Annotated in this window: 45 protein-coding genes and 1 pseudogene (2 of these 46 cut by a window edge); 19 read left to right on the forward strand and 27 right to left on the reverse strand. The window is 66.9% G+C overall.

The window, feature by feature from the left end:
• Positions 1 to 958, forward strand: partial view of a CAP domain-containing protein gene (locus tag LZC94_17775; protein WXB19075.1) — the 3' portion only. The gene continues 101 nt to the left of window position 1, outside the view; the window shows 958 of its 1059 coding nt (coding positions 102–1059); its start codon lies off the left edge, out of view; it ends in the stop codon at positions 956 to 958.
• Between the two features lie 6 nt (positions 959 to 964).
• Here the strand turns inward: LZC94_17775 and LZC94_17780 are convergent, their stop codons facing one another.
• The 5 genes from LZC94_17780 to LZC94_17800 all read right to left on the reverse strand — a co-directional run bounded on the left by LZC94_17780 (position 965) and on the right by LZC94_17800 (position 4257).
• A complete protein-coding gene (locus LZC94_17780; protein ID WXB19076.1) occupies positions 965 to 1531 on the reverse strand; it encodes a TIGR00730 family Rossman fold protein in 567 nt (188 codons plus the stop codon).
• A 20-nt stretch (positions 1532 to 1551) separates the two neighbouring features.
• Positions 1552 to 2118 (reverse strand): hypothetical protein, encoded by a 567-nt coding sequence (locus LZC94_17785; protein WXB19077.1) that lies wholly within the window; start codon positions 2116 to 2118, stop codon positions 1552 to 1554.
• Positions 2115 to 2711, reverse strand: coding sequence for a hypothetical protein (locus LZC94_17790; GenBank protein ID WXB19078.1), 597 nt, complete (start codon positions 2709 to 2711; stop codon positions 2115 to 2117). Before LZC94_17790 ends, LZC94_17785 begins: the two co-directional genes overlap by 4 nt.
• A gap of 2 nt (positions 2712 to 2713) precedes the next feature.
• The gene (locus LZC94_17795; protein WXB19079.1) at positions 2714 to 3259 is read right to left on the reverse strand and encodes a type II secretion system GspH family protein; all 546 of its coding nucleotides are present in this window, start codon (positions 3257 to 3259) and stop codon (positions 2714 to 2716) included.
• A gap of 62 nt (positions 3260 to 3321) precedes the next feature.
• Positions 3322 to 4257 carry a methyltransferase gene (locus tag LZC94_17800; protein ID WXB19080.1) on the reverse strand — a complete coding sequence of 312 codons (936 nt, stop codon included), beginning with the start codon at positions 4255 to 4257 and terminating at the stop codon, positions 3322 to 3324.
• Between the two features lie 304 nt (positions 4258 to 4561).
• Between LZC94_17800 and LZC94_17805 the strand changes: the two genes are divergently transcribed.
• The 4 genes from LZC94_17805 to LZC94_17820 all read left to right on the forward strand — a co-directional run bounded on the left by LZC94_17805 (position 4562) and on the right by LZC94_17820 (position 7860).
• Positions 4562 to 5419, forward strand: a complete 858-nt coding sequence (locus tag LZC94_17805; protein ID WXB19081.1) for a mechanosensitive ion channel — start codon at positions 4562 to 4564, stop codon at positions 5417 to 5419.
• A gap of 132 nt (positions 5420 to 5551) precedes the next feature.
• Positions 5552 to 6808: a ParA family protein gene (locus LZC94_17810; protein ID WXB19082.1), complete on the forward strand. Its 1257-nt coding sequence runs from the start codon at positions 5552 to 5554 to the stop codon at positions 6806 to 6808.
• Between the two features lie 162 nt (positions 6809 to 6970).
• Positions 6971 to 7279, forward strand: a complete 309-nt coding sequence (locus LZC94_17815) for a hypothetical protein (GenBank protein ID WXB19083.1) — start codon at positions 6971 to 6973, stop codon at positions 7277 to 7279.
• Positions 7280 to 7368: 89 nt separating this feature from the next.
• Positions 7369 to 7860 (forward strand): DinB family protein, encoded by a 492-nt coding sequence (locus LZC94_17820; GenBank protein WXB19084.1) that lies wholly within the window; start codon positions 7369 to 7371, stop codon positions 7858 to 7860.
• 191 nt (positions 7861 to 8051) lie between these two features.
• Here the strand turns inward: LZC94_17820 and nth are convergent, their stop codons facing one another.
• The 3 genes from nth to LZC94_17835 all read right to left on the reverse strand — a co-directional run bounded on the left by nth (position 8052) and on the right by LZC94_17835 (position 12684).
• On the reverse strand, positions 8052 to 8882 hold the full coding sequence (nth, locus tag LZC94_17825; GenBank protein ID WXB19085.1) for an endonuclease III: 831 nt from the start codon (positions 8880 to 8882) through the stop codon (positions 8052 to 8054).
• A 4-nt stretch (positions 8883 to 8886) separates the two neighbouring features.
• Positions 8887 to 11523 carry a DNA gyrase subunit A gene (gyrA, locus tag LZC94_17830; GenBank protein WXB19086.1) on the reverse strand — a complete coding sequence of 879 codons (2637 nt, stop codon included), beginning with the start codon at positions 11521 to 11523 and terminating at the stop codon, positions 8887 to 8889.
• Positions 11524 to 11748: 225 nt separating this feature from the next.
• Positions 11749 to 12684, reverse strand: a complete 936-nt coding sequence (locus LZC94_17835) for an SDR family oxidoreductase (protein WXB19087.1) — start codon at positions 12682 to 12684, stop codon at positions 11749 to 11751.
• Between the two features lie 131 nt (positions 12685 to 12815).
• Here LZC94_17835 and LZC94_17840 point away from each other — a divergent pair, with 131 nt between their 5' ends.
• A complete protein-coding gene (locus LZC94_17840) occupies positions 12816 to 13760 on the forward strand; it encodes a LysR family transcriptional regulator (protein ID WXB19088.1) in 945 nt (314 codons plus the stop codon).
• A gap of 7 nt (positions 13761 to 13767) precedes the next feature.
• Here LZC94_17840 and LZC94_17845 read toward each other — a convergent pair whose 3' ends face one another.
• Positions 13768 to 14391, reverse strand: coding sequence for a glutathione S-transferase family protein (locus LZC94_17845; protein ID WXB19089.1), 624 nt, complete (start codon positions 14389 to 14391; stop codon positions 13768 to 13770).
• Positions 14392 to 14545: 154 nt separating this feature from the next.
• Here LZC94_17845 and LZC94_17850 point away from each other — a divergent pair, with 154 nt between their 5' ends.
• Entirely contained in the window at positions 14546 to 15517 is a 972-nt protein-coding gene (locus LZC94_17850; protein WXB19090.1) for a sigma-70 family RNA polymerase sigma factor, read from the forward strand.
• On the opposite strand, the gene LZC94_17855 is transcribed toward LZC94_17850, so the two are convergent.
• The 4 genes from LZC94_17855 to LZC94_17870 form a co-directional block, all read right to left on the reverse strand.
• Positions 15514 to 15651: a hypothetical protein gene (locus LZC94_17855; protein WXB19091.1), complete on the reverse strand. Its 138-nt coding sequence runs from the start codon at positions 15649 to 15651 to the stop codon at positions 15514 to 15516. The two genes, LZC94_17850 and LZC94_17855, sit on opposite strands and share 4 nt — an antisense overlap.
• A 386-nt stretch (positions 15652 to 16037) precedes the next feature.
• Positions 16038 to 18773, reverse strand: a complete 2736-nt coding sequence (bamA, locus tag LZC94_17860) for an outer membrane protein assembly factor BamA (protein WXB19092.1) — start codon at positions 18771 to 18773, stop codon at positions 16038 to 16040.
• A 195-nt stretch (positions 18774 to 18968) separates the two neighbouring features.
• Complete coding sequence (locus LZC94_17865; GenBank protein ID WXB19093.1) at positions 18969 to 20405, reverse strand: thioredoxin family protein; 1437 nt, start codon at positions 20403 to 20405, stop codon at positions 18969 to 18971.
• Positions 20406 to 20505: 100 nt separating this feature from the next.
• The gene (locus tag LZC94_17870; GenBank protein ID WXB19094.1) at positions 20506 to 21744 is read right to left on the reverse strand and encodes an MFS transporter; all 1239 of its coding nucleotides are present in this window, start codon (positions 21742 to 21744) and stop codon (positions 20506 to 20508) included.
• Between the two features lie 73 nt (positions 21745 to 21817).
• On the opposite strand from LZC94_17870, the gene LZC94_17875 reads away from it, so the two are divergent.
• From LZC94_17875 to LZC94_17900, 6 genes are all read left to right on the forward strand, one after another.
• A complete protein-coding gene (locus tag LZC94_17875) occupies positions 21818 to 24391 on the forward strand; it encodes a DNA topoisomerase VI subunit B (protein WXB19095.1) in 2574 nt (857 codons plus the stop codon).
• Between the two features lie 36 nt (positions 24392 to 24427).
• Entirely contained in the window at positions 24428 to 25555 is a 1128-nt protein-coding gene (locus LZC94_17880) for a DNA topoisomerase IV subunit A (GenBank protein WXB19096.1), read from the forward strand.
• 77 nt (positions 25556 to 25632) lie between these two features.
• On the forward strand, positions 25633 to 26502 hold the full coding sequence (locus LZC94_17885) for a TerB family tellurite resistance protein (GenBank protein ID WXB19097.1): 870 nt from the start codon (positions 25633 to 25635) through the stop codon (positions 26500 to 26502).
• Between the two features lie 99 nt (positions 26503 to 26601).
• Positions 26602 to 28452: an amidohydrolase family protein gene (locus LZC94_17890; protein WXB19098.1), complete on the forward strand. Its 1851-nt coding sequence runs from the start codon at positions 26602 to 26604 to the stop codon at positions 28450 to 28452.
• A complete protein-coding gene (locus LZC94_17895; protein ID WXB19099.1) occupies positions 28449 to 29114 on the forward strand; it encodes a TetR/AcrR family transcriptional regulator in 666 nt (221 codons plus the stop codon). Before LZC94_17890 ends, LZC94_17895 begins: the two co-directional genes overlap by 4 nt.
• 12 nt (positions 29115 to 29126) lie before the next feature.
• Positions 29127 to 30530, forward strand: coding sequence for an ATP-grasp domain-containing protein (locus LZC94_17900; GenBank protein WXB19100.1), 1404 nt, complete (start codon positions 29127 to 29129; stop codon positions 30528 to 30530).
• Between the two features lie 8 nt (positions 30531 to 30538).
• Here LZC94_17900 and LZC94_17905 read toward each other — a convergent pair whose 3' ends face one another.
• From LZC94_17905 to LZC94_17925, 5 genes are all read right to left on the reverse strand, one after another.
• Positions 30539 to 31507: a HipA domain-containing protein gene (locus tag LZC94_17905; protein ID WXB19101.1), complete on the reverse strand. Its 969-nt coding sequence runs from the start codon at positions 31505 to 31507 to the stop codon at positions 30539 to 30541.
• A gap of 284 nt (positions 31508 to 31791) precedes the next feature.
• Positions 31792 to 33585 (reverse strand): DUF262 domain-containing protein, encoded by a 1794-nt coding sequence (locus tag LZC94_17910; protein WXB19102.1) that lies wholly within the window; start codon positions 33583 to 33585, stop codon positions 31792 to 31794.
• 90 nt (positions 33586 to 33675) lie between these two features.
• Positions 33676 to 35001: an insulinase family protein gene (locus LZC94_17915; GenBank protein WXB19103.1), complete on the reverse strand. Its 1326-nt coding sequence runs from the start codon at positions 34999 to 35001 to the stop codon at positions 33676 to 33678.
• Complete coding sequence (locus LZC94_17920) at positions 34998 to 36341, reverse strand: insulinase family protein (protein ID WXB19104.1); 1344 nt, start codon at positions 36339 to 36341, stop codon at positions 34998 to 35000. Before LZC94_17920 ends, LZC94_17915 begins: the two co-directional genes overlap by 4 nt.
• A 73-nt stretch (positions 36342 to 36414) precedes the next feature.
• Positions 36415 to 37917, reverse strand: a complete 1503-nt coding sequence (locus tag LZC94_17925; GenBank protein ID WXB19105.1) for a sigma-70 family RNA polymerase sigma factor — start codon at positions 37915 to 37917, stop codon at positions 36415 to 36417.
• Between the two features lie 640 nt (positions 37918 to 38557).
• On the opposite strand from LZC94_17925, the gene LZC94_17930 reads away from it, so the two are divergent.
• Both LZC94_17930 and LZC94_17935 read left to right on the forward strand, forming a co-directional pair.
• The gene (locus tag LZC94_17930) at positions 38558 to 39103 is read left to right on the forward strand and encodes a polysaccharide deacetylase family protein (protein WXB19106.1); all 546 of its coding nucleotides are present in this window, start codon (positions 38558 to 38560) and stop codon (positions 39101 to 39103) included.
• A 51-nt stretch (positions 39104 to 39154) separates the two neighbouring features.
• Complete coding sequence (locus tag LZC94_17935; GenBank protein WXB19107.1) at positions 39155 to 40213, forward strand: polysaccharide deacetylase family protein; 1059 nt, start codon at positions 39155 to 39157, stop codon at positions 40211 to 40213.
• A gap of 40 nt (positions 40214 to 40253) precedes the next feature.
• Here LZC94_17935 and LZC94_17940 read toward each other — a convergent pair whose 3' ends face one another.
• The 4 genes from LZC94_17940 to LZC94_17955 form a co-directional block, all read right to left on the reverse strand.
• Positions 40254 to 41672: a phenylacetate--CoA ligase family protein gene (locus LZC94_17940; GenBank protein WXB19108.1), complete on the reverse strand. Its 1419-nt coding sequence runs from the start codon at positions 41670 to 41672 to the stop codon at positions 40254 to 40256.
• A 108-nt stretch (positions 41673 to 41780) separates the two neighbouring features.
• Positions 41781 to 42617 carry a hypothetical protein gene (locus LZC94_17945; protein ID WXB19109.1) on the reverse strand — a complete coding sequence of 279 codons (837 nt, stop codon included), beginning with the start codon at positions 42615 to 42617 and terminating at the stop codon, positions 41781 to 41783.
• Between the two features lie 127 nt (positions 42618 to 42744).
• Positions 42745 to 43686 carry an NAD-dependent epimerase/dehydratase family protein gene (locus LZC94_17950; GenBank protein WXB20206.1) on the reverse strand — a complete coding sequence of 314 codons (942 nt, stop codon included), beginning with the start codon at positions 43684 to 43686 and terminating at the stop codon, positions 42745 to 42747.
• A 42-nt stretch (positions 43687 to 43728) separates the two neighbouring features.
• On the reverse strand, positions 43729 to 44667 hold the full coding sequence (locus LZC94_17955; GenBank protein WXB19110.1) for an acyltransferase family protein: 939 nt from the start codon (positions 44665 to 44667) through the stop codon (positions 43729 to 43731).
• A 55-nt stretch (positions 44668 to 44722) separates the two neighbouring features.
• On the opposite strand from LZC94_17955, the gene LZC94_17960 reads away from it, so the two are divergent.
• Positions 44723 to 45613 carry an LD-carboxypeptidase gene (locus tag LZC94_17960; GenBank protein WXB19111.1) on the forward strand — a complete coding sequence of 297 codons (891 nt, stop codon included), beginning with the start codon at positions 44723 to 44725 and terminating at the stop codon, positions 45611 to 45613.
• On the opposite strand, the gene LZC94_17965 is transcribed toward LZC94_17960, so the two are convergent.
• From LZC94_17965 to LZC94_17980, 4 genes are all read right to left on the reverse strand, one after another.
• A complete protein-coding gene (locus LZC94_17965) occupies positions 45598 to 50709 on the reverse strand; it encodes a hypothetical protein (protein WXB19112.1) in 5112 nt (1703 codons plus the stop codon). The two genes, LZC94_17960 and LZC94_17965, sit on opposite strands and share 16 nt — an antisense overlap.
• A gap of 152 nt (positions 50710 to 50861) precedes the next feature.
• Entirely contained in the window at positions 50862 to 52514 is a 1653-nt protein-coding gene (locus LZC94_17970; GenBank protein ID WXB19113.1) for a serine/threonine protein kinase, read from the reverse strand.
• A gap of 170 nt (positions 52515 to 52684) precedes the next feature.
• A complete protein-coding gene (locus tag LZC94_17975; protein ID WXB19114.1) occupies positions 52685 to 53593 on the reverse strand; it encodes a class I SAM-dependent methyltransferase in 909 nt (302 codons plus the stop codon).
• Between the two features lie 5 nt (positions 53594 to 53598).
• Complete coding sequence (locus tag LZC94_17980) at positions 53599 to 54312, reverse strand: HEAT repeat domain-containing protein (protein ID WXB19115.1); 714 nt, start codon at positions 54310 to 54312, stop codon at positions 53599 to 53601.
• Between the two features lie 121 nt (positions 54313 to 54433).
• Between LZC94_17980 and LZC94_17985 the strand changes: the two genes are divergently transcribed.
• The 3 genes from LZC94_17985 (at position 54434) to LZC94_17995 (ending at position 56949) form a co-directional block, all read left to right on the forward strand.
• On the forward strand, positions 54434 to 55219 hold the full coding sequence (locus LZC94_17985; protein ID WXB19116.1) for a M23 family metallopeptidase: 786 nt from the start codon (positions 54434 to 54436) through the stop codon (positions 55217 to 55219).
• Between the two features lie 96 nt (positions 55220 to 55315).
• Positions 55316 to 56470, forward strand: a complete 1155-nt coding sequence (locus tag LZC94_17990) for an AAA family ATPase (protein ID WXB19117.1) — start codon at positions 55316 to 55318, stop codon at positions 56468 to 56470.
• Between the two features lie 137 nt (positions 56471 to 56607).
• A complete protein-coding gene (locus LZC94_17995; protein WXB19118.1) occupies positions 56608 to 56949 on the forward strand; it encodes a hypothetical protein in 342 nt (113 codons plus the stop codon).
• An 86-nt stretch (positions 56950 to 57035) separates the two neighbouring features.
• Here LZC94_17995 and LZC94_18000 read toward each other — a convergent pair.
• Positions 57036 to 57671 (reverse strand): annotated as a pseudogene (locus LZC94_18000) (LysR substrate-binding domain-containing protein) (it continues 201 nt past the right edge of the window).

Consider the following 57671-nt stretch of genomic DNA (forward strand, 5'->3'; position numbering starts at 1 on the left):
CACGGGGGCGCCCGCGACGGTCGCAACGGTCGCACATGCTCCCGATGGGGCGAAGGCACCCGTCACGTTCGGCGCGGCGTTCACCGAGAGCAGCCTCGCAGCAGGCGGAAAGCCGGCGGCGAAGAAGCTCCTCACGGTGCCCGAAGCGCGAAGGTACATGCTGGCGCTCATCAACCGCGACCGCGCTACGCAGAAGCTCCCGCCCGTCGAGCTCGATGAGGGCGCCGCCCAAACGGCGGGGCAGCGGCACGCCGAGGACATGGCCAAGCATGGCTTTCTCGGCCATTGGGGCACCGATGGGTCGGTGCCGGAGCAGCGCTACACGGAGGCGGGCGGCGCGGACTTCGTGCAGGAGAACGCGCTCTGCTTCACCGATCAAAAAGGACGCACGCTCGATGCGCGCCCGCTCATCGACTCCGAGGCGCTCGACAAGAGCGAGGCCATGTTCTTCAACGAGGTGCCGCCCAACGATGGCCACCGCAAGAACATCCTGAAGCCGTACCACAAGAAGGTCGGCATCGGCGTCGCGCAGCCGCGCGGCACGGACGTGGAGCTCCCCGTCCCCTGTTTTGCGCAGGAGTTCATCGACTCCTACGGCCAATACGCGCCCTTGCCCAAGAAGGCCAAGCTGGGCGGGACCGTTCGCATCGAGGGGACCATGCACGCCCCCGCCACCTTCGGCGGCATCGGGGTAGCCCGCGCGGCCACCCCGCGCCCCATTCCCGTGGCGGAGCTCAACACGCGCCGGAGCTACCCGGTTCCCAACCCGTACCAGATGTATTGGCCCCCCGGCTTCCGCACGCCCATTCCCATTCAGGTGAATGGCAAGAACTTCGCGCTCGACCTGCCGCTCTCGGACGGCGGCAAGGCGGGCATGTACGAGGTCAGCATCTGGGCGCGCGTGCCGGGGTCTCCGGATTTCGTGATGGTCAGCTTGCGCACGTTGCGCGTGGAGTAGCGCGCATCACTCCCACTTGGACTTCATCTGCGGCGGCGTGTAGTTCGCGATTTGCGTGACCAGCTTGTCGGCGTCGGAGTCGACCAGGACCATGTGCCGGTGCTCCTCCTTGAGGAACCCTTCGCTGGCCATGCGATCGATGGCCGCCATCAGCGCATCGTAGTAGCCGGCCACGTTGAGCCAAGCGCACGCCTTCTTGTGGAAGCCGAGGACGCCCCATGTCCACACCTCGAAGGCCTCCTCCAAGGTGCCGGTGCCGCCCGGGAGCGACACGAAGCCGTTCGAGAGCTCGGCCATCAACGCTTTGCGCTCGTGCATCGACTCGACCACGCGCAGATCGGTCAGGCCCTTGTGCGCGATCTCACGATCCACCAGCGCGCGCGGGATCACGCCGATGACCTCCCCGCCGGCGGCGAGCGCCGCGTCGGCGACCGCGCCCATCATGCCCACGCTCGCACCACCGTAAACGAGGCCGATCCCGCGCGTGGCCAGCAAATGACCGAACGCGCGCGCGGCCTCCATGTAGTCCGGGCGCTTGCCCGCACTCGACCCACAGAAGACACATATTCTCATCGTTCGTTCACCATAGTCGATCAGCGTCCGGGTGCCACTCGGCCCGGGGCGCCGAGCTCGCGCGCGCGGGCGATGGCGCGCGCACCCTCGTTGCGCCATGACGTCTTTTCGTCAGCCGACGCGAGGAAGCTCGGTCCGAAGGCGGAGAGGAACTCGCCGTAACGAAGCCACATTTCCGGATCGGTGGGGCGCTCGCGGGTGCCGCGTTCGAGGTAGTGGCGCGCCATGTGCGCGTCGCGCTCGGTGGTGCCCGGGTGATGGAACAGGATGAACGAAGGTCCGTAACGATAGACGGGCGCGTGATCGGGCTCGAGGGCCAAAATGGAGTCGAGGTAGCGCGTCAGATGCACGAAGGGGCGCCGTTCGGCCAGGTGCGTTCCGTACTCCACCGTGACCTTCGACCAGAGGATGTCCGCGGCCGCGGCCCGGTAGCCAAGGGTGGCTGCGCGCAGAACGCCGGGGGAGGGGAGCGCATAACGATCCTCGCGTTCGCCGATGGCGTGCACCGTGCGCGCGAGCCGGGGCTGCACCGCGAAGATGCCTGCCACCAGCGCCGCCACCCACGACGCGGCGAGGAGGCGCTTCACTCCAGTTCCGATTGCACGAACATGCCCGGCTCGATTTTCACGCCGATGACCTGGCCGCCTTGGCCGCCGCTGCTCTCGGTCACCCCGCGGATCTCGAAGGTGCTGGTGACGGTGTCGCCGTCGAAGTCGGCGTGGGCATGGGCGACGAAGCGGCTCTCGCTCGGGCCCGGCTCGGAGTCGAAGCCAAAGGAGAACGCGTGCGCCACGCCCTCGTCGACGGCGCGAAAGCCGAGGGCCTTCCAGGTTGGCGTGTCCCACGCGCCCACCGGATCGGGCTCGCGTTTCCCGCGCGGTACGGTGGGCGGGGTGAGGGGCGCGCTCGGCGGAAAGGCGTCGGGGATGGCGCGGTCGCGCGCATACTGCGATGCCCCGTTGGCGATGGCGGCCAGGCCGTCGATGGGCTCGGCGAAGCGCGATGCGTGAAGCTCCTTCACGAAGGCGGGGATGGCGACCGCAAACAACGAACCGAAGATGGCGATGCCCACCGCCACCTCCACGGGCGACACGCCACGCTCGGAGGTGCGCCGCGTGCACCGCGTCCGCCGCGTGAGGATGCGTGCGCGGTCGGGGCTCGTCTCGCTTCTCGTCACCACCACTACTCCTCTGGGTTTTGGCGCTCCATGACGGGCGACACCTTGGCATGCAGCGTCTCGTCGGGCGCTACCGTGATCGAGTACCGGGACATGATCCCGTCGCCGTCGAGATCCCCTTGCGCGATGGCGGTGGCCTTCGCCTGGGGGCCGCTCCCTTGCGATTCGAAGGAGTACGCATAAAACTGCGCCTGCGGCAATGAAAAATGCAGCTCCGCCCATGGCGAGGCGGACCAATCGGCGAGCGCGCTCTGGTAGCGCCGGCCCCGGACATCGGTCAGATTCGGCGGCACGCTGGCGCGCGAGCTCGGCGGGAAATGCCGCATGGCCTTGGCGGATTCGGGCTGCGTCCCCGCCGGCTGGTTCGCGTCCGACGTGTCGTAGTAGTTGGCCGCGGCGGCGGCCATGGCGTTGAGCGAGCCGACGGCCTCCGCCGTTTTGGCGTGGCGGAGGTAGCGGGCCACGAAGTACATGGCGATGGCCACGATGATGCTCGTGAGGGCGAGCGCGTTCACGACCTCGATGAGGGTAAACCCACGTTTCGTCGCCACCGCCCGCTGCACCGGCCGGAACATACCGCGAACGCGCCTGAGGTGCTCTTTTCTTTTGCCGGTTACGGTTTCTTGAAGCGCAACGTCATGCGGTCGCTCTCTCCGATGGCGAGGTATTTTTCGCGATCGGTTGCGCCGAGCTCCAAGGTGGGCGGCAAGGTCCACACCCCCTTGGGATAATCCTTGGTGTCCTTGGGGTTGGCGTTGATTTCGGATTTGGCGTCGAGGACGAAACCGGCCGCCTTCGCGAGCTGGATGACCGTCTCCTCGGGCACGTACCCGGTATCGGCCGACTTCTTCGCGTCGGTGCCGGGGGCCGCGCGATGCTCCTCCACGCCCAGGACGCCGCCGCGCTTGAGGACCTGGAAGGCCGCCGCGAACACCTTGTCGGCGAAGCCGTCGCCCATCCAGTTGTGGATGTTTCGGAAGGTGACCACCACGTCGGCGGAGCCATCGGGGCCGAGCGAAAGGTAGCTGGGCGGGTTGATGATCTTGACGTCGACCTGGTCATAAATCCCCGGCGCACCGCGGAGCTTGGCCGCAAACTTCTGCGCGTTCTCGCGCTGCTCGCCGTTGGGGCCCACGGGGGCGAAGTTGGTGACCGTGAGCTTTCCCCGATCGCGAAGCACGGGCGCGAGCACCGCCGTGTACCAGCCGCCGCCCGGCCAGAGCTCGACGACCTTCATCTCCGGCTTGATCCCGAAGAACGCGAGGGTCTCCTGGGGGTGCCGGTAGCGGTCGCGCGCGCGCTCCTTCTCCGTGCGGTGCTGGCCGGCGAGGGCCCAACGAATGCGCCCCTCGGGGTCCGCCGGGGCGGGCGTGCTGCTGACGATGGTTCCAGGCCCTTCGGATCCGGGCGCCGGGGTGACGGTGGTGTTGGCCGCGGGGGCGACGGCGGTGGTGGTCTTCGGCGGCTCCGAGGCGGCGGGCGCCGAGCCACTACAGGCAAGAACCGTGGTGCAGAGAATCGCAAGGCAGCCGAGGGAGCGCATGTGCATGGAACACGCTTATACGGCGCTCGCAGCGCGTGGCAAGAGACGACGGTGGGCATCGCGACCCGCCGGGGGCGGGCGAGGGTGACGCGAAGTTCCGAGGGTGACGCGCCGCTTCGGGGATGACGGGACGTCGCGTGCCTGAAGCCTGAGTCCGAGGCGGGGGGCGGCCGCGCGACTTCGGCGGACACCCGAGGCGGGCGGCCGCGTGTCTTTGGCCCAAAATGCGGAAAGCCGGCGAAAGGTGGAGCTTCCGAGAGCGACTTTTTTGCCTTCATTTCGGGCGCGCAGTACCACCGGTTCGCGCCCGATGTTCCCCAAGATCCGGGATTTTCTCCACTATCCGCTCATCACCATCTCCGGCGGGGACATTACGCCCGGCTCGGTCATCGTCGGCGTGGTCGTCGTTTTTCTGTCGGCCATCCTGGCGAGCATCGCATCGCGCTGGCTTCGCACCTTGCTGGGCGCGCGGGGCCTATCGCACGGGGCGCAGTTCGCGGCGTCCAAGATCCTTCGCTACAGCGTCGTTCTTTTGGGGGTGCTCGTCGGTTTGAGCTCGATGGGCATCAAGCTGGACGCGCTCATCGCGGCCTCCACGGTGCTGGCCGTCGGTATCGGTTTCGGTCTGCAGAACGTCGTTCAGAACTTCATTTCGGGGTTGGTGCTGCTCATCGAGCAGCCGGTCAGCAAAGGGGACTTCGTCAAGGTCGGCAATGCGTACGGGGTCATCGAGGACATCGGGCTTCGCGCCACGCAGATCATCACGCGCGACGAGGTGACCATCATCGTCCCCAACAGCGAGCTGATCGCGTCGGCCGTCATCAACCACTCGCGGCCCACGACCAACTTGCGCATCCAAGTCACGGTCGACGTCTCCGCCAAATGCGATACGGCGTTGGTGCGCGATACCTTGCTCGAGGTCGGCGCCAAGCACCCCGAGGTCATCACCACCCTGGGGGTCGAGGTCCGCCTGGACGCCTGCAACGAGCCCGCGTTCCTCTTCGTGCTCCTCGTCTGGATCCCCGATCCGCGCGAAGATCTCCGCATCGCCTCCGATCTGCGGTTCGCCATCGAGGCCGCGTTCAAGGAGAAGGGCATCGAGGGGCCCATCCCGGAGCGCATCAACTACCACCGCGCGGGCTTGCCGCGCGCGCTGCGGGAGAATTAGGTGAAGCTGCTTCTGCCCTCTGCCAACGGGAACGGGCCGAGGAGATCGGGCGCAAGATGAGGGCACTTATTTCGTAACTTATTTGGCCCGGAGCCACGACCCTGTCTAAAGGCGTCGTGTGAGGAGAGTCCGATGGCGGCGATGACCGAGAGCTGCAGCATCTGCACCCGACGTTTCGACGTACAGTTTCGATATCAGATGGAGGAGCGGGAAGGCGGCTTTTCCTTCTTTTGCTCGCAGGCGTGCCACGACAAGCAAATGCGCGGTGAGGCCGCCGGCGGTGTCGTCTGCAAGGCGTGCGGCAAACGATTTTCGGTGGAGCTGGTATCTCAAGTTTTGCGCGTGCGCGGCGAGCGCACCTACGCCTGCTCCGAGCCGTGCCGGACGCAGCTCCTCGCGGAGGCCAACGGCGTGAGGCTCGGCGCGATGGCCGCCGCCGAAGCCGCAGCGGCCGCCGCCGCCGTCGAGACCGCGAAGGCGGAGGCCGCAGCAAAGGCCGCCGAGGCCGCGAAGACCACCGAGCCGGCGAAGAGCCCCACCCGCGAGAAGCCCGCGGCCAGCGCCCCCAAGAAGCCAATGCGAGGCCCGCGCCGCTTGGCGATCTTCAACCACAAAGGCGGAACGGGGAAGACCACCACCAGCGTGAGCATCGCCGCCGGCCTCGCCGCGCGCGGGCTGCGCGTGCTCTTGGTCGACACCGACTCGCAGGGCAATGTCGGCGTCTCGCTGAATGTCAAGGCCACGACGTCGCTCTACCACGTGTTGGTCATGGGCATTCGCGCGTCGGACGCCGCGGTCAATGTGCGGCCCAACCTGGACGTGCTCATCTCCAACGAGACCTTGGCGGCCGCGGAGCTGTACTTGGCGGGCCGGCAAAACCGCGACCGCATTTTGCGCGAGCGGCTCATGGCCGTCGAGGACGGCTACGACGTGGTGATGCTCGACTGCTCGCCGTCGCTGTCGCTCCTCAACCAGAACGCGCTGGTGTTCGCCGACGGCATTCTGGTGCCCGTCGCCTGCGACTACCTCTCGCTGGTGGGCGTGCGGCAGGTGCTCAAGACGGTGAAGAACGTCAACTCGCTGCTCCGCCACCCGGTGCAAATCTTCGGTGTGCTCCCGACCTTCTACGACGCGCGCGCGCGCATCTGCCGCGACGCGGTGGAGACCTTGAAGGAGCACTTCGGCGAGCGGTGCCTGCCGCCCATCCGCCAGACCATCAAGATCAAAGAGGCGCCGGCCCAAGGCCGCACCATCTACGAGTACGCGCCCGACTCGAACGCGGCCGACGACTACAAGCGCATCGTCGACATCATCGTGGACGGCGCCGACGCGCGCCGCGGCTCGTCCACGGAGGCGGCGGACGACGGTGAGCTCATGGCCACGGCCTGAGCCTGACCCGCGCGAGGCCGCGGATCGCATCGCGATCACCCCGCCGCGGGCTGGCCCATGCGCCCGATGTGCCCGATGTGCCGATCGACACCGGCATCATCACGATGAACGTTCAAGGATATGTGAGCAAAAGTAGCAGAGGATCCAGCAAGGAGAGACACCATGGCAGCGCGGGATGAAGGTATGGCGACAGCGCGCGTGCTCGACGCGGACGAAGTACAAGGAGTCCTTTCGGGCCGCTTTTATGCACCGGCGGACGCCGCCCCCGCGCGCGCGCCGTCGCGTGCATCGTTGGAGAAGCCGACGCACTACAAAGTGATCTGCATCTCCATGTACACCAAGGATCTGGACCGCCTCGATCAGCTCGTGGACGAGCTGAAGTCGAGGGGGATGACCAAAGCGAACCGCAGCGCCTTGATCCGCGCGGCGCTCGATCAGCTCGATTTGGACAAGGTCCCGCGCGGAATGTAAAGCGGTCCGGCTTGCCGCGCCGCTCGGGTGACCCCAAACCGGCACGTGGCCGCACGTCGATCCGTGCGCGCCGGAGCGAGTGAATACCCATGCTGCCCGCCACCTTGTCCGCGCTATCGTCGTTTCCCGATACCCTCGAGCGATTCTTCGACGAGGTCCCCGAGCGCTTCTTGAACTGGGCCCCTCCCTCGTGGGAGGGCGTGCCGAGCGAGAGCTTGACGGTGCTCGAGCAAGTGTGCCACGTGCGCGACATCGAGATCGACGGCTACCAAGTCCGTCTGCGCCGCATGCTCACCGAGCCGAACCCGGTCCTCGTCTCCCTCGACGGCTACGAGCTCGCCGCCTCGCGCCACTACACCACCGCGAACCCCGACGAAGCCCTCGCATCTTTCCGCGTCGCCCGCCTCCAAACCGTCGCCGCCATCGCCGAGCTCTCCGAAGCCCAGTGGTCGCGCCGCGGCTCGTTCGAAGGCCATGAGCTCACCGTCAAGGGCCTCGTCCACTTGCTCTGCAGCCACGACCAGCAGCACCTGGCGGGCATCCAGTGGCTACTGGCGCGCATCGAGGGCGAGGCTCGCTGAGCCTCGTTGAACGCCGGAGCCGAGATCCGGTCAGCGTTCGCTTGGCGTCTTGGTCGACGCGATCGCGATGACGACGCGTTCGGCCTGTATCTCCTACGCGATCATCCGATAGCTCGGACCCGGCTCCGTCGATGTCGTCCGCGAGCTCGCGAAGCGCAGCCGCATAGGCATGGCCGCTGCGCGAATCGGTTCTACCGCGCCCGGCCCGCCTTGCGCCCCACCAACTCGGCGTCGAAGGCGCTCGGGCAGATGTCGTTCACGGGGCATGCCTCGCAGTCGGGCTTGATCGCCTTGCACACGCGGCGGCCGTGGAAGATGAGGACGTGGCTCGCGTGGTCCCACTCGCTCTTGGGCAGCAGGGCGCAGAGATCTTGCTCGATGGTGATCGGCTCGTCGTTCTTCGTCCAGCCGAGGCGCTGGGAGATGCGCTGCACGTGCGTGTCGACGACCACGCCCTCGGGGGTGCCGAAGGCGACGCCGAGGACGACGTTGGCGGTCTTGCGGCCCACGCCGCGCAATTTGGTGAGCTCCTCCAAGGTGCGGGGGACCTCGCCGCCATGGTTGGTGACGATGCCCTCCGCCAGCGCCAGGAGGCTCTTGGTCTTCTGCCGGTACATGCCGATGCGGCTGATCAGCGCCTCGATGTCCTCCGGTTTGGCCTTCGCCATGTCCGCCGCAGTGGGGTAGCGCTCGAACAGCGCCGGGGTGAGCTTGTTCACCGCCACGTCCGTGCTCTGCGCGCTCAGGACCGTCGCGCACAGAAGCTCGAACGCGTTCCTGTGATCGAGCTCGCAGTGCGCGTCCGAGTGGTACTCCGCCAAGCGCCGAAACATCTCGAGCCGCTCGGGCTTGGAGGGCACGGCGGACTTCTTCGGCGCCGCCGGCTTTGCGGCCGCAGCCTTCTTTGGCGCGGCCGGCTTTGCAGCGGCGGACTTGGCCGCAGCCGCCTTTGCCGGCTTTGCTTTCGCGCTCGAACCCTTCTTGATGACGGCCTTGGCCGCCTTCGTCGTGGCGGTGACCATGGCGTCAGTTCAAGGTCGACGGGGGGCCGCCGTCGCTGCTCGGTGGGGTGCCTTCGCCGTCCGGCGGGGGCGGGAGCATGCTGCCGCCGGCCGATTCGGCGCCCTCTTCGGAGCTCTCCTCGAGGCGCTCGAGGGCGACCACGCGCTCTTCGTCCTCGACGGTCATGATCTTCACGCCTTGGGCGTTGCGGCCCGTCTCGCGGATTTCGTCGGTGCGGGTGCGGAGCATCTGGCCGCGATCGGTGATCAGCATGACCTCGTCGCCGTCTTTGACGAGGACGACGTCGACCACCGGGCCATTGCGCTCGCTGGCGTCGATGAGGATGATGCCCTTGCCGCCGCGGTTCTGCGAGCGGAACTCGTCGAGGAGGGTGCGCTTGCCGTAGCCCTTTTCACAGAGGGCGAGCACGTAGGGGCGGTCGGGCTGCGTGACGCCCATGCCCACCACCGCGTCGTCGTCGCCCAGCTCGATGGCCTTCACGCCCATGGTGGCGCGCCCGGTGGCGCGCACCTGCTTCTCGTCGAAGCGGATGGACATGCCCTGCTTGGTCGCGATGATGAACTCGCGCTCGCCGTCGGTGAGCGCCGCCGCCAAGAGCTGATCGTCGCCCTCGATCTTGACGCCGATGATGCCTTTTTCGCGGAAATTCTCGAAGTCCGTGAGCTCGCTCTTCTTGATTTGCCCCCGGCGCGTGAGCGTGACCACGAACTTGCCCGCCTCGATCTTCGGCACCTCCACGATGGCCGCCACCTTTTCGCCCGGCTCCATGCCGACGAAGTTGACGATGGCGCGGCCCTTGGCGTTGCGGGCGGCGAGGGGGATCTCGTACACCTTTTTGACGTAGACCTTCCCCTTGTCGGAGAAGAAGAAGACGTAGGCGTGGGTCGAGGCGGCGAAGAGCTGGGTGACCCAGTCCTCGTCGCGCGCCTCCATGCCGATTTTGCCCTTCCCGCCGCGGCGCTGCGCACGGTACGCGCTGGGGCTCGTGCGCTTGATGTAGCCGTTGTGGGAGATGGTGACGACCATGTCCTCTTCTTGGATCAGGTCCTCGTCCTGGATGTCGGCTTCGCTGGCGATGATTTCCGTGCGGCGCTTGTCCGCGTACTTGCTCCGGATCTCCTCCAGCTCCGCGACGATGACGTCGAAGAGGAGCCGCTCGTCGGCCAGAATCGCCTGCAGGCGCGCGATGGTCTCCGAGAGCGCGCCGTACTCCGCCGCCAGCTTCTCCATCTCGAGGCCCGTGAGGCGCGACAAGCGCATCTCGAGGATGGCCTTCGCCTGGCGCTCCGACAGGTAGTACTCGCCGCGCTTCTTGGCCGCCTCGATCTCGGAGGCCGGGCGCCCGGCGCGCATGACGAAGCTCTCGAGGCCCACCAGCGGCAGCTTGAGCAGATCGGCCTTGGCCTGATCGGAGTCGCGGGCGGCGCGGATGGTCTTGATGACCTTGTCCACGTCGGTCACCGCCATGCCGAGGCCCTCGACGATCTCGCGCGCCGCCTCCGCCTGGTTCAACTCGAACCGGGTGCGGCGGGTGACCACGTCGCGGCGGTGCTCGACGAAGACGGCCAACGTCTCGCGCAGGTTGAGCACGGCCGGGCGGCCGCCCACGATGGCGAGGTTGATCACGCCGAACGACGTTTGCAGCTCCGTCTGCCGGTAAAGCTGGTTGATCATGACCTGAGGGACGACGTCCTTCTTCAGCTCGATGACCAGGCGGATGCCCTCGCGATCGGACTCGTCGCGGACCTCGCTGATGCCCTCGATCTTCTTCTCGCGAATCAGCTCGCCGATCTTGGCGTGCACCCGCGCCTTGTTGACCTGGTACGGGATCTCGCTCACCACGATGAGCTCGCGCTCGCCCTTGCCGGGCGCCTTCTCCACGTCCATGCGGGCGCGCATCACGATGCTGCCGCGGCCCGTGCGCTGCGCGGCCTCGATGCCGGTGCGCCCGTAAATGAAGCCGCCGGTGGGGAAGTCGGGGCCCGGGATCAGGCGCATCAAGTCTTCGATGGGCGCCTCTGGGTTGCGGATCAAGTGGATGGTCGCGTCGATGACCTCGCCCAAATTGTGCGGCGGGACATTGGTGGCCATGCCGACGGCGATGCCGCCCGACCCGTTGATGAGCAGGTTGGGGACGCGCGCCGGCAGGACGGTGGGCTCCTCCAGCCGATCGTCGAAGTTGGGCGCGAAATCGACGCACTCTTTCTCGAGATCGTTGAGCAGCTCCATCGCCATGCGCGACAGGCGTGCTTCCGTATAACGGTAGGCGGCCGGGGGATCGCCGTCGACCGAGCCGAAGTTTCCTTGGCCGTCGACCAGCATGTAGCGCATGGAAAAATCCTGCGCGAGACGCACCATGGCGTCGTAAACGCTCATGTCGCCGTGCGGGTGGTACTTACCGAGCACGTCCCCGACGACCGTGGCGCTCTTTCGATGGCCGCTGCCGGGCAGAATCTTCTGCTCGTACATCGAGTAGAGGATGCGGCGGTGCACGGGCTTCAAGCCGTCGCGAGCATCGGGGATGGCGCGCCCGATGATGACGCTCATCGCGTAGTCGAGGTAGCTCGTGCGCATCTCGTCCTGGATCGAGACCGGGACGCGCTGATTCATGTTGGTCGTCGGGATGTCGTCGTTCGACATTGGGAGTGTGTTCCTACTATTTTCTGCGCCGTTTCTCTACCCACCGCGGGGTGCGCGTGCATGTAGCACGAACCCACCCCGCGCCTGCGGGCTCGGTAGCCTCGGCAAGACGCGAGGGGGCAGGTTTTAGCACGCACCCATGAGGTCGGCGTATCGAGAAAATAGCGGCGAGCCCTCCCTCGGCCCCGGCGCTCGCGCGTGCGGCGCGCCGCGCCTTCGCCTAGGCTAGGCGCCGAGCCGCTGCGATTCGAGGAAGTCGCGAACCTTCTGCGGCGCGCGGCCCGTGAGCTCCTCGAAGGCGTTCGTGACCGCGGCGAATTCGCCCTTGGCGATGGCGATGTCGAAGGTCACCAGCATCTCGGCCACATAGGGCGGCAGCTTGTGCTCCACGAGCGCCGCCCGCAGCACCTCCGGCGGCGCCGAAACGTGCGCCAGCGGCTTTTGCGCGAGCTCGCTCACGATGGCGGCGACCTCGGCGCTGGAGAGCGGCTCCGAGCCCGTGATCTCCAGGGTGCGGCGGCCCGAGAAGGGGGCAGTCAGGGCCGCGGCCGCGACGCGCGCGCAATCCTCGCGGGTAATGAAGGCCGTTTTTCCGTCGCCGCGCGCGTTCACCAGCTTCCCAGTGGCCAGGGCGTTGGGGAGCCCGAGCAGGAGCAGGTCGATGTAAAGATTGTTGCGCAAAATCGTGAACCCCAGGCTCGATGCCGCCAGCGCTTCCTCGGTCTTGCGGTGATCGGGGGCGATGCTCACCGGCGATCCGGGGTGCGGATTGGTGAGGGAGGTGTACACGACGTGCTGGACACCCGCCGCCTCCAGCGCTTTGACGGCGGCCAGGTGCTGCCGGAGGCGACCGTCCGGTTCGGGGGTGGGCTCGGTGCTGATCAGCAGCGCACGATCCGCGCCCGAGAACGCTTGGCTCAGGTCTCCCAGGTCTCCCAGGTCTTTCAGGTCTTTATGGCTCGAATCGCCGCCGGCGAAGTCGGCGCGGCGGACCTCGACCCCCTTGGCCGCGTACTCTTTCAAGTGGTCCGGGTTGCGTGTGGTCGCGATGATGGGGCCCGCGTTCTCGGCGAGAAGAAAATCGAGCACGCTCCGCCCGAGTTTGCCCGAGGCGCCGGTGACGAGGAGACGGGAACCCGAAGAATGCGCGATGGATGACATGGTCGGCCTCACTGCTGGGTGCTGCGTTCGATGCACGCTTGGTGTGCGCCTAGATCTGCGTCCGTTCCCCTCATGGCACAATTGGCTGAAATCTGCTTTCTGTGGTGCGAAACGGGAACAATCGAAAAACCATGCGATCCATCGATTTGAACTTGGTGCGCGCCTTCGTGGCCGTGCACGAGACCGGGAGCTTCTCCGGCGCGGCCTCGCGGCTCGGCACACCGCGCTCCACCGTGAGCCGCGCCATCTCTGCGCTGGAGACGTCGTTGGGCGCGACGCTCTTTCATCGAACCACCCGGCACGTCTCGAGCAGCTCGGCCGGCTCCGCGCTCTACGAGCGCATCGGGCCGCAGCTTCACAAGCTCGAGTCCTCGCTCGCGGACGTACCCGAGCGCGAGGAGGTTCCGTCCGGCACCTTGCGCATCACGTCCACCGTCGATCTCGGCACCATGGTGCTGGCCGACGCGGTGGCCCGCTTCAACCTGCGCTACCCGGGCACGCGGGTCGACGTGCACCTCACGGGCTCCTTGGTGGATCTCGTGCGCGATGGCTTCGACTTGGCCTTGCGCATCAACAAGCCGAGCACGCGAAGGGACTCGTCCTTGGTGGCGCAAAGGGTAGGGACGGTCGTGATCGGGCTCTACGCCGCGCCGGGGTATCTGGCGCGCCGGGGTAGCCCGCGCGCGCCCGTCGATCTCGCCGAGCACGATTGGGTCGCGTACCGGAGCGGCAAGTACTTCGGGCTCTCCGCGTCGGGCGAGCTGCTCCTTTCGGAGGCGGAGTCGAACAGCCGAATCACCCCGGAGCCCCGGGTCGTGTGCGACGACATGTTCTTCATGCGCGAGGCGTTGCGCGCGGGCGCCGGCATCGGCGCCATCCCCTCGTTTCTGGGCGATCCCGATGTGGCCAGCGGCTCCTTGGTCCGTCTGATCCCGCGCTGGGTGGAGCATATCGGCCAGGTCTATGTGGTCCACCCCGGTCGCAAGAACCTGCCGCGAAAGGTCACCGCCTTTCGCGATCTGCTGGTGGAGCAGCTGCGCCAGCGGCCCCTGTCGACCGAGGTAAGCCGTCCTTGACGGCCTCTTACTTCTTGCGCTGGTACGGCACGTACTGCTCGCGCGCCTGGGCGACCGAGGGGCGATCGCTCATGCGCGCATGCCAGGCGACGAGGTTCTTCGGAGGTGTCTCGGAGACGCCCTCCTCGAGCGACTTGGCCACCGCCGCGTAGAGCTGAATGTCGGCGATGCTGAACTCCTCCGCAAAGTACGTTCGCTCGCCCAGCACCGCACCGAGGACCTCGGCGACCCACTGCGCGCGTTTGCGCAGCTCGGCGATGCGCGGAAGATTGCGCTGGGGCTCCGGTTTGTAGAGCTCGCCGAACAGCCCTTGTCCGCCGGTGGTGGGCGCCACCAGCGCGGCCTCCAGCGCCATCGCTTGAAACATGAGCGCGCGCCGATTGGGCTCCTTCGGCATCAACGCGCCATGCTTCTCGGCCAGGTGGTAGGCAATGGCACCGGACTCGGCGAGCCGCAGCGGGCCGTCTTCGAGGGCGGGCGACTGCCCGGTCGGAAACTTGGCGCGGTAGTCGGGCCCGCGAACGGTGGCTGCATCCACGTTGCGCTGCTCGTAGGGGATTCCAAGCTCGTTCAGGAGGATTTTGGTCTTGAGACAGTTCGGTGAAGTGTTCCAGTCGTAATAGACGATCATGGGCGTGCTCCCTTCGGCTCCTAAGACGAAGGGCGCCGCCCGCGGGATACGTCCGCCGGCGCGTATCTTTCGTTCTCCCGGCGCGCATCTTTCGTTCGGCGGCGCGTATCTTTTGGGGCGGCTCGATCGTCTCAGGGATTGGAAGGGCGAAATCGTGAACGAAGAGCGCAGTCCCATCGAGGTGCCCATGCCGTCCGCCGTGGAGGCCGTCGCCGCGGAGGCCGCCGAGGCCCGGCGCCGTTTCGACATGGCGTGCGCGCAGCTGCGGCCCGAGCTCCATCGCTTCTGCACGCGCATGACCGGCAGCCCATGCGACGGCGAGGACGTCTTGCAGGACGCGCTCGTCCTGGCCTTTTACCGGCTCTCGGAGCTTCGTGAGGGCGGCGCCCTTCGCTCCTGGCTCTTTCGCATCGCCCACAACAAGTGCATCGACTTTCTGCGCGCCCGCGGACGCTTCGAGCCCATCGACCCCGAGCGCCCCGCGGACGAGGAGCGGACCATGGACGAGGAGCTCGAGCACAAGCAACGCGCCCAGCGCGCGCTGGCGAACATCGTCACCGCGCTACCGCCCCGGGAGCGCGCCTGCGTCCTCTTGAAGGACGTCCTCGACTGTTCGCTGGAGGAGACGGCGGCCATCGTGGGCTCCAACGCCATCGCCGTGCGGGCCGCGCTTCACCGCGGCCGCGCGAAGCTGGAACGGGCCGAGGGCCTCGAGCCCCCGCTGCGCCCTTTGGAGGCGCAGCACCGCGCGCAGATCGAGCGCTACCTGTCGGCGTTCAACGACCGCGACTGGGATGGCGTTCGCGCGCTCCTCACGGACGATGCGCGCCTCGACGTGGTCCATCGAAGCGAGGGCTCCTTTGCCGACGCGTGCTACCTCGTCAACTACGCGCGTCTCACCTGGCGGTGGAAGCTCGAGCTGGCGTGGGTGGACGGCGTCGAGTCGATCGTTCACTTTCGCGAGGAGGGCGGCGTGTGGGTCCCTCACGCCCTGGTCCAGCTTCGGGTTTCCGGCGATCGGATCAGCGCCATTCGCGACTACGTTCACGTCGACTACATGCTCCGTCACTGTGCGGTCACGCCCTCGAGCACGGAGCCCGCTCCGGCCCTTCCTTTCGGCCACTAGCGGCGTTCGCACACCCCCAGGCCGCCTCGATGAACCTGGCAGTCGCCGAGCGCGCCTTTGCACGTGAGCTGGGCGGGGCCGCCCTGGCAATCGAGCGCGCACGACCTCGATCCGTCGTCCGTGCGGGCGCTCATTTCTTCATCTTCATGACGGTGCCGTTGGTGCTGGTCCAATACACGTGGGTCGCATCGACGGCGATGCCCGTCACGATGGCGTCGCGTCTTCGCAGGTACACCCGCTTCGTGGCCACGCCGCCGCGCTTCGGCGCCCGGAAAATCGCCCATTCGTCTGCCCAATAAACCCGGGCGCGAGGCGCGGCCCCAAACCGACCACGCCTTGAACGCCGATGCCTTGGAAAAAATGAGCGGAGCGCGTCTCTTTCGCCGAAGACGACCCCTCCTCGACGAAATCGCGCCCCTACACCGAGCCCGGAGGAGCGGCGACTCGGGGCGCCGCGGGCGGCGGCCGCACGGCATCCGCGCCGGCCCGATGGCCGCCCAGCAATCCGCTGCCCGCGGCCTTAGAAGAAGTTTCCGATCGTGAACTCGAACACGTAGTTCTCTTCGTACGGCAAACGCTGGAGCGGGAAGCCCCACTCGAAGCGCAGCGGCCCGAGCGGCGAGAACCAGCGGACGCCGAAGCCGGTGCTGGTGCGGAGCTTGATGAGGCTCGAGGCGTCGAAGCACGGGCTCACGACATCGCTGAACTGCGGGGAAGGGGTGGTCCGGCAGAATTGATCTTCCGTGTTCCACGCGTTGCCCATGTCGTAGAAGACGACGCCGCGAATACCCACTTTGTCGATGATGGGGAATTCGAGCTCCAAGTTCGAATACGCCTGGAGGTTACCGCCGATGTTCGCGCCGTTGTTGATGGGCGCCGAGTTGGGGTCGAGCGCCGCGTTGAGCGGGAGGCGCGTGCCGATGGTGCGCAGACGGTAGCCGCGCATATCGAGGATGCCGCCGAGGAAGAAGCGCTGGTAGATGGGGACGCCGGCGGAGCTGGGGCTGGTGATGTAACCGAGCTCCGTGCGCAGCTTGAGGACGAACCCCGAGCCGGGCTGCCCGGTGCTGCCGCCGAGCGGGTAATAGAAGTTGCCGGAGAAGCGATGGCGCAGATACTCGATCTCGCTGCCGATGCCCTCGGTCGCCCACTCCGTCGAGAGGTTGAGGTAGATGCCGGAGGTGGGAAAGAGGCGGTTGTCGCGCGTGTCGTAGACGAGCGCGGGGCGCAGCGAGATCGTGCGGCCGTCGTTGAACAGGTTGGCCAGGGGCAGGCGCGGGAACGTGTTCACCACGCTCGACGTGCTCCCGAAGAAGGTCGTGGTGTTGCTGGTGCTGACCTTGTCCTGCTGCACCGTGCCCGTGAGCGAGAGCCGCAGCCACGGCTGCACCAGCGCATACCCGTAGGTGACCGATGCGCCCAGCGAGCTTCGTGAGAAGTCGCTGTACACATAGAGCTGCTGGAACACCTCCGTGCTCATCGACCAATCGGAGTTGAGGAAGTACGGCTCGAAGAAGCGGACGCTGATGATCTGCCGCAAGCTCGAGACCTGCGCCTGCAGCGCCAAGGACTGCCCGTTTCCGAACAAGTTGGCCTGCTGGATCTGCGCGGTGGCGATGAAGTTCTCGACCGAGCTGAACCCGGCGCCCACCTGGAACGTGCCGGTCGCGCGCTCCGCGATTTCGAAGTACAGGGTCACCCGGTCCGGCGCGGAGCCGATTTCGGGGGTCACGTCGACCCGCTCGAAGTAGCCGAGCGCGTTGATGCGCTTGCGCGACGTCTCGACCTTGGTCTCCGAGTAGAGCGCGCCCTCCTCGATCTCCATCTCGCGGCGGATCACCTTGTCGCGCGTCTTGGTGTTCCCCTTGATTTCGATGCGCTCGATGCGGGTGAGCGGGCCGCGCTTGATGGGGATGACGATGTCGACCTCGCGTCGCACGCTGTCGATCTCCGGCTCGGGATCGGCCTCCACGCTGTAGTAGCCGGCGTCCTTGTAGAGCGTGCGCACCGCCTGGAGGTCTTTGACCACCTCGGAGCGGTTGAACCAATCGCCGTTGTGCGCGCGGATCATCTGGCGGAGCGCGCGGCGGCCGCCCAGAGGCTCGATCTCGTTGCCGTTCTCGTCGCGCTCGAAGACCTTGAGCTGCCGGATCTTGAAGCGGGGGCCCTCGTGGATCACCAGGGTGATCTCGATGCCCTCGCGATCGGGGGTGAGCATGACGCGCGGGGTGCCGATCTGCACGTTCATGTACCCGCGGTCGTAATAGAGCGAGCTCATCATGAGCACGTCCCGCTCGAACATGTCCTGCCGGTATGGCCCGCCCGATCCGAACGAGAGCAGGGAGCCTTGGCCGGTCATCATCGTCTCGCGCAGCTCGCTCTCGGGGATGTGATCGTTCCCGATGAAGCTGACCCGCCGCACCGTCACCTGCTGGTGCTCGACGATCTTGAACTTGACGATCACCTCGTTGTCGCGCTGCGAATCGATGGTGTACGAGACCTCGGCGAGGAAGTAGCCCTTCTCTTGATACTGATCCTTGATCTTCTGCACGCTCCGGTTGATCGCCGGGATGCTCAGGATCGTATTGGGTTTGACCTCGATGGCCTCCGAGAGCTTGTCGTTCTCGATCTCTTCGTTTCCGCTGAACTCGATGGCCTTCACATTGGGCCGCTCGCGCACCAAAAAGCGCAAGGTGACGCCGCGATCGCCGCGGGTCATGTCGACTTCGACGTCGTCGAAGAAGCCGGCGTCCCAGAGCGCGCGCACGTCCCCGGTGAGCGTCTCCATCTTGAACGCTTGGCCGATCTTCTCGCGCAAATACGACTGGACTTCTTCCTTGGTCGTTTTGCGATTGCCGCTCACTTCGATGGCAACAATCGTATAGCCCTCGGCTTTTTCACCCTCCGTCTGCGGAATGCGAATCGTCGGCCCCGCGACCTCGGGCGCCGGCGCGCTCGGCGCCGGCGCGCTCGGCGCCGGCGCGCTCGGCGCCGGCGCGCTCGGCGCCGGCGCGTTGGGCGAAGCGGCGGGCGCGCCGGCAGGAGGCGCGCTCGAAGCGGGGGACGCCGGCGGCGGCGTGGTTTGTGGCGCGGGGGCGGCGGGCGCTCGGGGCCGGGTTGGTTGTTGCGCCCACGCAGCCGTCCACACGAGGACCATTGCCAACGCCAACAGGAACGTGGTGAAGGCGACGAAGACGATGCGGCCCACACGCCGCGGCGGCGCACCAACGGAACGGGCGGAGATGGAGCGCTTCAAGGGGGTGCGAGCAGGGGCAAAATGGGAGGGGGGAGGGAGAAGGGGATGCCGATGCGCGGAGTGTGCGAGCCAGCGTGAAGGCTCGTAGCGCAGCAAACCCTAGGAGGTCAACCGCGCGTATCGGTCCACAACGCCTTTTGCCTCAACCCGAGTTTGTTCCCCTCTTTACGAACTCGTCACCTCGCCCGCCCTCCTTTACCGTTGGGCGGTGGTTCCGCCCACCCCGAGCTTGGACCGGCGCTCGGCCAGCTGCGCGCGGAGTCGGTCGTAGCCTTCGCGGAGCGAGAGCGTGCTGGCGAAGGCTAGCGCTTCGTCCAAGGTCTTGCGCTCGGTGTCCGGGTCTTTTTTGGCGGCGGCGATATCGGCCTTGAGCTGATAAAGCCGCAGCTTGCGCGCGCCGTAGGCCTTGCCGATGGCGCGCGACATCGCGTCCAGCGCCTCGTCGTAGCGCTTCAACTCGAAATACGTGCGCCCGAGGCGGGCCGGCGGGTTGTAGTCCTCGGGAAAATCGTGCTCGCTCTGCGTGAACATCGGAATCGCGCGCGCGGGATCGCCGAGCTCGACATAAGCGAGCATCCGGTGTGCATCGAAGACGGCGCGCCCTTTCGCGTCCGGGGCGCGCTGGGCCTCGCCCTCCAGGAACGCCGCCCACTCGGAGGCCATCTGCTTGGCCACGTCCTTTTTGCCGTCGGCTTTGAGCGCGGAGACGAGCATTTCGAAGGCGGCCGAGCGATCGTCGGCCAGGATGGGCCGGCCCGGCAGGTGCACGATGTCCGTGAGCTCTTTGAGGAGCGGTGCCAGGTAGCCGCGCGCGACCGAGCCCTTCGGCTGCTCCTCCACGCACCCCGTGCCCACCGACGCGATCGTCACCCGGTACGATGACATGGGCAGCGCCGTTCCCTCGCGCAGCGCGACCTCCCCGCATCGCTCCGGCTGCTTGGCCCACGCCAGCGCGGCCACGTACGACGTCAGCGCCTCGGGCCTTCGCGCCCAGCCGCGGGGCGCGGCCGCCAGCACCTTTTCGAGGGCGCGAACGGCGCCGGGGGCATCTTTGTGCACGTCGATGCGCGAGGCCTCCGCAAAGGCAGTATCGAGGTCGCCGGTGGTGTGCGCCTTCGTATCGGCCAGGTCATCGAGCACCTTGGCCAGCTCCGGCGCGGTCACCGTGCCCACCAGCTTCCACGAGACCTTCTCCGTCTGCGGATCGATCACCCAGATGGTCGGCAGCGCATCCAGCCCGTACTTGGCAAAGTAGGCGCCGTTCTTTTCCTTCTCGCTGTCGAGCGCGAGCCACACGAACTTATCGGCTTCGGCGCGCAGCTGGGGGGTGTCGAGCACATAGCTCTTCAAACTCAGGCACGAATGGCACCACGGCGCCCAGCCATCGACGAACAGCGGCTTGTTCTTCGCTTTGGCCTCGGCGAGCGCGCGACCGTAATCATCCTCGATGAAGGGCAGGGGGCGCGCGGCCTTGCTCGCCCCAGAGGCTCCCTCGGAGGATGTCGTCGATGCGGCGGTGGTCTGCCCGGCTGCCGGCTTGCCTGACGCGGCAGGTGCGCACGCCGACGTGGCCAGCAGCGCCAGTGATCCGAGTGACAGGGCCGTGAAGCCAAAGAAGCCGAGCTGTCGCATGAAGTTCTCCCGCCCGCCACTGTACGCGAGCACGAAGCGGAGTCAATTTGGTACAAGGCTTCCTTTTCGCGGGTTTACGTCTTCATGCGTCGTAGCCGGCTCAGGTCCTGGCGCGCTCGGGTTGCGTGCTCTTCGAAGACTTGGGCACGAACCAGATGATCGCGCCGATGGCGAACCCGACCGGGACAGCGAACATGGCCGCGCGCATGGGGATGTAGGCGGAGAGCGCACCGATCAGCGGAGGTGACCAGAGGTCGCCAAAGAGGTGGATGACGAAGATGCTGAGCGCCATGGCGCTGGCCCGCCGCTCCTCGGGCACGCTCCGCAGGATGGCCGCGTTGATGGGCGACGAGGCCACGAAGAGCGCGACCTGGCAGGGGACCGAGAACGCAAAGAACGACCCCGATGTATCGGCCACGAAGCAGAGCGCGGCCAGCGGGGCCCCGATGGCCGAGGCCAACGCGCAGGTGGCCAGGTAGCCCAGCGAGCGATTGTGCTCCGGATCCGACTCGCCACGGTCCTTCTTCGCGGCCGCGTCGCCCAGGAACCCTCCCAGCACGGTGCCGATCGCCCCCGCGATGACGGTGATCCCGCCGAAGTACAAGTTCGCCGATTTCAAATCGAGACGATAAGTCTCGTAAATAAAGGTCGGCGCCCAGAAGGCGAAGCCGCCGATGGCAAAGGTGTACGCGGCGTAACCCAGCACCGTGCGCCGGTAGATGCGCAGGGGCCAGAGCAGCTTGGCGGCGGCGAGCAGCGATTCGCGCGTGGTGGCCGCCCGGCGCGGCGGCTCCACGATGAGCAAGCAGAGAAGGGCGAGGACGAGCCCCGGCCCGCCGGCCACGTAAAATGCGGCGCGCCAGCCGTGCTGCGCCTGCACCAGGCCGCCGGTGAAGAACCCGAGCGCCGAGCCAATGGGCATGGCGGCATAAAACACGGCGAGCCAGCGCGTGCGGCGCTCGGGCGGCGCCAGATCGTCGATGACGGTGGGGGCGATGGTGGCGTAGCTGGCCTCGCCGATGCCCACCAGCGCGCGCGAGGCGAGCAGGGACCATTTGCCGGCCGCGAGGCCCGACCACAGGGTGGCGAGGCTCCAAACCGCGACCCCGAGCGCGATGAGGCGGGTGCGCCGTCCCCGGTCGCCGAGCACGCCGAACATGGGGCTGGTGGCAAAATAGCCGACGAGAAACACGGTGGCGGCGGTGCCCTCGACCAGCTTGGAGAGCCCGAGGTCCGCCTCGATCCTCGGCAGCACGGCCGAGAGCACGTAGCGGTCCAGATAGTTCAGGAGATTCAGACCCGTGAGCAGAATGAGAATGGCGAGCGGATGACGGATCACGGCGCCAGCCTAACGCGTCCTTTTGCCCGCCCGCTTGACATTTGTTCAACCCACGAGCTACGTCCCCACGGCAATGCCGAAGAGAGCCTCCAAAGCCGCCGCGCCGGAAGAACGGGCCACGCCGGAAGAGAGCCCGGTCTCGGACGAGACCTCCCCCCCGAGCCGCCCCGCTCGAAGAGCCACCGCGGAAGCGATGGCCTCGCGCCAGCGCGAAATTTCGGTGAGCGAGTTCTTTACGAAGAATCGGCATTTGCTCGGCTTCGACAACCCGGCCAAAGCGCTGCTGACCACCGTGAAAGAGGCGGTCGACAACTCGCTCGACGCCTGCGAGGAAGCGGGCATCCTGCCGGAGCTCATCGTCGAGGTGAAAGAGGTGGGGAGCTCCTCGGGGCCCTCCGGCGCCTCGCGCTTTCGCGTATCCATCGAGGACAACGGTCCGGGCATCGTCAAGCCGCAGATCGCCAAGATCTTCGCCAAGCTTTTGTACGGGTCCAAGTTCCACCGCCTCAAGCAGTCGCGCGGGCAGCAGGGCATCGGCATCAGCGCGGCGGGCTTGTACGGGCAGCTCACCACGGGAAAGCCCGTGGTCATCGTCTCCAAGATCGGCAAAGGCCGGCCCGCGCACCGCATCGAGCTTCGCATCGACACCAAGCGCAATCACCCCGACGTGCTCAAAGACGAGATCGTCGATTGGGACAAAGAGCACGGCACCCGCGTGGAGATCGAGCTGGTGGCGGCCTACCGCGGCGGACGCACCGGGGTGGAGGCGTACCTCGAGCAAACGGTGGTGGCCAACCCGCACCTGGGGCTGACCTTTCATCCGCCCAAGGGCGAGGTCATCTCTTTTCCGCGCGTGGCCAACGAGCTCCCGCGCGAGGCGGAGGAGATCAAGCCGCACCCGCACGGGGTGGAGCTGGGGATGCTCCTGCGCATGCTGCACGACTCGCCCGGCAAGTCCGTGAAGCAGGTGCTGATGGATGACTTTTCGCGCATCAGCGCGGCGCTGGCGGAGCAGGTGTGCGTGCTCGCCAAGGTGAACCCGAAGACCCCGGCGGCCACCATCGTGGGCGACGACGTGGATCGTCTGCACAAGGCGTTGGCCGAGGTCAAGGTCAAGGCGCCCTCCGCGTCGTGCGTCGTGCCCATCGGGGAAGAGCTGCTCATCGAGGGCCTCAAACGGCGCTTCAAGGAAGCCTTCTACGTGTCCACCACGCGCCCGCCCGCCGTCTACCGCGGCAACCCGTTCGTGGTCGAGGTGGGGCTGGCCTACGGCGGACCCGATCTCCCGCCGGACGATCCGGCCGACGTGATGCGCTTCGCCAACCGGGTGCCGTTGCAATACCAGCCCAAGGCGTGCGCCATCAGCGAGGCCATTTACGAGACGAACTGGCGCTCGTACGAGCTGCAGCAGCCGCGCGGGTCCTTGCCCGTGGGTCCTCTGGCGGTGGTCGTGCACCTGGCGAGCGTATGGGTTCCGTTCACCAGCGAGGCGAAAGAGGCCGTCGCCCACTACGACGAGCTTTTGCGCGAGATGCGGCTGGCCGTTCAAGAGTGCGGCCGCAAGCTGGGTGCCCATTTGCGGGCGCGCGAGCGCGCCCAGAGCGAGCAAAAGCGTTTGAGCTTGTTCCAGCGCTACATTCCGGAGGTCGCGGAGGCCATTGGGGCCATCCTCGCGAAGCCGAAGGACAACGTGCAGCAGACCTTCTACTCGGCGCTCCCCAGCTTCGTTCGCATCGTCGAAGAAAAGCCGGAGGTGAAAGCGGAAGATCCCTCCGCCGCCGCGCCCAGCGTCCCCCCACCGCCGCCCAGCGACTCGGGCGAGCCTCCGGCGCCAGTCGCCGCACGGGCGAAGAAAGGTGCGGCACCTTCGCCCAAGGCCGCAGCGAAGAAGGGCGCGCCCGCACCGGCGAAGGGCGAGTCGGACGTGAAAGCTGCGCCTGCGGCGAAGAAGGGCGCGCCTGCACCGGCGAAGGGCGAGTCGGACGTGAAAGCTGCGCCTGCGGCGAAGAAGGGGGCGGCTGCCGCGAAGGGCGAGTTGGACGTGAAGGCTGCGCCTGCGGCGAAGAAGGGCGCGCCTGCACCGGCGAAGGGCGAGTCGGACGTGAAAGCTGCGCCTGCGGCGAAGAAGGGGGCGGCTGCGGCGAAGGGCGAGTCGGACGTGAAGGCTGCGCCTGCGGCGAAGAAGGGGGCGGCTGCGGCGAAGGGCGAGTCGGATGGGAAGGCTGCGCCTGCGGCGAAGGGCGCACCGGTCGCGAAGACGGCGCCCGCCGCGAAGGTGACAGTGGAGTCCACACCGGCCGCGAAGGCGGCGGCTGTTGCGAAGGCGGCACCGGCGAAATCCGCGCCTGCCGCGAAGGCGGCACCGGCGAAATCCGCGCCCGCCGCGAAGGCGGCACCGCCCGCGAAGGCCACGGCCAAGTCCGCGCCCGCCGCGAAGGCGACACCGGCGAAGGCTGCACCGACGAAGACGGCGCCCGCCGCGAAGCCCGCGCCCGCCGCGAAGCCCGCGCCCGCCGCGAAGGCGGCACCGCCCGCAAAAACCGCCAGCAAGGCTCCCGCAAAGGCCAAACCCACCGCGGGCAAGCCCACCGCACCCGCCAAACCCCCGCACCCCAAAAAACGCGGCCCCGTGGCGCTGCAACCCTGAATTTCATCGCGTTAGCGTTAGCTAAGGAGATCCCCCATGGCGGCCAAGAAAGCACCCAGCAGGGCCAAGGCAACCGACAAGGACGTTCGCACGCTCGAGAAGATCGAGAAGCTCGCCCAGTCGGCCCTGCGCACCGTCGAGAAGAAGGAGAACCCTGCGCTCTCGATCCGCATGCGCGCCCTCTCCAACGTCTCGTTCAACGAGAAGAAGCGCATCATCGAGCTGGGCGGAAAGACCCAGTCGCGCGAGTTCTTCAACACGGCCATGGCGCGCAAGTTCATGCAGACGTTCCTCGTCGCGCGCGGCTGCAAGACCCTCATCGACGAGGGCAAGACGGTCAGCATCCGTCAGATGTTCTACATGACCAAGCACACCCTCCAGGGCACCTCGGAGAACACCTTCGAGGACCAGAGCGAGAGCGATCCGATCATCGAAGATCTGGAGGTCACCATCGACGCCCTGCGCGAAGAGCTGCACCTCTTCGCCAACAAGCGCGGTCTGGTGGTCGGCGCCCTCACCGTGAACGACGCGGGCGACGAGATCGACCTCACCCGCATGGGCCGCGGCGGCTGGGGTATCCCCAGCATCTGCGAGGACGATCAGCTCAAGTTCGTGCGCAACAAGGCCGAGTTCATCTTGTGCGTCGAGAAGCAAGCCGTCTGGCACCGCCTCAACGAGGACCGCTTCTGGGAAAAGCACAAGTGCATCCTGATGACCACCGAGGGCCAAGCGGCCCGCGGCTCCCGGCGCTTGCTGCAGCGCATGGCCAGCGAGCTCAAACTCCCCATTTACGTATTGGTCGATAATGACCCGTGGGGGCTCTACATCTACTCGGTGCTCAAGCAAGGCTCGATCAACCTGGCCTACGAGTCGATGCGCATGGCGGTGCCGGGTGTTCGCTTCTTGGGAATGAGCTCGTTCGACTACAAAAAGTTCACATTGCCAAAAGCGGTGGAAATCAAGCTCTCGAAAGAGGACATCGCCCGCGCCGAGCAGATGAAGGCGTATCCCTGGTTCAAGGACAAGAAGTGGCAGCTCGAGATCCAGGAGCTGCTCAAGAACGGCTTCAAGATGGAGGTCGACGCCCTGCTCACCAAGAGCATCTCCTTCATCACGGAGGAGTACATCCCCAAGAAGCTGCGCGACAAAGACTACCTCCAGTAGCGATCGCTTTTTGCGCAGCGGGAAGTCCACCGCCCGGGCGCGGCTTGGACCATAATGGGCCCCCAAAGGAGGTCCCTATGGTGTCGGCGTTCGTCTTCATCTCCGCGGTGCCCGAGCAGCAAGCCGGGTTGTTGCACACCATTTCCGAGCGACCCGAGGTGATCGAAGGCTACCGTCTTGCCTCGGGCGAATGGGTCGTGCGCCTCGTTTGTCCCGAGCTCTCGGGCGTGCACCAGTTCGTGGCCGATCAACTCCGCAACGAGGGCGTGGAGATCCGCATCGAGCGGGTCGACGCCACCCTCAAAGCCGCGCCGCCGACCGACAAAGGCGCGCAGCCGCCCCCGCCGCCCCCGCGCACGGGCTCCAGCCGCTTCGTGGAGCGCGAAAGCAGCGGCACCCGCGAAGCCCTCGAGGAAGGCGCCCTCCCCGCCGACGACGCGGTCTACGCCGCCGACGAGGACGCGCCCGCCGCGCTCGATGCGCCGGCCCCGCCGAGCGTCGTTCCGCCAAGCCGCTCCAGCGGATCGCACGCCCGCCCGCTCACCAACCGCGAGCGCGACGTGATCCGCGCCCTGGCCGCCGTCGTCTGGGTCGACGGGCACGCCGATCCGTCCGAGCTGCAGATCGTCGATCAGGTCATCGCCGGCTACGCCGTGAACGCGGAGCAGCGCAAAGAGCTGCGGGACTTCGTGCGCGAAGAGCGCGCGCTCGATAGCGATATGGCGCTCGAGCGGCTGAGCGCCGAGGATCGCGAGCTGCTCCTGACGAATGCGGCCATCATCACCCACGCCGATGGCGTGCAGCTCCCCTCCGAGAAGACGATCCTGTCGCGGCTCGGCAAGTTGCTCGGTTACTCCGAGGAGCAGGCCACGGTGATCGTAAAATCGGCCGTGGAGGAGGGCGCCATCAGCTTGTCGAGCCGGGTGCTCGAAGAAGAGCCCGAATAACGCCGCGTTCGCTGCCGCCCGAAGGCGCCCGGGGCGATTTAGATTGCGACTGGTCTCTATCTGGCTACCCTCAACGAGGAGCGAGGAGGAGATTGGCCCATGAGCGCTGCGTTCGACGTCATCATCCGGGGTGGTCGATGGTTCGACGGGACGGGGGCACCGTCCGCCGTGCGTCACCTTGGGATTCGCGGAGGGTGCGTGGCGGCGGTCTCGGAGGATCCTCTCCCCGAGGACGGCTGTCCCTCCGTCATCGACGCCCGTGGCAAATGGGTGTTACCGGGATTCGTTGACATTCACACCCATTACGACGCGGAGATCCTGGCGGCGCCGGGGCTTCGCGAGTCGGTGCGGCATGGGGTGACCAGCGTCTTCGTCGGGAGCTGCTCGATCTCCACCGTGCACTCCACGCCGCTCGACTGCGCGGACTTTTTCAGCCGGGTGGAGGCGGTGCCGCGCGAGCACGTGCTCGCCCTGCTCGAGCGCCACAAGACATGGGACAGCGCGGGCGGGTACGTGCGCTTTCTCGAGTCGCTGCCGCTCGGCCCCAATGTGGCGGCCTTTCTGGGCCACTCGGATCTGCGCACCTCGGTGATGGGCCTGGGGCGCGCGGTCGATTCCGCGGAGCTCCCCACGGACGCCGAAATGCGCCGCATGGAGGCGCTGCTCGACGACGCGTTGGGCGAAGGCTTTTTGGGCCTGTCGACCATGACCAACCCCTGGGACAAGCTCGACGGCGATCGGTACCGCTCCAAGTCGCTCCCGTCCACGTTCGCCGGGTGGGCCGAGTACAAGCGCTTCAACCGCATCTTGCGGCGCACGGGGCGGGTTCTGCAGAGCGCCCCCAACATCACCACCAAGGTCAACGCCGTTCGCTTCTTCTGGGAGAGCATGGCGCTGTTCGGCCGCAAGAAGCTGAAGACCACCTTGCTCACCGCCGCCGACGCCAAGTCGACTCCCTTTCTGGCGCGCGCGCTGTGCGCGGTGGCGCGGTTCTTCAATCGCTTTACGGGCGCGGATTTTCGCTGGCAGCATCTGCCGGTTCCCTTCGAGGTCTACGCCGACGGCATCGATCTCGTCGTGTTCGAGGAGTTCGGGGCAGGGCGGGCGGCCTTGCACCTCAAAGACGGCGTGGAGCGCGACGCGCTCCTTTCCGATACCAGCTACCGCCGCGCGTTCCGGCGCGACTACGAGAAGCGCTTCTCGCCGCGCGTCTGGCATCGGGATTTCTTCGATGCGCACATCGTGGCGTGCCCGGATCCGTCGGTGGTGGGCAAGTCGTTCGGGCAGGTGGCCGAGGAGCGAGGCATCCACCCGGTGGACGCGTTCCTCGATCTGGTGGTCGCGCATGGAACGCGCGTCCGCTGGAAGACCACCATCGCCAACCACCGACCCGAGGTGCTCGACCTCCTGAGCGCCGATCCGGCCATTCAAATGGGCTTCGCCGACTCCGGCGCCCACCTTCGGAACATGGCCTTCTACAATTTTCCCATTCGCTTGCTCCGGCGCGTGAAAGACGCCGAGCAGCGCGGGCGGCCCTTCATGTCGCTCGAGCGGGCGGTGCACCGGCTCACGGGGGAGCTGGGCGCTTGGTACGGGATCCACGCGGGCACCTTGCGAAGAGGCGATCGCGCCGACGTCGTGGTGATCGATCCCGAGGGCCTCGACGCCAAGGTCGATGGCTATTACGAAGAGCCCGTGCCCGAGTACGGCGGCCTTTCCCGCATGGTGAACCGCAGCGATGCCGCGGTGCTGGCGACCTTGGTGGGCGGCCGCCTCGTGTACGCGGGTGGGAAATTCGTCCCCGGCTACGGCGAGACCTTGCGAACCGGTTCGTTCTTGCGCGTGGGGGAGGGGCCGCCGCCCTCCGCCGCGTCGGACGAAAAGCCGGCCGCGAGCGGTGCGCGCGAGCGCGGGGGGCAGGGGCACGCGGCGCGGGAGCACGCCGCGTGAGCGAGTCCCGATCGGACGAACCGCGCCCGAGCCGCCCGGCGCCGCCATCGAGCGCCGAGAAGACGCGCCGGAGCCAGCGCGAACGCCGTGAGAACACCATGGCGAAGCTGGTGGAGGCGACCATCGATTCCCTCCGCGAGGTGGGCTACGCGGCCACGTCCGTCAAAGAGGTGTGCCGGCGCTCGGGCATCTCCCACGGCGGGCTCTTTCGCCATTACCCCGCCATGCTCGATTTGATCATCGCGGCGGCGGAAGAAGTGGCGCACCGGCAAATCGCCGAGTTCGAAAAGCGCTTTTGGGGCGGCGGCGGCGCGGAGCCCACCCTCGCCGAGGCCATGCGAAAGCTGCGCGACGCGTGCCGCTCGCCCGTGAACGCGGTCTGGTACGAGCTCTTGGTGGCGGCCCGCACCGACGAGCCGCTCCGCCGCGCCCTCGAAGCGCCGCTCTTGCGCTACTACAACGCCATCCGCGATACGGCGTTGCGCGTTCCGGGGATCGAGGCCATTCCACCGGAGCTGTTCGAGACGATGCTCTTCACCTTGGTGCACGTCTTCGACGGCGAATCCCTGGTTCGAACGGTGCGGCCGCACCGGGAGCTCGAGGAGCGGCGCATGGACTTGCTCCTCGGCTTGATCGCACTGTTGCTGTCCCCGCGCGCCTGATAAGGAACGCGCATGTCCGTGCTCTTCGACAAAGTCCTCATCGCCAACCGCGGTGAGATTGCGCGACGCGTCATCCGCACCTGCCGCCGGCTCGGCATTCGCACGGTGGCGGTCTACTCCGAGGCCGATGCCTCCGCACCGCACGTGCACGAGGCCGACGAGGCGGTGCTCTTGGGGCCGCCGCCGCCCAAAGATTCGTATTTGAATCGCGAGGCGCTCCTCGAGGCCATCGAGAAAACGGGCGCACGCGCCGTGCACCCCGGCTACGGTTTCCTCAGCGAAAACTCCATCTTCGCGCGCCGCGTGGCCGAGCGCGGGGTCACGTTCATCGGCCCTTCGCCCGATGTGCTCGACGCCTTCGGCGACAAGATGAAGGCACGCCACGTGGCGCTCAAGGCCGGAACGCGCCCCGTCCCCGGCACCGATGAGCCCATCGCCATCGACACCCCGGAAGGCGTGGAGGCGGCCAAGCTGGTGGCGGCGAAGGTCGGCTACCCGGTCATCGTCAAAGCCGTCGGCGGTGGCGGCGGCATCGGCATGCAAATCGTCCGCGAAGAGGCCGGCATGGAGCGCGCGCTCAAGTCGTGCTCGGACCGCGGCAAGGCATCCTTCGCCGACGCCCGCGTGTACCTCGAGCGCTATGTCAGCGAGCCGCGCCACATCGAAGTCCAAGTCTTTTGCGACGCGCACGGCAACGCCTACGCGCTGGGCGAGCGCGAGTGCAGCATGCAGCGCCGCCATCAAAAGATCCTCGAAGAGTCGCCCTCGCCCGCGTCCTTCTTCCAAGGCGAAGCCGGCGAAAAGCGCCGCGCCGATCTCTTCGAGGCCGCGCTCCGCGTGGTGAAGAGCGTGGGCTACGTGGGCGCCGGCACGTGCGAGTTCATCGCCGACGCGTCGGGCGATCTCTTCTTCCTCGAGGTGAACGCGCGCTTGCAAGTGGAGCACCCGGTGACCGAAATGGTGACGGGCCTCGACCTGGTCGAGCTCCAACTCCGCGTCGCCGCCGGCGAGGCGCTGCCGGATCTCTCCCGCATCCGCCCCGAGGGTCACGCCATCGAGGTCCGCGTCTACGCCGAAGATCCGAAGAAGGGCTTCATCCCCAAGCCGGGCGCGATCGACGAGCTCGTATGGGCCGGCGGCGCCGGCGACGCCCAAACGCGCACGCTGCGCATCGAATCCGGCGTATCGGCCGGCTCCAAGGTGACCCCCTTCTACGATCCCATGGTGGCCAAAGTCGTCGCCTGGGGCAAAGACCGCGACGCCTCCATCGCCGAGCTTGGCCGCGCCCTCGCCAGCACGACCATCGCCCCCTGCGTGACGAACCTGGGCTTTTTGCAGAGCGCCCTCGAGAGCCCCGAGTTCCGCTCGGGCCGATACGACACATCGTTCGCCGAGATTTTGGCGAAGCGGGGGTGAGCGAGCGGCTAGGGTGGGAGGCCTACCTTGCTCAGAATTGGAACGGAGTCCCAGTGTGTGACGATGGCTTCGCGCATGACCGCAGGCACGTCGTCACGCACATGGGACCATGCATCGCGCGCGCGTTGAATTCCCGCCATCGTTTCCTCCTCGGCCCAGGATTGGCCCGACTTTTTCGCGAGCGTTGCGAGGGCGAGCGTGTCGATGTGAGCGAAACGATCCTCGCCTCCCATGCGCAAAGCGAGCTTGGGGCCTCCGCGGCGCTGCCATCCAAGTCTCTCCCAAGCGATCGTTACAACTAGGTCGTAGCAAGGTGTAAGGGTGGGCCTCGTCGCGTCGCCCCAGAGAAGGCTCCAGTTCTTGAGGTGTGCATCGCCGTTGCCGGACGCGATCACAAACCCCATACGCTGTGCCATCTCCCGTCCCTCGGCCTCGCCGCAAACGTCGGTCACGAGGCGGAGTGCGCCGTCGAACGTTACTTTGGGGGAGATATCGCCATATTTGTTGCCGGGAAGAAGATCGAGCGCTTGGCACAAGTCTTCCTGATGGATTTTGCTCCCGTCATCGCGGCGATCGAATCGCTTTACCGCGAATGCATGCGTCGCCCCTTCGGTCCAACCCAGCGGGATCCCGTCGAGTCGTTCGATGGGCAAGGCAAAATGCGTAGGCACACCGAAACCGGCGAGCTTGGCCCACGTCATCGTCGCCTGTTCGACGTATGGCAGTTCCGCGAACTCTGACCCCGGGAGCTTGACGATCCAGAGGCCGCCTTGGCCGCGCGCTGGAATGGCGAGCCGGTCGTTCACCATCGACATCGAAAATTTGAGCTGCATTCCGGCGAGCAGAGAAAGTCGGCCTTCCACGATCAGAGACTTTGTCTCCGGGGCTTCGTCGTCCGCCGCCGATGCTTCATGGATGGCACCCGCTTCTGTCGAGTCCGCTCGTGCTTCAAGGGCGCCGGAGAGGTCGTGGCCCATGGCACTCAATAGTGCGAACGACTGGCCGATGCGAAGACCGTGGGCTGCGCAGAGCCTCCTACGAAGTGCGCTATCGACCTCCGGCAACAAATTTTCGAACCATGCCGGAAGCCCGGTACCCGCGTGTCTTGGACCCGGTACACGGAGAAATTCCGTTCCGAGTCGCGGATGTTGCCCAGCGCGCTCCCATGCGGCGTCGGGGATCCATCGCGTAAGGCCGCTGCGATCCTGGAGCAAATCACCGACATGGCAGCCCGGAAGGTGGATACGGACCTTTCTCTCCCTCACGAGTGCTCCAATTTCGTCGTATCCGCGCGTGGATCCATGTCATCGGTTTCGTAATAGCTTTCTGCAGGGAAGAGCCTAGGTTCATCCAAGCCCACGCGTTGGGACAAAAATTTGGAGACCTCCGTTCGCACGCGAGCTCCTCGATGCCGGAGAAAAGCGGCAGGATCGTCGTGCAACATCTTGAATCCGGTTTCGTCGATGAGATGGCTCTCCAGCGCGTCGCGGTCGTCTTCCCACTTCCACCTGCGAAACTCCACGCTGAGACCTGTATGGCGGGCATCGAGTAGAGCACGGTTCGCCGCTGTGCGAGCGAGTCGTTGAGATTCCGGCTCCCAACCATGCCACGCGCTGCTTCGGATGATTTCGCGGGCGACGCGCTTACCACCAGAGATGAGTGCACGCCACGAGACCGGGCCGAAACGATCGCGCGGTCCACGTGAAAGCAACGCCAAGAGCTCGACGCGGCTCGCAGCGTGGCTTGCATGAAACGGGTCGAGCGTGGACCATTCGATTTTGACGTCGACGGGCACTCTCGATTGAAGCTTGCGCAGCGAGTCTTCCATCGTGCCGGTGATCGCTCGGATTTGATATCGCATCGCGGACACTTCTGCCCGCTGATGAACTCCTGTCACGACAGCACGCCACAGCCAACGGGAGAGTTCCTTGCGCGTCGTGGCATCGGGTTCCGGAAAGAGATGGAACCAGCGTGCCAGCAAAATGAAGACCACCGGGTATGGAACGAAATCATACGCTGGGATGCCGGCGCCGGGGTCGGCGGCATCCATGGATGTTTGAAGAAAGGCGACCGTTCGCTGCAGAGCCTCGCTCGCCTCGCTCGCGCTCACCAACTCCGTGGCTACGTGCTCGCCCAAATCTTCCAGGCGCTTCGTTGGATCTAGCCCACTCATGGCCAAAAGCGCCTTCAGTACTTCGCCGCGAGGAGGCTGTCCGAAATTGTCGAGATCGCACGCTTGCTGGAGCGCGACGAGATCGATGGATCGAGATGGCGAACGCTCTCCGGGGGTGCCGGTCCCGAGAAGTGCTTGAAACACCTCATCCGCACGCATGCGAGCGCCCGTGCTGTTCAGTCGTGCGAAAATCCCCCGCAGTGCTTCGGCGTCGTCGCTCTCCACGAGATAGGCGGGCACTTCGTAGTCGAGAAGGCGCTGCTGGACTTCTTCGACGCGATTCTGTTCTTCATCGCTCAGATCACATTCTCGGAACCATTTGCCAAGGCGTCGGATGTCTCCAAGGACGGAGAGTGGAACATGCCGCCTTTGATCGGAAGGTTCCGCCGGCCCCGAGAGGAATGAGCTGGACGTCGGATCGAACCTAGCGGTCCATCGACGGTCGCCACCGTGGTCGAGATCGAGGAGGGCCGCGGCGAGGGCCGTGATGCGCTGCTGCCCGTCGACGATGTACCAGCCATCCGGCACTGCCGGGGCATCGATGCGTGCGTTGCCGATACGCAATGCCGGATCAGGCGCAAACACATGCTTCCAAAACAGGAGCGATCCGACCGGATAACCTTTGAGGATACTATCGAAGAGCTTGAGGACATCGGGAGCCGTCCAACGAAGCGGTCGTTGGAACGTTGGTACCCGAATCTCGCCGGCCTGAACGCGATTCAGAATTTTTCGAACGGTGAGCGTGAACGCCGACGGCGGCTTGTCGAGAGGCGTATGAAGTGCACTACCTCGCGAAGGATTGGCGACCGTCGGTCCAATGCTGTTTTGCCCCACCCCACCAATATGCCAGACTTCACGGTGCGCCCAAAGCAACCGGTCCACTCGGGTAAAAGAGTCTCCGAGCTCGTGGAGGCCCGGGTGGGCCTTCGTGCTACATGGATGGGACCCCTCCGGCCCCCTGTCACGGACCGCTCAATCCCGATCGAACGGCACCACGTCGTGCGCCGCCAAGTTGGGAATCGCGTCGCGCACTTTGTCGAAGATCTCCGAGGCGGTGCCGACGATGCTGATGAGGAGATCGCTCGCGTTCAGGCGGTTCTTCAGGGCGCCGTTGGCCTCTTCGAGGGTGATGGCCTCCACGCGGGTGACGTGGGACGAGTAGTAGTCCTTCGGGAGGCCCAAGAGCTCCACGTCGAGGGCCTGGTGCAGGCGCTTGTTGGCGGTGTCGATTTCGAAGGCGTAGGAGCGGGCGAGGTAGCGCTTGATGAAGGCGAGCTCGCGGGCGGTGATGCCGTTGTCGAGCAAATCGGTGAGCAGCTCCAGCTCGAGGGCGATGCACGCCGGGGCGTCGGTGGCCGCGGGGAAGGTGACCATCGAGAAGGAGTGCCGCTGCCGATCGACGCCGAGGCGGGAGGAGGCGCCGTAGGACCAGCCGCGCTTCGAGCGCACCTCGCGCATCAAGCGCGAGGTGAAGGTGCCGCCGAAGACGGAGTTGGCCACCGTGAGCGCTACGTGATCGGGATCGTGCGGCGAGGTGCCGAGGCGGCCGATGATGATCTGCGTCTGCGTCCGCTCCGGTTTGTCGACGAACACCAGGCGCCGGCCCTCCACGGGGGAAGGGGGAGGGACGGGATCCTCGAGGCGCGGGCCGTCGGGGAGAGCCTGGATCAGGCGGCGCGCGTAGCGTTCGGCGGCCTCGCGCGTGATGTCGCCCGAGAAGCCGATGACCACGTTGCCTTTGACGAAGTGCTTGCGGTAGTTGGCGCGCACGTCGTCGGTGGTGAGCGACTCCACGCCGGGGATGGTGCCGGCGCTGGAGCGCGAATACGGGTGATCGCGGAAGAGGCCGCGGCGGAAGGCGCGCTGGGCTAGGGCGCGATCGTTGTCGCGCGCGCCGATGAGATCGGCCACGATTTCGCGTTTGAGGCGGCCGAATTCGTCCTCGGGGAAGGTCGGCGACTCGAGCAAGGTCGCGAACAGCTCGATGAAGGGCTCGAGGTTGCGCTCGATGACCTGGCCGAACACGGTGGCGACCGACGCGTTGACGTCGATGGATACCTCGCTCCCGAGCCGGTCGATGGCGTCTTCGATCTGGCGCGCGGTGTAGTCGCGGGCGCCGCGGCGGAGCATGCCGAAGGTGGTGCGAAAGAGGCCTTGCTTGTCCTGCGCGTCGTGGGCCGCGCCGCTCCGCAGGGAGACCACCACGTCCACCAGCGGGATCGTGTGGCTCGACTCCACGAAGAGCACCGCGCCCCCGTCGAGCTCGATCTTCTCGATCTTGTCATGCGCGCTGCTCACGAAGCCACCTCCGGCAGAACGTGGATGACGGTGCGCGTGCGGTCGACCACATAGCGACGGGCCGCGCGCAGAACGTCCCCCGGCTGGGTGCGCCGGTATTCTTCGAGCCGGCGGAAGCTCGCCGCCGCATCGCCCAGGACCGTCTCGTTCAATCCGATTTGCTCCGCCTTGCCGCTGATTGTCTCCATCGACTGCAACGTCGACAGCTCGAGGCGCGCCTTGGCGCGCTGCAGCTCGTCGTCCGATACGGGCTCCGTGCGCACGCGCTCGAGCTCCCGCGCGAGCAGCTCCTCGATGGCCGCCGCCGTCTTCCCCGGGCGCGCCGTAAAGTGCATTTCGTAGAGGCCCGGATCGCGGAACGTGGCCACCCAGCCCCGCAGATCGCTCACGATTTCATTGTCGATCACCAGCGCGCGGTAAAGCCGCGATGCCCGGCCGCCGAAGAGGATCTCGTTGAGGACCGTCAGGTGCGAATGGTCCGCGTCGCCCCAGGCGGGGCCGTGAAAGCCGATGTAGAGCTTCTCGGTGGGCGTCGGCTTCTTGAGCGAGACGCGGCGCTCTTCCAGCTGCGGGGGCTCGGGCTGCGTATCCTCCAGCGGGATCTGCGAGCTCGGAATGCCGCCGTATGCTTTTTGGATTTTGGCGAGCGTATCGCGCTCCTTCAAATCGCCGCAGATGACCACGAGCGCGTTGTTCGGCGCGTAATACGTTCGATAGAACGAGGCGCAATCATCGGGCGTAAAGCCGTGGATGTCCTCCATCCAGCCGATGGTCGGCCAATGGTAGGGGTGCACCGTGTAGGCGGTTTTGTAGAGCAGCTCGTTGGCCAATCCTTCGATATCGTCTTCCACGCGGAAGCGGCGCTCGTTGGCCACCACCTCCTTTTCGCTGGCCACTTGCGGCTCGCGCAAAACCAGGTGGGCCATGCGATCGCTCTCGAGCTGAACGGCCAGGCTCAGGCGGTCGGCGGGGAGGCTCTCGTAGTAGTATGTCCAATCGACCCAGGTGGCGGCGTTCGACTCCGCGCCGTTTTCCTCGAGCTTGCGATCGAACTCGCCGGCCTTCAGCGACTCCGTCTCGTTGAACATCAAGTGTTCGAACAGGTGCGCGAGGCCCGTTTTGCCGGGCTTTTCATGCCGCGAGCCCACGCCGAACCAGGTGAAATAGCTCACCACCGGCGCGCTTCGGTCGACCAGGAGCCGCACCCGCAGCCCATTTTGCAGCCGGTAGCGCAAGACCTCGCTGCCCCCGAAGGGAACGGATCCCTCGAATGCTATTTTGGCCCCGTCGCCCGCGCTCGCGTTGAGCGCCTCGATCCACTTCGCTCGTGCTGTGCTCACAGGCCGTGTCTAGCACGGCGTACCCCTTTGCTCCGAGGTATTCTCCCCCCGTTGTACGGGCGGGCAGGGTTGCTCAGGGTTCCAGGTCGGTCCTCAGACGCCGGGCGCGGGTGGGGAGCCGCAGTTTGCGCAAGGCTTGCGTCTCGATTTGGCGGATGCGCTCGCGGGTGAGCGAGAACGACTCGCCAATTTCGCTGAGCGTGCGCTCGTTGCCATCGTCGAGGCCGAAGCGCATGCGAAGAACGCGCTCCTCCCGGGGGGTGAGCTCGTTCAAGAGCTCGCGCGTCTCCTCGACGAAGCGCTTGCGGGCCAGCACCTCCACGGGCGCCGGGTTGTGCGTGTCCTCCACGAAGTCGCCGAGGCGCGCGTCGCCGTCGTCGCCCACGGGGGCCTCGAGTGAAACGGGGGTGCGGGCCGCGTTGAGCGCCGTCATGACCTTCTTCACCGGGAGGGCGAGCTCCTCGGCCAGCTCCTCGGGCGATGGCTCGCGGCCGTGAATCTGCTCGAGCTGCCTGCGCGCGCGCGCGATCTTTTGGCCCGTCTCCACCATATGAACGGGGGTGCGGATGGTGCGGCCCTGATCGGCGATGGCGCGCGCGATCGATTGCCGGATCCACCACATGGCGTAGGTGCTGAACTTGTAGCCGCGCCGGTAGTCGAACTTTTCGGCGGCGCGCATCAGCCCGATGTTGCCCTCCTGAATCAAGTCGAGCAGCCCCAGCGGCGAGTTCTTCCGGCGCTTTACGATCGAAACGACCAGGCGAAGGTTGGCCTCCACCAGCGCGGACTTGGCCACATCGGCCGTTCGTTCGCCCTCCCGGATCATCGAAACGGTGCGCTCCAGTGCGTCAATCTTGGCCGCGCTCTCCGCGTCATTGTCGTTGTCCGGGACCAGACGCGCTCGAAGCCGGGCCGTTACCCGGTCCAGCACGCCACGCGTCAACCGAATCTCCTCCAGCGCCCGCCGCGCCCGCTCCCGCGCGATCTTCAGCGGCGACTCGGGGGCTTTGATGGCGGTGGTGCCTTTGCCCTTCTTGAGCTTTGGCGCGGATTTCGTTGAATTCGTCGAGCCCGTCAGCGAGGTGCCGCTCTTTCGGGAAGACGGCGGCGGAATGGAGGTGCTCTTTCGGGACGAAGGAGCAGAAGACGACGGCGGGGGCGGAATGGAGGCGCGGGCCTTTCCGCGCAGCTCCAGCGCCAGCTTGCGTACGGCGTCGAACTGCTCGAGCACCCGAACCGTGGCCACTTGCTCATCGGTCGGGCTTTCGGACTCGACGGAGTTGCGCGTGAGATCCCGAAGACGCATCTTGCCTTCAGCGAGCTCGTCCGCGATGGCCACCAGCTCGCGCACGGCGAACGGCGAGGACACCAGCGCGCTCAAGATCATCAGCTCGCCCTGCTCGATCTTTTGAGCCAGCTCGACCTCACCCTCGCGCGTGAGCAACGGAACGCGTGCAAGGCGGTGGAAATAGGCCTGAACGGAATCTTCCCCGTCGAGCGCACTGCTCGCCGGCGCACCGGTCGCGCCCGATCCGCCGCCGGAAGCTCCGGACGATGTGCGCGCCGATGCTCGCACGGATGTCCGAGCGGCTGCGCGAGCGCCCGCTGACGACGCCGAGGACTGCGATGATGCGGAAGACGGACTTTTCACCTGATGAACTCTTTCCTGAAACGCCATGAATCAAACATCCCCCAGTGACACCTATTCCGTTCTCGAACGAGCCGTGCCCTACAAAGATCTCCCAATCGACGCGAAAGCTCCATACATGCGAGACATGCGAGCGCTTGGGAGCCTGGAAAACCGTGGGAATTCGCGGTGCGGCAGCATGGTTGGAGCTCGTTTGAGCTTTGACGGGTTCTTCGATACGAGCGGCAAAGATTCACCGCGACAGAAACGTCGGACGATACGTGTGTATGGCGTGGCAAAGTTGCAAGTCTGTGCGAGTCGATAGCGAGAGCGTCTCTCGTGCTGTACTCTGCCGCGGGGTAGAGCACAGTGCCACATCGATTAGACACCTTACGCGTCACGATCTTGGTTCGATCGGGCGCAACGAAGAGGGCTGAGCGTGCATGGTAATAGGGTGATGCTCCCGACTCGCGATGGGTCGTCGTTGGCGCAGGTCAAATCGCAGCTCGTGCGGACGGTCGCGCATGCTCTGCCGTCGAACCTGTTGTTCATGCGAGGACGCGCAGATGAGAAGGAAAATCGGAAGCGCGTGGCCCTCACGTTCGATGACGGGCCGGACGAAATGACACCACGCTATTTGCGCACTCTGGACCAGCTCCACGTGCGCGCAACCTTTTTTCTCCTCGGAATGAACGCGGAAAGGCGGCCCGAGCTGGTTCGATCCATCGTGGCGTCCGGGCACGAGGTGGCGAGCCATGGTTACTCGCACCGGGCCTTCCCGTCGCTCGATGGGTGCGCTCTCGTGGACGAGCTGGTCCACACCGCCGACATCTTGCCGCCGAGCCCCACGCCCAGGCCGTTCGTGCGCCCGCCCCGCGGTGAGCTCACGCCCGCGACCCTCGCACGCGTGGCGCTGGCGGGCTACACCACCGTGCTCTGGTCGCTCGACTCGGACGATTGCCGCACCACGGACTCCGTGTGCGTCGAGGACCGCGTGTCGCGCGTTCGCCCGGGGGATGTGGTGTTGCTGCACGAGGGCCAGTCGTGGACCCTGTCGGCCTTGCCGACCATCGTGGGACGTTTGCGCCGCGCGGGCTTCGAGCTTGTGACCGTCGGCGAGCTGCTCTATTCCTAGCTTTTATCGGAATTTTGCACCCGGCTTGCACCCGTTGGAGGGGGCGAGGGCATGGCTCGCACACGTTTTTCGAAGTTGCTCGATGAAACCGGCGCCCTGGCGTTCGTTTTACGCCTGCGGGGGAGGGCGGCGAGCCCCTGGCTCACGGTGCTCACGTACCATCGGGTGGCCGATCCCGCGACCGCCGAGAACGTCGATGCCAATGTGGTCGATGCGCGGCCGGAGCACTTCGAGGAGCAGGTCGCGTTTCTCAAGCGCTACTGCCACCTGATTGGCCTCGACGATGTGCTGGCCTTTCGCCGCGGGGCCCCGCTTCCGCACAACCCCGTGCTCCTGACCTTCGACGACGGCTACCTCGACAACTACGAGACCGTGCTGCCCATCTTGGTGCGCCACGGTGTGCCGGCCGTGTTCTTCATCGCCACCCGGTTCATCGAGGAGCGGCGCCTGTTTTGGTGGGACCGCGTGAGCTACCTGGTGAAGCACTCGCGGCGCGAGGCCATGACCTTGACCTATCCGCGCGCGGAGACCTTGGTCCTCGGCACCAGCCGCGCCGAGCGGCTCGCCGCCGCGCGCCGCGCCATGGTGGCCATCAAGAGCCACTTCGATCTGGATCTGGAGCGCTACCTGGAAGAGCTGGAGCGCGCCAGCGACGTGACCATCTCCCGCGAGCACGAACGCGAAATGGTCGATGGGCTGCTCATGAACTGGGACCAAATCCGCTTGCTGCGCAAGGCGGGCATGAGCGTCCAGTCGCATACGCGCAATCATCGTGTACTCTACACGCTTTCCGAGGCCGGTCTTCGCAACGAGCTGGAGGGCTCGAAGCGCGATCTGGAGGACGTGCTCGGCGAGCGGATCGGCGCCGTCGCGTACCCCGTGGGCAAGGCCTTGAACCGCGCGCCCCACGCCCGCAACGCCATCCGCGCCGCGGGCTACGAGCTCGGCTTCACCAACGGCACCGGCACCAACCCCGTCTGGCGCTTCGATCCCATGGATGTGCGCCGTCTCTCCCTCGAGGTCGATGTGGAGCCCTCGTATTTTCGGGGCATGGTGGCGCTGCCGTATTTTGCGTACGAGCCGCACACCATGGCGCGCAACGAGTGGTAGCCGTGGTTTCGCGGGGGCGTGCCGCGCGCGAAGCGGCCGGCTAAGGCGCCTCGACGATGACCGTGCGGCGCTTTCCCTCTTTGGTGAGGGGGATCTCCGGGGCCATCTCGATCTTGAGCGGCAGCTCTTTGAGCAGCTTGGCGCAGCCGCGGCGGATGTCCTCGAGGGAGCCGTCGTTCAAGCCGTCGCCGGGGACGATGCGCAAGGTGACGGAGCGATCGGGGTGCTGCACCACTTGGAACTGGCGGGCGGCGTTGGCGAGCCCGGTGAACAGAATGTGGAACGCCAGGCCGCTGACGAAGGTGCCGTCGGCGCCGCGCAGGAGATCGGCGGCGCGGCCTTCGACCTTGGCGATGCGCGTGAGGTTGCGGCCGCAAGGGCAGCGATCTTTGGGGCCCGCCGTGGCCAGATCGCCGTTTTTGTAGCGGATGAAGGGCATGCCCAGGTTGTGCAGATCGGTGAGGACCACCTCGCCCGTTTCGCCCTCGTTGGCGGGGCGCTGGGTTCCGTCGGGCTCGGTCACCAGGATCTCCACGAGGATGTTCTCCATCGAGACATGGAGCCCTTCGTGCGCCTCGCACTCGCTGGCGATGAGCATGACCTCGCGGCAGCCGTACGTCTCGAAGACCGCGCGGCCGAAGGCGCGCTCGAGGGCGAGCCGGTCGGCGGGAAAGAGGCGCTCGGCCCCGCAGAGGACGGGGATGGTGCCCCACGTTCGCAGCTGGCGCTCGTTGATGAAGCGCGCGAGCTCGGCCCCCGCTTGCGTGTAGCAAACGATGACCTTGGGCGAGCTCTTCTGGATGAGGCTGACCACATGCCGCATGTCGCGCTCATCCATCACCGTGCACGGCACGTGAATTTCGCGGCGCATGGCGCGATCCAGCAGGATTTTGGCGCGCGTCTTCGAGAACGGCGACTCTTTGCTGGGCGAGCCCCAGAAGTAGAGCGCGCGATCGCCCGGCTGATACCCCGCCCAGCCATAACCGCGCAGCTTGATGGCCTGGCGCCAATACTCGCTGTCGGCGTCGTAGCCGAACAGAAGCGGCTGCCCGGTGGTGCCACCCGTGTTCTTGCGGATGGTCGGAAAGGGGTGGGTCATCGACTCGCGCTCGCTCGGGCGTTCGCGCGCGTCCTCCCGCGTGAGCACGGGGATTTTGTGCAAATCCTCCGGCCCTTGGATGTCCGCGTCGGTGAGGCCCGCCTCGCGGAACCGCTGGCGGTAGAGCGGGACCTGCGTGTACGCGTGACGAATGAGCCGCCTCAGCGCCCCCGTCTGCATGGCGTTGAGCTCATCGAGGGAACGCCACTGCGTTCGCTCGAGAAACTCGTAGCGCGCCATGGTGGGTCGCCGCCGAATTCGCGACTCCCAGGTGGGCCATAGAATCGACCGAAAGAGCTGGCCATAGAGATCCACGCGGATGTTGGATGAGGCAGGAGCGGATTCGGTCGCGCGCAACATGGGTGTCCCGGTCGTTTTTTCGGCGCCCGGCGGCCCGTGATCCCAGCCCCCATGGCCGGATCGGCCGCAGGGTCCAATCCGCATCCTTCGGTGCAGAGCTTCGCGGCATCATTCGATGCGAAGCTGCACCCCGACGCCCGCGCCCACGTTGGTGGCGCCGCGATCGTTGTCGACCGCCGGCCAGAAGATTTGCGTCTTGAGGTCGACCCACGAGGCGAACTGATAACCCAGCCCAAAGCCCACGCCAAAATCGGAGGCGGGCTCGGGCTCCGCGCGGTGCTTGAATTGAAAGAGCGGGCCGAGCCAAAGTCGGTTGGTCACCTGGAACCAGATATCGAAGGGGATGCTGAAGTAGATCTCCGTGGGATCGTACACGCGCAGGGGCACGTAGACGCCCGTATCCATGCGCACCACGCGGCCGATGTGAATGCCGAGCGGCAAGCCGAAGACCGCGGTGAAGCGGCTCCGGTCCTCGAGGGGGATATAGGCGCGTCCTTCCAGCGCGAGCTCGAACACTTGGGTGTCGACCAGCTGCCCGCGCACGCGAAACTCGGGGTTCGCAAAGGCGTCGGGGCGCACGGGGAAGAAGCGGCTCCCGGGCTCGGGGTAGCCTGCGCCGTTCGAGCCCCACGTTTGACGATCGTAGAGGCGTCCGAATTCGTCGGGGTGGGTGACGCGCGACTTGGTGAGGCGTACGCCGGTGCGGAAGCCCAGCTCGAGATGACGAATCGGCGCGACCGCGAGCTCGAAGTCGAGTCCGAGCTCGGTGTCGTCGATGTCGCGGCCGTAGTCGTAGTGCCCTACGCCCATCCCGAGATCGAACGCCCAATCGTGGCGCGGCAAGGTGAGTCGGCGGCGCGCCCACGGCGGTGCGGCCGACGCGGAGGTGGGGATGGCGATGACGGCGAAGAGGACGAGTGCGACGAAGTACCTTAAGCGCATCAACGAGGCAGCTTGGTCGATCGCTCCGCGATGGTCCAGCGAAGATACGCGGGGGTTCGTGCGTATGCGCGATCCATGGATCGAGGGATCCACGCGGCGAATGCGCGGTGCGCGAAGCCGAATTTTTACACTACCGATCCGAGTCGACGGCGCGCACGGTGTCGGCGATGGATTGCTTGGCGCGGAAGCCCAAGATCTCGCGCGCGCGCCGATCGTCGACCATGCACACGTGGCGGATGTGATCGAGCTCGGGGGCGGGGAAGGTGGTGAGGCGCAAGGACCATAGGCGCTTGAGGACCGAGCGGCCCAGCGAGTACGGCACGGGGATGCTCGGGCGATCGAGGATCTTGATGATGCGCGAGAGCGGAAGAGGCTCGGGGCCCGCCACATTGAACACGCCGCGCACCCCGGGCACCACGGCCAGGCGAATGGCCTCCACCACGTCGCGCTCGTGGATGACTTGGACCATGGGATCGTAGCCGAGCAAGGTGGGGATGGTGGGCAGGCGCAGGAAGTTCGAGGGCGCGTTGCGCACGGAGCCCAGGATGTGCACGGGGCGCAGGATCACGGTCTCCGTGTCGGGGTGCTTCCAGAAGAAGCTCTGCGCGAGCATGTCGACCTCGATGAGGTCGCGGATCTCGCCGAACTTGGCGCCGCCGAGCAGCGGGGCTTCTTCGCTCAAGAACTGCGGGTTCTCGGGCTGCGGCCCGTAGACGTTGGCGCTCGAGAGCACGACCAATTTGCCGATGCGAAAGTGGGCGACGTACTCGAGCAGCTTGGCGAAGCCGGCCACGTTCCACGAGTGGTGCTCGGTGGAGGAGGCGCGCGGGTTGTGCATGATGCCGAGGTGCACGACCGCCGAGATGGCGTGGCCGCGGAAGACGTCTTTGAGCTTCTTCCTGCGGATGTCGACCTGCTGGTGGATGACGTCCTTGGGCTTGTCGGGGAAGGCGCGGCGGTCGACGCCGATGACCTGGCGGTGGCGATGCAGCACGCGCGCGAGGCGCTTGCCGAGGCGGCCGCAGATGCCGGTGATGAGGACCGCGCCCTCTTCCCCCTTGGGCGGGTGCAAGACGAACGAGCCAGACGGTGTCTTATCGCGCGATTCCACGGATCACCAAAAGACGCTGCGGCGCGCTTTGATGCCGCGGTTGAGCATGGATTGAATGGTCGCCTTTACCAGCCACACCTTCTCTTCGATCACCGAGTCGTCGTCGTCGTGGTCGCCCGTGAAGCGCATCGGCTCGCCGAAGTAGATGCGGTACTTGGTGGGCAAGGGGAGCTGGCCTCCGGGGAAGAGCATCTGGGGGATGACCGGGAACGATGGCATGCGCAACAGGCGTGCAATCGTATCCAAGTTGCCAACGGAGATGTATTGCTCTTCGCCGCCGATGACGGCGATGGGCACGATGGGGGTGTTCGTCTCGATGGCCAGGCGCATGAAGCCGAGGCCGAAGTCGGTGAGCTGGTAGCGGCGGTCGAAGGTCTTGGAGATGCCGCGGGCGCCCTCGGGGAAGACGAGCAGCGCCTCGTCTTGCTCGAGCAGCCTGCGCGCGTTCTCCGGGACGCCGACCACGGAGCCGACGCGCGGGAAGAAGGTGGAGACGAAGGGCAAGGTCTGCGACCACTTCTCGACCATGGCCCGGATGAAGCGCGGGGGCTCCACATCCATGAACATGGAGGCGCCGAGGACCATGCCGTCGAAGGGGACCTGGCCCGAGTGGTTCGCGATCAAGAGGACGCGTCCGCCCGGCACGTTCTTGGCGCCGAAGACCTCGGTCCGGAAGTAGTTGCGATGCAGAAAGGCCGCCGCGGCCACCGCGTATTTGGCCCACGCGGGATCGAGCCCGAAGGGGTCGACGCCCCCCGCGCCGAGCGCGATGGGCACCCGTTCGAGGCGCGCCGCGAAGTCTTCGCCGAGGAGAGAGGTCATCCACGATTCGAGCGTGTCCTCGGCGAGCGCGCGGGCCCGCTGCGCCCACGGCCACGCGCGGCGCGCAGCCGATCCGATGCGTACGAGGGCAGAAGAAGTGCTCTTGGAGTTCGCCGTCACGTCCATCAAGTAACAAAGATTGCGCGCGAGAGGGAGACACCAGCTACGTTGCGGCATGCGTTTCACCCTGCCCGCGCCCGTTTTGCGCGGGGATTTGATTGCCGTCGCCGCGCCCTCGAGCGGCTTCGATCCCGCCGAGTTCGAGCGCGGGTACCAATGGCTGGCCGAGCGCTACCGCATCCGCAGCTCCCCGACCATCTTCGCGCGCCGCGGTTACTTGGCCGGCGACGATGCGCGACGGCGCGACGAGCTGGGGGCCGCCCTCGCCGATCCCGAGGTAAAGGCCATCATCATGGCGCGGGGCGGTTACGGCGCCATGCGCATCGTCGATGGGCTGCCCTGGGATGCGTTTGCCGCGCACCCCAAGTGGCTCGTAGGTTTCAGCGACATTACGACGTTCCACGTGGAGGCGATGAAGCGCGGGATTGCCTCGCTCCACGCGCCGCACGTGACCGCCCTCGGTCGCATGGATGGCGATGCGCTGGGCGCGTACGAGGCGGCGCTCGCGCACCCTGGCAAGGAGCTTCGCTTTGCGTCGCTGCAGGCGAGGGTTCCGGGGGACGCTTCGGGGGTGCTCGTGGGGGGGAATTTGGCGCTGTTGCAGGCGCTGGCCGCGAGCGGGCGGCTCGCTCTTCCGTCCGGTTGCATCCTTGCATTGGAGGACGTGACGGAGGCGCCGTACCGGATCGATCGCTTGTTGACGTCGCTGCGGCTGGGCGGGCACCTCGCGCGCGCCGCGGGCATCGTGCTCGGGGAGTTCGTCGACTGTCCCACGGGGCCCGATGGGGTGACCCCGATGGATGCCATCGAAAATTGCGTGCGCGATCTGGGGGTGCCGGTTTATGCCGGCGCGCCGTTCGGGCACGGTGCGATCAATACGCCGTTCGTTCTCGGGGTGCGGGCGGTGCTGCGCGCGGGGGAGCTCGTCACTCAGCTCGTGGAGTGACCGTGGCCGCGGTTGGGTTCGACCTCGGTGGCGTCGTCCGTGAGGTCGACCTCTTCGAGATCGCCGTCGTCGTCGACTGCGATTTCGACCTCGCCGGAGATGGGGCGGCGTGCCAGCTCCTCTTCGAGGAAGTCGAAGCCCGAGGGGTGCTCGATCAAGTCGCGGGCGTTGAGCTCGACGAAGCCGTCTGCGTCGGCTTCGAGCTCGGCGCTGGTGACGTCGGGTGAGTCGGGTGAATCGGGTGAGTCGGGGGCGACGCCGTCGCTCGGGGTGTAGTCGGCGGCGATGAATTGATCGATGGGCACCCGCGGGGTGGGCCGGGCGGCGGGGATGGTGCCGGGCGAGGGGGAGGCGTCGAGGTTCGTGGGGGGCCCCGCGGCGTAGCCGGCGATGGGGGACTCTTGCGTCGTGGCGAACGATATGGCCGCCGCTTCGCTGCTGCCGTTCGCGTGGTTCGCGTGCGGCGCCTGGCTCGCGTAGTTTGCCGGGGGCGCGTAGCTGGCGTGGTTGCTGCGGCTGGCGTAGAGCGCCTGGTCCACCGGGGTGTCGGAGCCGGGCGGCGGAGGGGGCAAGCTATTGCTGCTGCGGCCGCTCACCGGCGGGATGGAGATGTGCGGGATCGACAGCTGCCGGGGCGGCGCATAGGCGTCGATGCCGGCCGCGGGATCCGGCTTTTTGAGCATGTTCGCCTTGGCGCGCTCGAGGCCCTCCGTCGCCTCGGGATCGTGCGCCTTCATGCGCAGCACGCGGCGCCAGGCGTCGGCGGTCTCGCGCGGATCCTGCAGCTGCTCTTCCCACATGCGCGCGACCCTTCGCGCGAGCTCGGCGCGGACGCTCATGTCCTTGCCGCGCAGGATCAAGTCCTCGTACAGGTGCACGATGGCGCGGTAGTCGCCGAGCTCGTGCAAGATGGCCGACAGCTGCTCGAGGACGCTGCGGCTGGTGGGCGAGAGATCGTGCAGCTTCTTCAGATCGGCGGCCGCGCCCACGAGATCCCCGAGGTCCTCGCAACGAAGGCGCGCGCGGCGGCCCAGGAGCAAACGCACCAGCGGGCCGTCGAAGACCTCGGACAGCGCGCGCGTGAACACCGCGTCGCTGCGCGAAGGGCTGCCGACCTCGCGGCCCAGCGCCTCGACGAAGTCGAGGGTGGTGTCGTCGACTTGGGCGATCAGGGCGTCGCCGAGGAGCGAGAACGCCAGGTCGACGTCGCCGAGCTCCTCTTTCGCGAGCTGCGCCGAGCGCCGAAGCAAGGCGGCGCGCGTTCGTCCGCCGTCGCGGGCGCTGGTGCCGGCGCGCGAGAGCGCGTGGATCAAGGCGCGACGGAGCTTGTCGCCGCCGGTGGTGCGATCGCCAGCCACGGCGCAGTCGATGACCACCGTCAGGGTGTCGCTGCTGGGGACGCCGGACAGCGCGAGCTCCAGGAAACCTTGCGCGCGTTCCAGCTGCTTCTTGGACGCGGCCACCTGCGCGGCGCGGGCGAGCGCGCGCACGCGGTCGGGCGGGGTGCGGGTGCGCGCCACTTGGCGCTCGTAGACCTCGATGACGTCGTCGGCGGCTTCGGCCAAGGCGGCCAGGCGCTCGACCAAGGGCGCGGTGTCGTCGAGCGGGAGATCGACCAGCCCCGGCTCGCTCAGGTGGATGGCCTCCGCGTGCGGGACGCCCGCGCGCACCAGGATCTCGGCCTGGCGGACCAGCTCGGCCGCCCTCGCGTAGCCCGTGAGATCGCGGCCGAGCAGCTCGTGCGCGGTCTGCAGCGCCTCGAGATCGGCCGTCTTGACCGCCAGCTTCTCCAGCTGCGCGGCGAGCTCCCGATCGGCGCCCTTGCTGCGCACGAGCTCCACGGCCACGCGCATGGCGTCTTGGTCGCGCTCGAGGGCGGCGAAGCGATCGAAGGCCCCGCGCAGCGCTTCGTTGCGCTCGGGGCAGTGGCGGGCGCCGAACCACCACTCCACCAGCTTGGTCGCCACGATCCCTTGCCACCCGAGCGAGTCGCCGAGCTCCACGTAGGTGCGGCGAAGATCCTCGTCGCCTTGGTCGCAGAGCTCCGTGAGCACGGCCAGCGCCTCCTGGCCGCGATCGAGCCTCTTGGCCAAGATGGTGGCCAGCTTCTTCGTCATGGCGGCGATCTCGCCCGAGTCGCCCTCGGCCTCGATGCGCTGGGCCAGGAGATCGGCCACCCGGGCCCAATCCTCGGTGCGCTCGCACAGGGCGCACAGGCGGTGGAGGGCGTCGAAGTCCTCGGGATCGGCCTCGCGCAAGATGTCGAGCGCGCGGATGGCGTTCTTCGAGTCCTCGAGCTTCTCGTACAGGCGGGCCAGGCGCGCGGCGATGGCGCCGCGATCGCCGGGGCCCGAGCCGATGGGGCCGAGGCCGACCAGGGCGAGCTCGCGTTCGAGCGCCACGGTGGCCGCGACCAAGTTGTCGCGGCCCTCTTCGAGATCGGCGATGGCGGCCAGCGCCTGGCGGCAGCCCGGATCGCGCTCTTGCAGGATCGACTCGTAGCGCACGATGGCGGTGTCGATGTCGCCGACCCCTTCGGCCAAAATTTCGGCCTCGCGCAGCGCCACGCGCGTTCGCTCCTCGCGCCCCTCGACGACGTTGCCGAGGCGGCGCAGCAAGGTGGCCGCCTCGGTGTGATCCTCGCCCTCGATGGCCAGATCGATGAGCTTCTCGAGGGCCTCGCGGTCGTCGCCGTCCTCGAGCACCTTGAGCCACTGCTCGCGCGCGAGATCTTTCTCCGAGAGGCGGGTGCCGTAGAGGTTGGCCGCCTGCCTTCGGAGCGCGATCCGCTTGCCCCGATCGGCGACCCGCCCGCCGCGGCGGGCGAGGAAGGTGACCAGCTTGGTCCAGTTCTCGCGCGCCTGATAGTGCTCGGTGAGGGTGTCGGCGTACTCGTCGCTGCTCGGATCGAGCTCGGAGGCTTGCTCGTAGCGCGAGATGGCCCCCGCCTCGTCGCGAGCACGGGTCAGGTACTGCGCCGCCCGCGCCAGGTGCCCGGCGTTGGCCTTGGGCTCGGTGGCGAGCAAGGCGCGTTGATCGGCGACGCCCGCGGCCTCGAACCAGCGCTCCACGCCCACGAAGCAGCGCTCGGACTGCTCCCAGAGGCGCGCGCTGCGATGCAGCTCGGCGGCGTTGGCGTACGCTTCGCCGGCGCCGAACGCGTGCCCGAGCTTTTCGCGCAGCTCGCCGAGCTTCTCGAAGAGCGCGCCCTTGGTGCCGGGATCCTGCACGGCGCGCACGTTATCCATGATGGCTTGCGTGGCGGCTGAGGGGCGCTCCGCCTTTTCGAACAGCTTGACCGCCGTCGAGATGGATCGATCGTCGCCGGGGGTGAGCTGCGCGATGCGGCACCACGCCTCGGCGGCGCTGGCGAAGTCCTGCCTCTTGTGCTCGTGCAGGCTCGCGAGCTTCTTCTCCAGGACGATCTTGTCCGCGATCTCGCGGGCGGCGGTGGCCTCTTGCTCGAGGACGTTGGCCATGTCGTCCCAGCGCTGCGTGCGCTCCAAGAGGCGCATGAGCGACTGGCGCGCGTTCTCGTCCGTGCGATCGATGGCCAGGAGCTGCTTGTACGCGGCCACCGCGCCGTCGATGTCGCGCAGGTTTCCTTCGCACAGGCCGGCCACCTCGCGCAGACGCGCCTTGCGGCTCTCCATCACCTCCGGCAAGGACGTGAGCGAGCCGAGCGCGCGCACGCTGGCGAGCAGCACGTCGCGAAGCTGCGCGTAGTCGCGCTGGGTGCGAAGGTAGTCCTCGACCCACGCCAGCGCCTCGGCGTGCGCGGGGTCGATCTCGAGCGCCTCCTTGTACTTGGCGAGGGCCTCGGTCTTCTTGCCGGCCAGGGTGAGCGTCTTGGCGCTCGCCAGCGCCTCTTGCAGCCGGACCTCGTCGGAGATGCGCGCGGGGGCGCCCGACGCGACAGGTGCGATGGGCGCGCCCGATGCGACGCCGTTGCGCGGGACCTCGGAGCGGGTCGCGGGCTGCTCCCGGATCGCCGTTTTGTCCTCCGCGGGATCGATCACGCGCCGCGGTGCGACCACGGGTGCAGGGGCGGTGGCGGCGTGCGCCCGCGCCTCGGCGGCCATGGCGCCGTCGGGGTTCACCTGGAGGTACGCGGCGAAGCGCGCGGGGATCTCCGCGTCGCGCTGGAGCGACTGCGCGTAATAGACGAAGAGCTGCAGCGCGCGATCGTGCGCCGGGTTGATGTCGAGCGCGCCGCCGGCGTAGGCGAGGCCGTGCTCGCCGTTGTAGGACTCCGCGAGGTTGACGAGCAGCTCCAACGCCAGCGCGCGCTGGTCTTCGGCCACCGATTCGCCGGCTTGGATGCGGTCGATGACCGACGCGGCGAACTCGTGCGAGAGCTCCGGATTTTCTTCGTCGAAGACGCGGGCTCGCCCGAGCGCGCGGGTGGCGCCTGCTCGGTCGCCGGCGCGCTGGCGGGTCTCGGCCTCGTCGCGCAAGAGGGCGACCTTGCGCGCGATGTCGTCGACCAGCGCCAGCTCCATATCGTAGAGCGGGTAGGCGTCGTCCCACTGCTCTTGCGCTTTGCAGAGCTCGCGGGTGCAATAGATGGCGTAGGCGTTGGTGGGATCGAGCTCGATGGCCTTGCGGAAGCTCTCGATGGCCTTCTTCGGCTGCGCGAGCGCCGCGTCGCTCCAGAGGTGGCCGAGCTCCTCGTGCATGTGCGCCAGCTCGGGGACGAGATCGCCGAACTCCGGATCCGACGCGACCAGTTGGCCGACGGCCTTGGAGCGCCGATCGAGCAAGGCGGCGAGCCCGCGCACGTTGCCCTTGTCGCGATACAGCTGCGCGAGCCGTTCGGCGGCCACCGACTGCGTGGGATCGGAGTCGACGGCGGCCATGAGGACGCGCGCCGCGCGATGCGCATCGCCCAACGTCTGCAGCCAGACGTTGGCGGCCTCGCTCAACCAGTGGCTCTTGATGGCGGGTTCGTTCGTGAGGCTCCCGACCTTTTCCAGCATGAGCGCATAGGATTTGGGATCGTTCTCGCCCGAGTCGTGCGCGTAGGCGAGCGCCTCTTCGTCGTGTGGGTTTTCCACGAGCCGCTGAACGAGCGCCTCGATTTCGCTGGGATCCATTTGAAGCACGGCTATGCTAACAAGTTTTGCCCGTTTTCCAAACGCCGAGCCTCTTATCGCGACACCCGCGTTGCATGCCGAGCGCCGCTTGCGTCGTCCGGTGCCCGCTTGCGGCAGCGGGTTCCGGTGTCAGTCGAAAACATCATCCGGTGTCAGTCGAAAACACCATAACGAGGGCTCGCGCTCGGTGCTTGCGCAGCGCTCTTGGCTGTTGCCGGAACAGTGCCCGGGCGCGGCGGTCGTCGCTCCGCTGCCGTGCGGGCAGGACCTTGAGGCACCATCGGCGTGGTCGGAATCGGGGTGGCGACGCGTCTCTGCCCCGCCTCGTCCTCCGCCGAAGCGGGGGCGCTCTCCTTGTCCGCGTGCGGTGACGACGGAGCATTCGTCGCGCTGCCGCTCGTGGAAGAAGCGGAAGAAGGAGCGGCGGCGGCCGAGGGCATCGCCGAAGGTGCGGGCGGTGAGGACGACGCGCTGGAGGCGGAGGGATCGGGCGTGCCCGAGGCCGTCGTGTCGGAGCGTTGCGCCGAGCGCGCGCGCACGAACATGACGATGCCGAGGATGGCGAGGGTGAGCACCGCCACGAGCGCTCCGATGATGCGTCCGCGGCCGATGGTGCGCGCGCGCGACGAGCTCACGCCGGCGAGCTCCAAGCTGTCGTCGGTGGGCGGGCTCACCGTAGGCACGGAGATGCTGGCGAGCGATACATGCTGCACGCCGCTCGTGCCCGCGGCGGGCATCATCTCGAGGGCGCGCAAAAGCTCGTTGGCCATGGCGTCGGCCGTCGGAGGCCTCTCGGCGGGGTTCTTGGCGAGCACGCGCATGACCGCGGCCTCGACCTCGACCGGGATGTTGGCCTCGGGCGCGACCTCGCGCAGAGGGCGCGGCGCCGTCTTGATGTGGCGGGCCATCACGATGATCGCGTCGTCGTCGGTGAACGGCGGGCGGCCCGTGAGCATGTGATACAGCAGCACGCCCAGCGAATAGAGATCGCTGCGCGCGTCGAGCGGCTTGGCCTGCGCCTGCTCGGGCGACATGTACCGGGGGGTGCCGAACACCGTGCCGGCCTGCGTCTCGATGGCGTTGATGGGGCCCATGCCCTCGCCGAGCATCTTGGCGATGCCGAAGTCCACCACCTTGACGATCTCCTCGTCGGCGTGGCCTTGCATCACCTTGGCGTAGAAGAGATTGTCCGGCTTGAGATCGCGGTGCACGATCCCCTTGGCGTGCGCCTCCGCGAGGGAGCGCAGGGCCTGTTTGGCCGTGTCGAGCGCGAACACCACCGGCAGCCGCTTGACGCGCGTGAGCCTCTGCCCGAGCGACTCGCCCTCGAGCAGCTCCATGGCGAGAAAGAGCTCACCGCTCGACGCCTGCCCGAAGTCGAACACCGTGACCGTGTGCGGTGAGACCAGCGCGCTGTTGGCGCGCGCCTCGCGCAGGAAGCGGGCCTTGCTCGCCTCGTCCACCGCGCGATCGCTGCGCAGGATCTTGATGGCGACGTCGCGCTCCATGCCGTGCTGGCGGGCGCGGTACACGGTGCCCATGGATCCGGCGCCCAGGCGCGCGAGCATGGTGAAGCGGCCATCGAGCGTGCGGCCCACCATCGGATCGTTCTGCGACTCGAGCCACGTGCGCGCGGCGATCAGCGGGGTGCGGTCTTGCGGGCAGTGTGATGGAATGACATCCGTCGCGTTCTCGGGGAAGGTAATCCGGCACAGAGGGCAGAGGTATCCCGTAACGGAGCGGAGCGAGGTTGCCGCGGAGGGCCGGTCATCGGGCTGGCGGGGCTTTCGGGATGAGGACGACACCTGAGACCAATCGTCGCGCGGAGATAGGTTGCGCGCAAGCTCGGTGGAACGATGTTTGGTAAGGCTCACGCGGAAATTCGAGGTTACTTGAGGGTCACGTCTCACGAAAGAGCGTGAAAACACGTGAAAGGTACGCTGGCGCCCCGCGCGTACGGTCGGCGGGGCGTGGGCTAGGGGCGCCGGAAGCCTGCGGCGCAACCCGCAACGATGGTCAGCTCGAAGGCATCGCCGCCGCTCCAATATTTGTCGATGGCGCTCTGCGCGTAGATGAGCGGTTTGGTCAGGGCGATGCCGAGGTTCTGCTCGAGCTCCGGAAAGACGAGCAGTCGCATGGCCGCGTCGTCGAACATGGCTTGGCCGCTGGGGAAGGCGAGCGAGGTCGTCTTGGTGGTGACGGTGACCTGCTCGAAGCCGGCGCGCGAGAGCTCGAGGGCGAGCCCTTCGGCACCGGGCCGGAGCGAGGTGGCTCCGGTGACGGCCGCTTCCACGTCGGGGGCGTCGTGTTTCAGTGCGTACTCACGGAGCAGATCCCCGAGCTCCGTGAACGATCCGCGCAGGGGGATGGCGAGGACGATCTGCCCGCCGGGTGCGAGCAGCCTGCGGTACTCGGCGAGCAGGCGGGCGCGATCGCCGATGTTGCCCGCGGGGTGGATGGTGACGCCGTGCGAGAACCAGCCATCGTCGAAGGGGCTGGGGATGGATGCCACCACGCGGTAGTCGCAGTCGCCAGGGAGCACGCCGCGCGCGGCGCGGGACTCGGAGGTGGCGCTTGCGCACGCGACGGCGTCGGGCGAGGGATCGGTGCCGAAGAGTTGCGCGCCGGGCAGGGCGCGGAGCACGGCATCGTCGTAGTACCCGGTGCGCGCATAGAGATGGGCGACGCGCGCGCGCCTGGCGGGCTCGCTGGTGTCGGCCAAGCGGCGCGTGAAAGATGGACGGTGCTCGAGGTGCTCGAGCGCCAGCTGCGCGAAGGGCGCGAGGTACCCTGGGGCGACGAAGCGATCGAACTCCGCGACCTGCTCCGCGGAGAAGCCATGATCGATCCGACGCGGGCCCATCGCCTTCGGCGGGTCGATCATGGCGTTCATCGCCCCTTGGGCCTGCCCCCGGGCGCGCCAGCATTTCCGCCATCGGGGCCGGCGGACTTGGGGATCTGGCGGAGGAGATCGCGGGCCTCCGACGCGAGCTCGCCGAGGGTGATGCGGCCCTCCTCGCCCGTTTCGTCCTCGAGCTGCACGGTGCGCGTGTCCTTGGTGAGCGGCGCGAGGAGGCTCACGCTGGCGGGATCGCCGAACTCGACCAGCGCTTCGACGGCGGCGGCCACGGCGTCCGGATCGGGGTGCACGAGGAAGCGTCCGAGCAGCTTGAGCACGCCCGGCTCCGGCACCTCGGCCAGCAAGTAGGGGAGCTCCGAGAGCGCCGGATCGCCGGGCTTCATGCGCTCGAGGGCGCGCTCGACACCGAGGGCCACCTCCTTGAACCGATCGTAGGCGTGCTCTTGCAACGCTTCCCCGGCGGCGTGGCGCGGCTCGGGCTCGTCGCAGCCGAGGATGCGGATCAGGAGATCGACGGTTTGCGCGCCCTCGAGGTCGCTGAGGAGCTCGGCGGCGCGGGTGAGTCGGAGCTGCAGCTCGTTGCGATCCGCGAGCCCGAAGGCTTCGTCGACGGCGGCCGCGATGGCGGCGACGAGCGCACCGTGATCGTGCTCGACGAGCGAGGCATGGGTCTGGCGAACGACACGCTCGGCATCGAAGAGCTCTCCGAGGAGCTTTTCTATGGTCCTTTCACTTTTTTGCACGCTCCCTCATAACACAAGGATGCACGGGGAGGGCACCGTGCACGCGCAGGAGTAACCCGTCGGTGACATCGCCGTGCCGCTACACCCCGATATGAAATTTGCAATTGCCGCGCTTTTTGTCGTGGTAACGACATCCCTGGGTGCAGCCTCACGCCCGCTGCCACCGTTGCGATGGAGCATCACGGATTCGTCACGCGCCGCGCGCGACGCGGTGGAGGCCGCCTGTCCGGAGGGCATGCTCCCCGACGGCGACGCATGCGTACACATTCCGGCCACCGACGAAGCCGAAGATTCGGTGGTCTCCACCAACGCGCACCGCGAGCGCAGCGGGCGCTGGGCCCTCTACGATCAGATCCCGCGCCGTCCCGATCGGCCGGCCGACTACGAGCTATACCGCTACCCGGCGCCGGCCGCGCTCCCGGGCGGCAGGACCGTGGTGAGCGGCTACGATCTCGACCGCCCCAACGAATCCCAGCGCCGCGGTATGTCGTTGCGCGCCGTCGGCCATGGGGGTGTGGACATCCCCGGTCCGCGCGGGACGGAAATCAAGCTGGTGGCGCTCGAGCACCAACAAGGCGACGCCACCATCGTGCACGTGGGGCCTCTCTTCGGCACCAGCGTGGTGACCCGCCACACGATCCGCGAGGCGGGCCAGCTGCGCGACTACCTCCTTCTCTACGGCCACCTTGCGTCCGCGGCCCCCGGTCTCGCCGTCGGCGCCACCGCGCGGGAAGGCGATCTTCTCGGCTTCATGGGCGACACGGGCTCGCCGGAGCTCGTGCACTTGCACCTCGAGGTGCGGCGCATGCGCGAAGGCGTCGACGTATCGAGCAAAATTGGCGCGCAGCTGATGGAGAGCAGCGTCAGTATCGTGTGCGATCCGCGCAATGTGTTGCCGTTGAAGTAGGGGATGGCTCCTCCAACGGGGAGCGGCGGATGGGCGACGAGGCGCTGCAGCGTGACAGCCCTACTGTAGAGGCATTCGTGATAGCAAGGGACGGGCATGGCGACCCTGCGGATCAGGAACTTCGCTCACCTGGCCGATGTGTCCATCGACCTTGGCGATCTCACGATTCTCGTCGGGCCTCAGGGCACGGGCAAGAGCTTGGCGCTCCAGTGGCTCAAGGTCGCGCTCGACGGCAAGCAAATCGTATCGGCCCTTCGAGATGCTGGGCAAAACGTGAGCACACCGGGGTTCCTCATCGACTTGATTTTCGGCGTTGGGATGGGCCCCGCGTGGAACGGTTCAACGTCTGTTTCGTTCGATAAGACGCGGATCCGCCCGCAAAGCATCGGCAAGCTGGGGAGGGGGAAGGAAAAGGTGTTCTTCATCCCGGCGCACCGGGCCATGCTCATCAGCGATGGGTGGGCAGCTCCGTTCCAGAAGTTGACGGCAGAGACCCCCGTCGTGGCGCGTCTCTTCAGTCAGAACCTCTTCGATCGTTTCAGTGCGCGAGGTGGTAACGAGCTCTTTCCGCTCAATCGCGTGCTGAAAGAAGGGTACCGCAAGCTGATCGACGATGCGGTTTTTCATGGTGGGAAAGTTGGTGTCGAGGAGGATTCACAGCACGCCAAGCGATTGCGTCTGACCCATGCGAGCACGCACGGGCCCATGCAGCTCCCGTTCATGACCTGGACGGCGGGGCAGCGTGAATTTACGCCGCTTTTGCTCGGCCTCTATCATCTTCTGCCATCGCGACGGATGCTGAAGCAGTCCGACATCCAATATGTCGTCATCGAGGAGCCCGAAATGGGGCTGCATCCTCAGGCCGTGACGGTCTTCATGCTCCTCGTGCTCGACCTTCTCTGGCGAGGGTACAAAGTGGTTCTCTCCACGCACTCTCCCATCGTGCTGACCGTAGGATGGATGTTGCGGCGGATGCGCGAGACCAGGGCCCGCTGGCAGCTCGTTTGCGATGCGTTCGAAGTCGAAAAACGCGGCGATCTGAAGAAGGTCGCCGAGGCTGCGCTGACCAAAACGGTGCGGACGCACTTTCTGAAATTCGAGTCGGATGGCCGCGTTTACTCAAAGGACGTATCCACCCTCGATCCCGACTCCGAGGACGAGGACATTTCGGGATGGGGAGGGCTCACGGGGTTCACCTCGCGCTTCGGGGAGGCCGTTCGACGGGCAGCCAACGAGGAGCCCTCCAAGTGAGTAGCCCGATTCGTGCCGCCCTGAACTCCAGGAGCCATCTGCGCGGCGCCGTTGGAAACGGTCTCTCGGCGATGAAGAAAGTCGATCGTGCGTTCATCGCAGAGGCGGTTCGCGCGGCGTTCGAGGACAGCATCGACTTGGACGATGCCATCGAGAAGGGGCACGAGCGAGAGCCCCGATGGGACTATTTGCTGGGTCATCGCGAGACCACGAAGATCGTGGGGCTCGAGCCTCATTCCGCAGAAACGAGTGAAATCTCGACCGTCATTCGCAAACGTAAGCATGCTCGCGAGCAGCTCGCGGAGCATTTCAGGCCGGGGGTGGAGGTTGCCGAATGGTTCTGGGTGGCTTCGGGAAGGGTGAGCTTTCTTGCCCACGAGAAGGCGACGCTGAGCCTCGCTCAAAACGGCATCACCTTTGTGGGGACGAAGCTTCTCGCGAAGCACTTGGCACCCCTCGAGGCCCGTAAGAAGAAGTAATTCTTCTACTTCTTCATCGGCGGGTAGGCGTCGCGGATGACGGCGGCGACTTGGTGGAGGGCCAGGGTGAGGGGGGAGCGTTTGCGCCAGACCAGGGCGATGGTTCGGCCGGGGGCGGGGGCGGTGAAGGGGCGGATGTGGAGGTGGGCGCGTTGGGTTTCGGTGGGGATCGAGAGGGCGGGGAGGAGGGTGATGCCGGCGCCGCCGGCGACCATTTGGACGAGGGTGGGGAGGCTGGTGGCGCGGAACTCCAGCTCGCGGGCGTTGGCGCGGGAGCAGACGTCGAGGGCCTGCGTGCGAAGGCAATGGCCGTCGTCCAAGAGGAGGATGTCGGCGTCGTGGAGATCGGCGCGGCTGGCGGGGGACGACTTCTTCGCGAGCGGATGGTCGGTGGGGGTGACGAGGTAGAAAGGGTCGCGGGCGATGACGTCGTGCTCGACGTCGCCGAGATCGGCCTCCAGGGCGAGCAAGGCGGCGTCGAGGGTGCCCGAGCCGAGGTTCTTCACGAGGACGTCGGTTTTGTCCTCCCGCCATGCCACGCCGAGGCGCTCGAATTTGCGGCGAAGGCGCGGGGTTACGCGCGGGAGCAAATAGGGCGAAATGGTGGGCAGGACGCCGATGCGCAAGGTCCCCACCAGGGGATCGGAGACGCGCTTGGCTGCCTCGACCAGATCGTCGGCCTCGAGCAGGACCCGGCGGGCGCGCTCGACCAGCACTTGGCC

Source organism: Sorangiineae bacterium MSr11954 (assembly GCA_037157815.1).
GTDB classification, from domain to species: Bacteria; Myxococcota_A; Polyangia; order Polyangiales; family Polyangiaceae; genus Pendulispora; species Pendulispora albinea.

Coding starts and splice junctions, on each gene's coding strand:
- LZC94_17780 (WXB19076.1), bottom strand. CDS start 1,531: ATGAGAATATGTGTCTTCTGTGGGTCGAGTGCGGGCAAGCGCCCGGAC.
- LZC94_17800 (WXB19080.1), bottom strand. CDS start 4,257: ATGCACATGCGCTCCCTCGGCTGCCTTGCGATTCTCTGCACCACGGTT.
- LZC94_17805 (WXB19081.1), top strand. CDS start 4,562: ATGTTCCCCAAGATCCGGGATTTTCTCCACTATCCGCTCATCACCATC.
- LZC94_17810 (WXB19082.1), top strand. CDS start 5,552: ATGGCGGCGATGACCGAGAGCTGCAGCATCTGCACCCGACGTTTCGAC.
- LZC94_17815 (WXB19083.1), top strand. CDS start 6,971: ATGGCAGCGCGGGATGAAGGTATGGCGACAGCGCGCGTGCTCGACGCG.
- LZC94_17820 (WXB19084.1), top strand. CDS start 7,369: ATGCTGCCCGCCACCTTGTCCGCGCTATCGTCGTTTCCCGATACCCTC.
- nth (WXB19085.1), bottom strand. CDS start 8,882: ATGGTCACCGCCACGACGAAGGCGGCCAAGGCCGTCATCAAGAAGGGT.
- gyrA (WXB19086.1), bottom strand. CDS start 11,523: ATGTCGAACGACGACATCCCGACGACCAACATGAATCAGCGCGTCCCG.
- LZC94_17835 (WXB19087.1), bottom strand. CDS start 12,684: ATGTCATCCATCGCGCATTCTTCGGGTTCCCGTCTCCTCGTCACCGGC.
- LZC94_17840 (WXB19088.1), top strand. CDS start 12,816: ATGCGATCCATCGATTTGAACTTGGTGCGCGCCTTCGTGGCCGTGCAC.
- LZC94_17845 (WXB19089.1), bottom strand. CDS start 14,391: ATGATCGTCTATTACGACTGGAACACTTCACCGAACTGTCTCAAGACC.
- LZC94_17855 (WXB19091.1), bottom strand. CDS start 15,651: ATGAGCGCCCGCACGGACGACGGATCGAGGTCGTGCGCGCTCGATTGC.
- LZC94_17865 (WXB19093.1), bottom strand. CDS start 20,405: ATGCGACAGCTCGGCTTCTTTGGCTTCACGGCCCTGTCACTCGGATCA.
- LZC94_17875 (WXB19095.1), top strand. CDS start 21,818: ATGCCGAAGAGAGCCTCCAAAGCCGCCGCGCCGGAAGAACGGGCCACG.
- LZC94_17880 (WXB19096.1), top strand. CDS start 24,428: ATGGCGGCCAAGAAAGCACCCAGCAGGGCCAAGGCAACCGACAAGGAC.
- LZC94_17885 (WXB19097.1), top strand. CDS start 25,633: ATGGTGTCGGCGTTCGTCTTCATCTCCGCGGTGCCCGAGCAGCAAGCC.
- LZC94_17890 (WXB19098.1), top strand. CDS start 26,602: ATGAGCGCTGCGTTCGACGTCATCATCCGGGGTGGTCGATGGTTCGAC.
- LZC94_17900 (WXB19100.1), top strand. CDS start 29,127: ATGTCCGTGCTCTTCGACAAAGTCCTCATCGCCAACCGCGGTGAGATT.
- LZC94_17905 (WXB19101.1), bottom strand. CDS start 31,507: ATGGGCCACGACCTCTCCGGCGCCCTTGAAGCACGAGCGGACTCGACA.
- LZC94_17935 (WXB19107.1), top strand. CDS start 39,155: ATGGCTCGCACACGTTTTTCGAAGTTGCTCGATGAAACCGGCGCCCTG.
- LZC94_17940 (WXB19108.1), bottom strand. CDS start 41,672: ATGTTGCGCGCGACCGAATCCGCTCCTGCCTCATCCAACATCCGCGTG.
- LZC94_17960 (WXB19111.1), top strand. CDS start 44,723: ATGCGTTTCACCCTGCCCGCGCCCGTTTTGCGCGGGGATTTGATTGCC.
- LZC94_17965 (WXB19112.1), bottom strand. CDS start 50,709: ATGGATCCCAGCGAAATCGAGGCGCTCGTTCAGCGGCTCGTGGAAAAC.
- LZC94_17975 (WXB19114.1), bottom strand. CDS start 53,593: ATGATCGACCCGCCGAAGGCGATGGGCCCGCGTCGGATCGATCATGGC.
- LZC94_17990 (WXB19117.1), top strand. CDS start 55,316: ATGGCGACCCTGCGGATCAGGAACTTCGCTCACCTGGCCGATGTGTCC.